54 protein-coding genes, 1 pseudogene and 1 riboswitch (1 of these 56 cut by a window edge) are annotated in these 56986 nt (G+C 73.4%); of the genes and pseudogenes, 7 read left to right on the forward strand and 48 right to left on the reverse strand.

The annotated features are described in order from the left end of the window. The 3 genes and pseudogenes from AB0H64_RS22510 to mraZ all read right to left on the reverse strand — a co-directional run. Nucleotides 1–559: pseudogene (locus AB0H64_RS22510) on the reverse strand (hypothetical protein); the annotation flags it as partial. After that, nucleotides 543–1487, reverse strand: a complete 945-nt coding sequence (gene rsmH, locus AB0H64_RS22515) for a 16S rRNA (cytosine(1402)-N(4))-methyltransferase RsmH (protein ID WP_357627543.1) — start codon at nt 1485–1487, stop codon at nt 543–545. The pseudogene AB0H64_RS22510 and the gene rsmH, both read right to left, overlap by 17 nt. Before the next feature lie 259 nt (nt 1488–1746). Continuing rightward, nucleotides 1747–2178 carry a division/cell wall cluster transcriptional repressor MraZ gene (gene mraZ / locus AB0H64_RS22520; RefSeq protein WP_253765269.1) on the reverse strand — a complete coding sequence of 144 codons (432 nt, stop codon included), beginning with the start codon at nt 2176–2178 and terminating at the stop codon, nt 1747–1749. Nucleotides 2179–2573: 395 nt separating this feature from the next. On the opposite strand from mraZ, the gene AB0H64_RS22525 reads away from it, so the two are divergent. Genes AB0H64_RS22525 through AB0H64_RS22535 form a run of 3 tightly spaced genes read left to right on the forward strand, consistent with a single transcriptional unit; the run spans nt 2574 to nt 7449 of the window. Then, nucleotides 2574–3632: a MoxR family ATPase gene (locus AB0H64_RS22525; RefSeq protein WP_357627545.1), complete on the forward strand. Its 1059-nt coding sequence runs from the start codon at nt 2574–2576 to the stop codon at nt 3630–3632. Continuing rightward, the gene (locus AB0H64_RS22530) at nt 3629–4891 is read left to right on the forward strand and encodes a DUF58 domain-containing protein (protein WP_357627548.1); all 1263 of its coding nucleotides are present in this window, start codon (nt 3629–3631) and stop codon (nt 4889–4891) included. The genes AB0H64_RS22525 and AB0H64_RS22530 overlap by 4 nt, the downstream gene beginning before the upstream one ends. Beyond that, nucleotides 4888–7449, forward strand: coding sequence for a DUF3488 and transglutaminase-like domain-containing protein (locus AB0H64_RS22535; RefSeq protein ID WP_357627551.1), 2562 nt, complete (start codon nt 4888–4890; stop codon nt 7447–7449). Before AB0H64_RS22530 ends, AB0H64_RS22535 begins: the two co-directional genes overlap by 4 nt. A 253-nt stretch (nt 7450–7702) precedes the next feature. On the opposite strand, the gene AB0H64_RS22540 is transcribed toward AB0H64_RS22535, so the two are convergent. The 11 genes from AB0H64_RS22540 to AB0H64_RS22590 all read right to left on the reverse strand — a co-directional run bounded on the left by AB0H64_RS22540 (nt 7703) and on the right by AB0H64_RS22590 (nt 17336). Then, entirely contained in the window at nt 7703–8098 is a 396-nt protein-coding gene (locus AB0H64_RS22540) for a DUF3040 domain-containing protein (protein ID WP_357627553.1), read from the reverse strand. A gap of 212 nt (nt 8099–8310) precedes the next feature. Continuing rightward, complete coding sequence (locus AB0H64_RS22545) at nt 8311–9552, reverse strand: DNA polymerase IV (protein ID WP_357627556.1); 1242 nt, start codon at nt 9550–9552, stop codon at nt 8311–8313. 43 nt (nt 9553–9595) lie between these two features. Continuing rightward, complete coding sequence (locus AB0H64_RS22550) at nt 9596–10348, reverse strand: methyltransferase domain-containing protein (RefSeq protein ID WP_357627558.1); 753 nt, start codon at nt 10346–10348, stop codon at nt 9596–9598. Between the two features lie 212 nt (nt 10349–10560). Next, a complete protein-coding gene (gene nusB / locus AB0H64_RS22555; RefSeq protein ID WP_357627561.1) occupies nt 10561–10971 on the reverse strand; it encodes a transcription antitermination factor NusB in 411 nt (136 codons plus the stop codon). Nucleotide 10972: 1 nt separating this feature from the next. Next, entirely contained in the window at nt 10973–11533 is a 561-nt protein-coding gene (gene efp, locus AB0H64_RS22560; protein WP_357627564.1) for an elongation factor P, read from the reverse strand. 25 nt (nt 11534–11558) lie between these two features. Beyond that, nucleotides 11559–12608 carry a Xaa-Pro peptidase family protein gene (locus AB0H64_RS22565; RefSeq protein WP_357627566.1) on the reverse strand — a complete coding sequence of 350 codons (1050 nt, stop codon included), beginning with the start codon at nt 12606–12608 and terminating at the stop codon, nt 11559–11561. A gap of 14 nt (nt 12609–12622) precedes the next feature. Then, nucleotides 12623–14119 (reverse strand): protein kinase, encoded by a 1497-nt coding sequence (locus AB0H64_RS22570; protein ID WP_357627568.1) that lies wholly within the window; start codon nt 14117–14119, stop codon nt 12623–12625. A gap of 120 nt (nt 14120–14239) precedes the next feature. Next, on the reverse strand, nt 14240–14554 hold the full coding sequence (locus AB0H64_RS22575; protein ID WP_357627571.1) for an antitoxin: 315 nt from the start codon (nt 14552–14554) through the stop codon (nt 14240–14242). Nucleotides 14555–14708: 154 nt separating this feature from the next. Continuing rightward, nucleotides 14709–16007 carry a dicarboxylate/amino acid:cation symporter gene (locus tag AB0H64_RS22580; protein ID WP_357627574.1) on the reverse strand — a complete coding sequence of 433 codons (1299 nt, stop codon included), beginning with the start codon at nt 16005–16007 and terminating at the stop codon, nt 14709–14711. Nucleotides 16008–16122: 115 nt separating this feature from the next. Beyond that, the gene (locus AB0H64_RS22585; RefSeq protein ID WP_357627576.1) at nt 16123–16245 is read right to left on the reverse strand and encodes a putative leader peptide; all 123 of its coding nucleotides are present in this window, start codon (nt 16243–16245) and stop codon (nt 16123–16125) included. A 50-nt stretch (nt 16246–16295) separates the two neighbouring features. Continuing rightward, nucleotides 16296–17336 carry an LLM class F420-dependent oxidoreductase gene (locus AB0H64_RS22590; RefSeq protein ID WP_357627579.1) on the reverse strand — a complete coding sequence of 347 codons (1041 nt, stop codon included), beginning with the start codon at nt 17334–17336 and terminating at the stop codon, nt 16296–16298. Nucleotides 17337–17444: 108 nt separating this feature from the next. On the opposite strand from AB0H64_RS22590, the gene AB0H64_RS22595 reads away from it, so the two are divergent. Next, nucleotides 17445–18344, forward strand: a complete 900-nt coding sequence (locus AB0H64_RS22595; RefSeq protein ID WP_357627582.1) for an endonuclease/exonuclease/phosphatase family protein — start codon at nt 17445–17447, stop codon at nt 18342–18344. 42 nt (nt 18345–18386) lie between these two features. Here the strand turns inward: AB0H64_RS22595 and AB0H64_RS22600 are convergent, their stop codons facing one another. From AB0H64_RS22600 to AB0H64_RS22650, 11 genes are all read right to left on the reverse strand, one after another. After that, a complete protein-coding gene (locus AB0H64_RS22600; protein ID WP_357627585.1) occupies nt 18387–18962 on the reverse strand; it encodes a nucleotidyltransferase family protein in 576 nt (191 codons plus the stop codon). Beyond that, nucleotides 18959–20050 (reverse strand): XdhC/CoxI family protein, encoded by a 1092-nt coding sequence (locus AB0H64_RS22605; RefSeq protein WP_357627588.1) that lies wholly within the window; start codon nt 20048–20050, stop codon nt 18959–18961. Before AB0H64_RS22605 ends, AB0H64_RS22600 begins: the two co-directional genes overlap by 4 nt. Further along, nucleotides 20043–21149, reverse strand: coding sequence for a VWA domain-containing protein (locus tag AB0H64_RS22610; protein WP_357627590.1), 1107 nt, complete (start codon nt 21147–21149; stop codon nt 20043–20045). Before AB0H64_RS22610 ends, AB0H64_RS22605 begins: the two co-directional genes overlap by 8 nt. After that, entirely contained in the window at nt 21142–22002 is an 861-nt protein-coding gene (locus AB0H64_RS22615) for a MoxR family ATPase (protein ID WP_357627935.1), read from the reverse strand. The genes AB0H64_RS22610 and AB0H64_RS22615 overlap by 8 nt, the downstream gene beginning before the upstream one ends. A gap of 107 nt (nt 22003–22109) precedes the next feature. Beyond that, nucleotides 22110–22562: a PH domain-containing protein gene (locus AB0H64_RS22620; RefSeq protein ID WP_357627593.1), complete on the reverse strand. Its 453-nt coding sequence runs from the start codon at nt 22560–22562 to the stop codon at nt 22110–22112. A 19-nt stretch (nt 22563–22581) separates the two neighbouring features. Beyond that, nucleotides 22582–23052, reverse strand: coding sequence for a 6,7-dimethyl-8-ribityllumazine synthase (gene ribH, locus AB0H64_RS22625; RefSeq protein WP_310714401.1), 471 nt, complete (start codon nt 23050–23052; stop codon nt 22582–22584). Then, nucleotides 23049–24266 carry a bifunctional 3,4-dihydroxy-2-butanone-4-phosphate synthase/GTP cyclohydrolase II gene (locus tag AB0H64_RS22630; RefSeq protein WP_357627596.1) on the reverse strand — a complete coding sequence of 406 codons (1218 nt, stop codon included), beginning with the start codon at nt 24264–24266 and terminating at the stop codon, nt 23049–23051. The genes ribH and AB0H64_RS22630 overlap by 4 nt, the downstream gene beginning before the upstream one ends. Further along, complete coding sequence (locus AB0H64_RS22635; protein WP_357627598.1) at nt 24263–24931, reverse strand: nicotinamide mononucleotide transporter family protein; 669 nt, start codon at nt 24929–24931, stop codon at nt 24263–24265. The genes AB0H64_RS22630 and AB0H64_RS22635 overlap by 4 nt, the downstream gene beginning before the upstream one ends. Then, nucleotides 24928–25518, reverse strand: coding sequence for a riboflavin synthase (locus AB0H64_RS22640; RefSeq protein WP_355447199.1), 591 nt, complete (start codon nt 25516–25518; stop codon nt 24928–24930). Before AB0H64_RS22640 ends, AB0H64_RS22635 begins: the two co-directional genes overlap by 4 nt. Further along, on the reverse strand, nt 25518–26705 hold the full coding sequence (gene ribD, locus AB0H64_RS22645; protein ID WP_357627601.1) for a bifunctional diaminohydroxyphosphoribosylaminopyrimidine deaminase/5-amino-6-(5-phosphoribosylamino)uracil reductase RibD: 1188 nt from the start codon (nt 26703–26705) through the stop codon (nt 25518–25520). Before ribD ends, AB0H64_RS22640 begins: the two co-directional genes overlap by 1 nt. Before the next feature lie 101 nt (nt 26706–26806). After that, nucleotides 26807–26937, reverse strand: a riboswitch (FMN riboswitch). A gap of 89 nt (nt 26938–27026) precedes the next feature. Then, nucleotides 27027–27836 (reverse strand): oxygenase MpaB family protein, encoded by an 810-nt coding sequence (locus AB0H64_RS22650; RefSeq protein ID WP_357627603.1) that lies wholly within the window; start codon nt 27834–27836, stop codon nt 27027–27029. 261 nt (nt 27837–28097) lie between these two features. On the opposite strand from AB0H64_RS22650, the gene AB0H64_RS22655 reads away from it, so the two are divergent. Continuing rightward, nucleotides 28098–28619 (forward strand): MauE/DoxX family redox-associated membrane protein, encoded by a 522-nt coding sequence (locus AB0H64_RS22655; protein ID WP_357627606.1) that lies wholly within the window; start codon nt 28098–28100, stop codon nt 28617–28619. A 58-nt stretch (nt 28620–28677) separates the two neighbouring features. Here the strand turns inward: AB0H64_RS22655 and rpe are convergent, their stop codons facing one another. The 9 genes from rpe to AB0H64_RS22700 form a co-directional block, all read right to left on the reverse strand. Beyond that, a complete protein-coding gene (rpe, locus tag AB0H64_RS22660; protein WP_357627609.1) occupies nt 28678–29340 on the reverse strand; it encodes a ribulose-phosphate 3-epimerase in 663 nt (220 codons plus the stop codon). A 60-nt stretch (nt 29341–29400) separates the two neighbouring features. Further along, nucleotides 29401–31113, reverse strand: a complete 1713-nt coding sequence (locus AB0H64_RS22665) for a transcription antitermination factor NusB (RefSeq protein ID WP_357627612.1) — start codon at nt 31111–31113, stop codon at nt 29401–29403. 238 nt (nt 31114–31351) lie between these two features. Next, a complete protein-coding gene (fmt, locus tag AB0H64_RS22670) occupies nt 31352–32281 on the reverse strand; it encodes a methionyl-tRNA formyltransferase (RefSeq protein ID WP_357627615.1) in 930 nt (309 codons plus the stop codon). 4 nt (nt 32282–32285) lie between these two features. Continuing rightward, complete coding sequence (def, locus tag AB0H64_RS22675; protein WP_357627618.1) at nt 32286–32834, reverse strand: peptide deformylase; 549 nt, start codon at nt 32832–32834, stop codon at nt 32286–32288. 4 nt (nt 32835–32838) lie between these two features. After that, the gene (locus AB0H64_RS22680; protein WP_357627620.1) at nt 32839–34197 is read right to left on the reverse strand and encodes a hypothetical protein; all 1359 of its coding nucleotides are present in this window, start codon (nt 34195–34197) and stop codon (nt 32839–32841) included. Between the two features lie 71 nt (nt 34198–34268). Then, entirely contained in the window at nt 34269–36110 is a 1842-nt protein-coding gene (locus tag AB0H64_RS22685; protein ID WP_357627622.1) for a hypothetical protein, read from the reverse strand. A 49-nt stretch (nt 36111–36159) separates the two neighbouring features. Continuing rightward, nucleotides 36160–38382 (reverse strand): primosomal protein N', encoded by a 2223-nt coding sequence (locus AB0H64_RS22690; RefSeq protein ID WP_357627625.1) that lies wholly within the window; start codon nt 38380–38382, stop codon nt 36160–36162. Between the two features lie 83 nt (nt 38383–38465). Then, nucleotides 38466–38765 (reverse strand): putative quinol monooxygenase, encoded by a 300-nt coding sequence (locus AB0H64_RS22695; protein ID WP_357627627.1) that lies wholly within the window; start codon nt 38763–38765, stop codon nt 38466–38468. A 19-nt stretch (nt 38766–38784) separates the two neighbouring features. Next, nucleotides 38785–39840, reverse strand: a complete 1056-nt coding sequence (locus tag AB0H64_RS22700) for an aldo/keto reductase (RefSeq protein WP_357627630.1) — start codon at nt 39838–39840, stop codon at nt 38785–38787. Nucleotides 39841–39988: 148 nt separating this feature from the next. On the opposite strand from AB0H64_RS22700, the gene AB0H64_RS22705 reads away from it, so the two are divergent. After that, nucleotides 39989–40849, forward strand: coding sequence for a helix-turn-helix transcriptional regulator (locus tag AB0H64_RS22705; protein WP_357627633.1), 861 nt, complete (start codon nt 39989–39991; stop codon nt 40847–40849). Between the two features lie 134 nt (nt 40850–40983). On the opposite strand, the gene metK is transcribed toward AB0H64_RS22705, so the two are convergent. The 14 genes from metK to pyrR form a co-directional block, all read right to left on the reverse strand. Continuing rightward, on the reverse strand, nt 40984–42171 hold the full coding sequence (gene metK, locus AB0H64_RS22710; protein ID WP_357627635.1) for a methionine adenosyltransferase: 1188 nt from the start codon (nt 42169–42171) through the stop codon (nt 40984–40986). A gap of 141 nt (nt 42172–42312) precedes the next feature. Next, the gene (locus AB0H64_RS22715; protein ID WP_310714365.1) at nt 42313–42642 is read right to left on the reverse strand and encodes a hypothetical protein; all 330 of its coding nucleotides are present in this window, start codon (nt 42640–42642) and stop codon (nt 42313–42315) included. Between the two features lie 135 nt (nt 42643–42777). After that, nucleotides 42778–44100, reverse strand: a complete 1323-nt coding sequence (gene coaBC / locus AB0H64_RS22720; RefSeq protein ID WP_357627638.1) for a bifunctional phosphopantothenoylcysteine decarboxylase/phosphopantothenate--cysteine ligase CoaBC — start codon at nt 44098–44100, stop codon at nt 42778–42780. A gap of 8 nt (nt 44101–44108) precedes the next feature. Next, complete coding sequence (rpoZ, locus tag AB0H64_RS22725; RefSeq protein ID WP_310714360.1) at nt 44109–44378, reverse strand: DNA-directed RNA polymerase subunit omega; 270 nt, start codon at nt 44376–44378, stop codon at nt 44109–44111. Between the two features lie 5 nt (nt 44379–44383). Continuing rightward, complete coding sequence (gmk, locus tag AB0H64_RS22730) at nt 44384–44956, reverse strand: guanylate kinase (RefSeq protein WP_357627937.1); 573 nt, start codon at nt 44954–44956, stop codon at nt 44384–44386. A gap of 137 nt (nt 44957–45093) precedes the next feature. Continuing rightward, nucleotides 45094–45417, reverse strand: a complete 324-nt coding sequence (mihF, locus tag AB0H64_RS22735; RefSeq protein ID WP_020541698.1) for an integration host factor, actinobacterial type — start codon at nt 45415–45417, stop codon at nt 45094–45096. 818 nt (nt 45418–46235) lie between these two features. Further along, nucleotides 46236–46934, reverse strand: a complete 699-nt coding sequence (pyrF, locus tag AB0H64_RS22740; RefSeq protein ID WP_357627641.1) for an orotidine-5'-phosphate decarboxylase — start codon at nt 46932–46934, stop codon at nt 46236–46238. Next, nucleotides 46931–47908 (reverse strand): dihydroorotate dehydrogenase, encoded by a 978-nt coding sequence (locus AB0H64_RS22745; protein ID WP_357627644.1) that lies wholly within the window; start codon nt 47906–47908, stop codon nt 46931–46933. The genes pyrF and AB0H64_RS22745 overlap by 4 nt, the downstream gene beginning before the upstream one ends. Nucleotides 47909–47942: 34 nt before the next feature. Beyond that, the gene (locus AB0H64_RS22750; RefSeq protein ID WP_357627647.1) at nt 47943–48794 is read right to left on the reverse strand and encodes a dihydroorotate dehydrogenase electron transfer subunit; all 852 of its coding nucleotides are present in this window, start codon (nt 48792–48794) and stop codon (nt 47943–47945) included. Between the two features lie 52 nt (nt 48795–48846). Beyond that, nucleotides 48847–52140, reverse strand: a complete 3294-nt coding sequence (carB, locus tag AB0H64_RS22755) for a carbamoyl-phosphate synthase large subunit (protein ID WP_357627650.1) — start codon at nt 52138–52140, stop codon at nt 48847–48849. Continuing rightward, nucleotides 52127–53233, reverse strand: a complete 1107-nt coding sequence (gene carA / locus AB0H64_RS22760) for a glutamine-hydrolyzing carbamoyl-phosphate synthase small subunit (protein WP_357627652.1) — start codon at nt 53231–53233, stop codon at nt 52127–52129. The genes carB and carA overlap by 14 nt, the downstream gene beginning before the upstream one ends. After that, a complete protein-coding gene (locus AB0H64_RS22765; RefSeq protein WP_357627654.1) occupies nt 53230–54525 on the reverse strand; it encodes a dihydroorotase in 1296 nt (431 codons plus the stop codon). Before AB0H64_RS22765 ends, carA begins: the two co-directional genes overlap by 4 nt. Beyond that, a complete protein-coding gene (locus tag AB0H64_RS22770) occupies nt 54522–55442 on the reverse strand; it encodes an aspartate carbamoyltransferase catalytic subunit (protein WP_310714342.1) in 921 nt (306 codons plus the stop codon). The genes AB0H64_RS22765 and AB0H64_RS22770 overlap by 4 nt, the downstream gene beginning before the upstream one ends. Further along, nucleotides 55439–55984, reverse strand: a complete 546-nt coding sequence (gene pyrR / locus AB0H64_RS22775; RefSeq protein WP_310714340.1) for a bifunctional pyr operon transcriptional regulator/uracil phosphoribosyltransferase PyrR — start codon at nt 55982–55984, stop codon at nt 55439–55441. Before pyrR ends, AB0H64_RS22770 begins: the two co-directional genes overlap by 4 nt. Before the next feature lie 136 nt (nt 55985–56120). Between pyrR and AB0H64_RS22780 the strand changes: the two genes are divergently transcribed. Further along, nucleotides 56121–56986, forward strand: partial view of an arginine deiminase gene (locus AB0H64_RS22780; RefSeq protein ID WP_357627659.1) — the 5' portion only. 379 nt of this gene lie beyond the right edge of the window; only the first 866 of its 1245 coding nucleotides appear in the window; its start codon is at nt 56121–56123; the stop codon falls past the right edge of the window.

Raw genomic sequence — 56986 nt, forward strand, 5'->3', positions numbered from 1 at the left:
CCGGGTTCTCCGAGAGGCTTTTGCTGCCCGCTCCTTCGCGCACCACTTCGTCATAGGCGCCAGCCCAGTCCCACATCTCGTACGGGGCGGGCCGGGTGGCCGGCTCGCCGGACGGCCGGGCGGGCGGCGCGGCCGGGGCCGTGCCGCCCGGCGCCATGCCTGCCTGGCCCGTGCCTCCCGAGCCGGTGAGCGTGCGGGAGCCGTTCTTCGGCGGCTGCGCAGGGGCGGCCCTGCGCCTGCCTGTGGCGCTCGCGGCGCCGCCCTTGACGCCCCCGCGCGTGGAGCCAGGCCGGGCCCCGCCCGGCCTGGACGTGCCGGGCTTGGGGTCGGGCGGCGTGAAGTCGGGCAGTGTGATCTCGGGCGTGGTGGTGCCCGAGGCGGCCTCACCGGAGGCGGCCGAGCCGGAAGCGGACGCCCCACGGCCGGACGGGCCGAGGTCGGACGCGGGCGCGCCGGGCACGGCGGTGCCGGCCGCGGCCGTCTCGGGCGCGCCGGGCTCGAGCACGGTGCCGCGGGCGGAGGCGCGCCGCCTGGTCTCCTGCTCAGTCGTGGTCGTCAACACGGATCCTCTCTGCCGCCCGAAGCCGGGCCGAGGCCGCCCGCGGGTTGCGGGCCAGCTCTTCTTCGCCGGGGAGCTCTGCCCCCCTCGTCACCAGGCGGAACCGCGGCTGGTGTGCCGGCAGCGGGACGGGGAGCCCGGGAGGGCTGGTGTCCCTGGTTCGCGCCGTGAGGACCTGCTTGGTGAGCCGGTCCTCCAGGGAGTGGTAGGAGAGCACGACGACTCGCCCACCGAGTGCCAGCGCGTCGAGGGCCGCGGGCAGTGCCGCCTCCAGGGCGGCGAGCTCCGCGTTGACCTCGATGCGCAGCGCTTGGAAAGTCCGCTTGGCGGGGTTGCCACCGGTGCGCCGGGTAGCGGCGGGAATCGCTTGACGAACGATCTCCGCAAGCCGCTTCGTCGACGTTATGGCCTCCTTGGCCCTTTCCTTGACAATTAGGCCAGCGACACGCGGTGCGAACCGTTCCTCGCCGTAATCGCGGAGGATGCGGGTTAGGTCCCCGGCTGAGTAGGTATTGACCACCTTCTCCGCCGTGAGCTCCTGCTCGGTGTCCATCCGCATGTCCAGCGGGGCGTCATAGGAGTACGCGAACCCGCGCTCGGCCTCGTCGAGCTGCGGTGAGGAGACCCCCAGGTCGAACAGCACACCGTCGACCGTCGCGCGGCCGAGGGCGGGGCCGGTGGCGGCGAGCACCTCGGCGAGCTGGTCGGAGGAGGCGTGGACCAGGGTGGTCCGTTCCACGTACGGGGCGAGCCTGCGCGTGGAGAACTCGATCGCGAAGGGGTCGCGGTCGATGCCGATCAGGTGAAGTGTGGGATACGCGGCGAGCAGGGCCTCCGAGTGGCCACCGAGGCCGAGGTTGGCGTCGACGACGACGGGCCGCTCACCGCCCAGCGCCGGAGCCAGCAGCTCCAGTACGCGGTCGAGCATGACCGGAACGTGACCGCCCGTACCTGTGGCGTCGTGCATCTCCAACCCCCCTCTCGCGTCCTTTGCTCGCGGATGACGCGGTCGGCGATCCTATCGGCCTTACCTGGGTCCCCACCCGGTGCCGCCCGGCCAGGTCCCCATCCGCACCCTCTTCGTGGAAGCCCGCCATCTGACACCGGGGAAGGTGCATCAGCTGGCCGGCAGTGGTTGCGGGTGGAGACCTCGCCGAACGACATCTCCGACGGATCAACCGTGACTTCTACAAGATCCCTGGCAGCACCTCCTCCGACAGATCGGCGAACGCCTGCTCTTGTGCGTTGAGGTAGGTGTCCCAGGCCTGCGCGTCCCAGATCTCCAACCGGGTGTTGGCCCCGATGACGACGCAGTCGCGTTGCAGGCCGGCGTACTGGCGCAGGCTCTGCGGGATGGTGATGCGGCCCTGCTTGTCGGGGGTCTCGTCGGACGCACTGGCGAAGAAGACGCGGCTGTAGTCACGCACCGCCTTGGCGGTGACCGGGGCGGTACTGAGAGCCTCGGTTATGCGCTGGAACTCCTCCACGGGAAAGACGTAGAGGCATCGCTCCTGGCCTTTGGTGATCACAAGACCCTCCGCCAGCTCCTCACGGTACTTAGCCGGCAGGAACAGCCGTCCCTTGTCGTCCAGACGCGGTTGATGGGTGCCGAGGAACATCGGCTCCACCTCCCGTGCCTAGTGAAGCGCTCGACGCTGGCGCACCGGCTCTCCACTGCGCACCACCATACTCCACTTCTCCCCACCGTCAACTGATTCAACCCCATGTCGCGGGCCGATCGGCCCGCGTTTTCGCAGGTCAGAGAGGTGGAGCGCAGTGGGGGGTGCGGAGGGCGCGCCGGCCGTGGCGGGCGTGTCGAGGGGGTGGGAATAGCCGCCGGAGAACGGAAGGAGCGCGCGCAGCCACACGCGTGGAGGAAAGTGGGGCGCGCATGGTAGCCCCGATGTCACCGGATTCGCACCGCTATGACATGAGAACAGGACACTGTCCAAGTTCTCTGGAAAATCGGCAAATGTCGCCCCAGAACCCGCAGCATCGTAGGGTCGTACACACAATGGAAAAGGAACGGCATGGCTCCCGCAATGGCTCCGCCGCCGGCCGGGACGACCGTCGCACTTCTTCTCATGGAGGCCTGGTGGCAGTTACCCATGACGTCCCGCACCAGCTCGAGGAGCTGGTCTCCACCGCGCACCGGATCCGCGAGGCCATCGAGTCGGTCGTCGAGGGCAAGAGCGACGCCGTCCGGCTGACCCTTACTGTGCTGCTCGCCGAGGGTCACCTGCTGATCGAGGACGTCCCCGGCGTCGGCAAGACCATGCTGGCCAAGGCGCTGGCGCGCTCCATCGACTGCCCGGTGCGCCGCGTGCAGTTCACCCCCGACCTGCTGCCCAGCGACATCACCGGCGTCAGCGCCTACAACCAGCAGACGCGCGAGTTCGAGTTCAAGCCCGGCCCCGTCTTCGCCAACATCGTGGTCGGGGACGAGATCAACCGGGCCTCGCCCAAGACGCAGTCGGCCCTCCTCGAATGCATGGAGGAGCACCAGGTCACGGTCGACGGCGTGACGTACCGGCTCGACAGCCCGTTCATGGTGATCGCCACGCAGAACCCCATCGAGATGGAGGGCACCTATCCCCTGCCCGAGGCGCAGCGCGACCGCTTCACCGCGCGCGTCGCGATGGGATACCCGGAGCCGCACGCCGAGCTGGAGATGCTCGACGTCCACGGCGGCGCCTCCCCGCTGGACAAGCTGGAGCCGGTCGCGACCACCGCCGAGGTGCGGGCGCTGATCGAGGCGGTGCGCGGTGTGTACGTGTCGCAGCCGGTCAAGAAGTACGCCATCGACCTGGTCGTCGCCACCCGCCACTCCCCCGACCTGCGACTCGGCGCCTCCCCCCGCTCGACGTTGCAGCTCGTCCGCGCCGCGAGGGCGCACGCTGCGCTCTCCGGCCGCGACTACGTCATCCCCGACGACCTGCAGGACCTGGCCGTGCCCGTGCTGGCGCACCGGCTGCTGCCGAGTGTCGAGGCCCAAGGCCAGCGCCGCCACCCGGAGCAGGTGGTGACCGACCTCGTCAGGCGCGTGCCCGTGCCGGAGACGCGCGCCTCATGAGAACCGGGCTGCGGGCGCTCACCGCGAGGGGCCGGTCGTTCCTCGCCTCCGGTGTCGCGGCGCTGGTGATGGCGGTCCTGCTGGGCGAGAACGACCTGTTCAGGATCGGGGTGCTGGTGGCGGCGCTGCCGCTGCTGGCCGCGATGGTGGTGGCGCGCACCCGGTACCGGCTGAGCTGCGCCAGACGGCTGGACCCCGCCAGGGCCGAGGTGGGCGGGGAGGCCACCGTGACCCTCCGCCTGGAGAACGTCACCCGCCTGCCCACCGGCCTGCTGCTCATCGAGGACACGGTGCCGTACGCGCTGGGCGTGCGGCCCCGGTTCGTCCTGGACAAGGTCGAGGCCCGCGGCATCCGCGAGATCGACTACCGGGTCCGCTCCGACCTGCGCGGCCGTTACACGATCGGGCCGCTGTCGGTGCGCATCGCCGACCCGTTCGGGCTGGTGGAGCTGTCGCGCGCGTTCACGATCGCCGACACGCTCGTGGTGACACCGCAGGTCGTGGCGCTGCCGCACGTACGGCTGTCCGGCGAGTGGACGGGCGGCGGCGACAGCCGCACGAGGAGCGTGGCCGCGGCCGGCGACGACGACGTGGCGCCGCGCGAGTACCGGCAGGGCGACGACCTGCGGCGGGTCCACTGGCGGTCCACGGCCCGGCGCGGCGAGCTGATGGTGCGGCGCGAGGAGCAGCAGTGGCAGAGCCGCGGCGCGCTCCTGCTGGACACCCGCCGCCACGCCCACCGCGGTGAGGGGCCGCGCTCGTCGTTCGAGGTGGCGGTCTCGGCCGCGGCCTCCATCGGCGTGCACCTCGCCCACGAGGGCCTCGGCCTGCGCCTGGTCACCGACCAGGGCGCCGAGCACCTGACGGACGCGGGCCTGAGCTGGTCGCTGCTGGACACGCTGGCCGTGGTACGGCAGAGCCCGGTCCGCTCCCTCGACATGGCGGTCTCGGCGCTGCGGCAGGGCGGCGGCGACGGGCTGGTCGTGGCCGTGCTCGGCTCCCTCGACCCGGAGGAGGCCAGGGAGCTGGGACGGGTGCGGCACAGCGGCATCACGGGGGTGGCGGTGCTGCTCGACGTGAACACCTGGGACGGGAGCGAGCCCGGCTCGGACGAGGACTACCACGCGGTGGAGACCGTGCTGACCGGCTACGGCTGGCGCATCGTGCGACTGCCCGCGGGCACCTCGATCGCCTCCGTCTGGCAGTCCGCCGCCAACCGCGACAGATACGCGTTCAGCCCGGCGGGAGGTGCGGCATGAGGTTGTCGGTCGCCGCCGCGGTGGCCACGTTCTGCTCGTCGATCCTGCTCTATCCGCTGTTCGAGGGTGGTTCGTGGTTCTGGGGGACGCTGGGCGCGGTGCTCGCGGTCCTGGCCGCGAGCCTGCTGAGCGGCCGGCTGTCGCTGCCCGTGTGGGCGGCGCCGCTGGTGAGCCTGCTCGCGCTGTGGATCTACCTGACCGCGTCGTTCGCCTCGGACAAGGCGTGGGCGCTGGTCGTGCCGACCAAGGCTTCCGTGGTGGAGCTGGGCAGGCTGCTCGCGGCCGGGTGGGACGACATCCAGCGCTTCGCCGCGCCGGTGCCCGCCAACACCGCAATCACGCTGCTGACCTGCGGCGGTGTGGGGCTGATCGCCGTCCTGGTGGACCTGCTGGCGGCGCGGACGCGGCGGGCGGCGCTGGCCGGGCTGCCGATGCTGGCGCTGGTCACGGTGCCCGCGACGATCCTGTCCGACCCGATCGCCTGGCCGGCGTTCGTGATCGCCGCGTCCGGGTTCCTGGGGCTGCTCATGGCCGACGGCCGGGAGCGGGTGGGCCACTGGGGGCGGGCGGTGCTGGTGCGCCGCACCACCCGCGCGGCCTCCCCCCGGGCCCAGGCCGCGGTCCGCGTGCGGGAGACCGCCGACACGCGGGGGCTGCGGCTGTCGGGCAAGCGGATCGGGTTCGCCGCGGTGGTGATCGCCGTCCTGGTTCCGGCCGCGCTGCCGGTGATGGAGCCGGTGTCGTTCTTCACGTTCGGCGTGGGCGGCAGGGGCCGGGGCGCGGGCAACTCGATCAGCATCGCGAACCCGATCGCGAGCCTGAGAGGCCAGCTGAACCTGCCCGAGCAGCGGGTCGTGCTGTCGTACACCAACAGCGACGACAAGCCTCGCTACCTGCGAATCTATGCGCTCGACACGTTCGACGGCGAGCAGTTCGGCATGACCGACCCGGAGGGCTCGCCGGACAACCGGACCGAGAACGGCCCGCTCCCGCCGCCGCCCGGCCTCGGACCGGGGGTGCCGATCGCCGACGTGGTGAGCGACATCCGGATCAGCGACGAGATCGCGAAGCTGTCGTTCCTGCCGCTGCCGTACCCGCCGAGACAGGTCCGCGTGGAGGGCGACTGGCGGGCCGACGTGGACACCCTCATGGTCTTCTCGACCAGGAAGGAGGCCGCCGCGGGCCTGGAGTACGAGGTGAGCACCAGCGAGCCCGTGCCGACCAGCGCCCTGCTCCGGTCACTGCCGCGGTCGACGGCCGGGGTCGACGCCCGCTACCTGCGGCTGCCGGACAACCTGCCACCCAAGATCCGGGAGCTGGCCCAGGAGATCACGAAGGGCGCCCGAACCCACTACGATGCGGCGGTCAAGCTGCAGGAGTTCTTCACCAAGACCGGGAACTTCACCTACAGCCTGCAGACCCAGGGGCACGGCAACTCGGCGCTGGAGGACTTCCTGCTGCACAGCCGGGCCGGGTACTGCGAGCAGTTCGCGATGTCGATGGCGGTGCTGGCCAGGCTGACGGGCATCCCGGCGCGGGTGGCGATCGGCTACACCGGCGGCACGAAGATCGGCGACCGCTGGACGGTCGGGACGAACGACTCCCACTCCTGGCCCGAGCTGTATTTCGAGGGCGCGGGCTGGCTGCCGTTCGAGCCGACGCCGGCCGGCTCGCTGGGTCAGGGCAGCGCCCGCGTCCCCGCGTACACGGTGCCGCCGCCGGACCCTGTGAGTGACAGCTCCACGCCGACACCGGGCGCGACGAGCAGCTCCGCCGACGAGCCGCTGTCGCCGCAGTCCCGGCAGAACCTGCGCGAGCTGGACCGCGAGGCCAGGCTGCTGCCGGGCGGGTCGCGGGCGGAGGAGGAGTCGACGCCGCTGATCGCCCAGGTGGGCATCGGCGTGCTCGTGCTCCTGCTCCTCCTGCTCGTGCCGGCCGCGCTGCGGCTGCTCACGCGCGGTCGGCGGCTGCGCCGCCTGGACGGCGGGAATCGGGCGTCGGACACGTCGTCCCGCGCGGACTCCGGTACGGGAGCCGGCGCCGGAACGGGTGCGGCCCCAGGGACCGGTGCGGCAGCAGGGACCGGTGCGGCAGCAGGGACCGATGCGGCAGCAGGGACGGGCATGGGCGTGGGCGCGAGGAGCGGGAGCGGGCGGCGGCCGTCCGTGGCGGCCGTCTGGGCCGAGCTCGACGACCTGCTGCTGGACTACGGGCTGGAGCGCGGCACCAGTGAGACGCCGCGGGCGCTGGCGCGCAGGCTGGCCGAGCGGTACGAGTTCGACGCCGACGCGGCGGCGGCCATCACGTCCATCGCGTCAGCGGTGGAGCGGTCGCTGTTCGCCCGCTCGCCCGGCGAGATCGGCCCGGTGCGGCAGGACCTGCGCACGGTGCGGAAGGCTCTGGCGGCTACGGTGTCGCGCGGCAGGCGGCTGCGGGCGCTGCTGCTGCCGCCCTCGACGCTGCGCAGGGTGCGGCTCATGGGCGAGCGGCTGCTGGACGGGTTCGACCGGCTGGAGAGCCTGCGGCTGCGGCGGACGGCGGCCGAGAAGGGTTCGTGACGGGATCGTGCGGTCGTTCCCTGGGGGACGGCCGCACGATCACGCGGAGGCGATTCGCCGGCGAGCGCTGCTGGGGTGAGCCTGCGGCGGACGCGCGTGAGGAGTGAGCGAGCGCGCTTGGGATGGAGGAGCCGTCGGCGGGCGCGCGTGGGGGCGTGGTGGCCCGGCGGTGCCGGGCCTGGCGGAACGGCCGGCGGCGCCGGGCCCGGCCGTGCGGCCCGGCGGGGATGCCGGGCCTGGCCGATGGGAGGGGTCAGCGCTCGTCGTGGCGGCGGCGCCAGCGCTCTTCCATACGCTCCATGAACGTGCCCCGGCCGCCTCGCCGCGCCGCCGGCTTACCCGGGGCGGGAGCGGAGCCGGTGGCGGTGTCCACGAACCCGTTCATGCGTTTCCAGCTGGACAGGCCCCACAGACACGCGGCGAGCATGACCACGAAACCGCCGACGCCGAGCGGAATCAGGTTGATCACCACACCCACCATGAGGAGCACGACACCGAGAGCAAAGCCGACGGAGGCCTTGATCAGGCGGCGCTTGTAATGGCTGCGGGGGTCACTGATCCTGACGGTGTTGGCCCACTTCGGATCCTCGGCGTAGAGTGCCTGCTCGATCTGGTCGAGCAAGCGCTGCTCGTGCTCAGAGAGCGGCACGGCGCCTCCCAAGGACGGCCCCAGTACGGGGAAGACGGCAACGGACGACACGGGGTGTCCGGACCTCGCGGTCGGTTATCCCCAGAATACGAGGCTGTAGACGTAGGCGAAAGCAAACGTCCAACGCAGACCAAACCGGAGGTGACGTCATAGCTCCATTGTGGGTCATCTAGGCACCACTCCCCACACTCCCCCCAGGTCCCGACATGGCGTCATGCTTCCATTTCATCAAGTCTTCCGCGCACAAGCGACGCCGGGAGTACCGCATCCGGCCCGAATCTGCGGATCGCCTTGTCCATCGCGCGTTCGGCCTCCCGCCATCCCGTCTCCCGCTCGCCGAGGCTGAGCTGCCGCGCCGCGGAGTCGGCCGGCCTGAGGTTCTCCATCCTGACACCGACGAGGCGAAGGCGCACCCGGTCCAGCCCGGCCGCCTCGAACAGCTCGCAGGCCGTGGCATAGATCTCCTGGGCCACGTCGGTCGGCTCCTTGAGGGTGCGCGAGCGGGTGATGGTGGTGAAGTCGGCCCGGCGCAGCTTCACGCTCACCGTCCGGCCCACGTGCCCGGCCGCCCGCATCCTGCCCGCCACGCGCTCCGACAGGCGCAGCAGCTCCCGCCTGATCGCCTCGGGGTCGTCCACGTCGGCGGCGAACGTCTCCTCGTTGCCGATGCTCTTGTCGGGCGCGTGGGCGGTGACGGACCGCTCGTCGCGGCCCCACGCCAGCTCGGCCAGGTGGCCGCCGGCGGCCTGCCCCAGCTCGCGCCGGAGGGTGGCGGGCGGCACCCGGGCCAGGTCGCCGACCGTGCGGATGCCCAGCCGTACGAGCGCCTGCTCCGTGCGCTCGCCGACACCCCACAGCGCCGAGACGGGCAGGGGATGCAGGAACGCCACCACCTCGGCCGCCGGCACCACGAGCAGACCGTCGGGCTTGCACTGCTTGGAGGCGAGCTTGGCGACGAACTTGCTGCTCGCCACCCCCACCGAGCACGTGATGCCGTAGCGGTCACGGACCTGCTCGCGGATCATCGCGGCGATCCGCGCGGGCGGCCCCAGCCGGCGCCGGGCGCCGCCGACGTCGAGGAACGCCTCGTCGGAGGCGATCGGCTCGACCAGCGGGGTGATCGCGTGGAAGATCTCCATGACGCCCCGGGACACCTCGGAGTACTTCCCGTGGCTCGGCGGGATGATCGTGGCCTGCGGGCACATCCGGCGGGCCCTGCTCATGGGCATCGCCGAGTGCACGCCGTAGGCCCTGGCCTCGTAGGTGGCGCTGAGCACCACGCCCCGGCCGGCGGGCGAGCCGACGATCACCGGGCGGCCGCGCAGCTCCGGCCGCTCCAGCAGCTCGACGCTCGCGAAGAACGCGTCCATGTCGACGTGCAGGATCGGGCAGCCGCTGTCATCGACCCCGGTCCGCGGAGCGGGGCCGATGCCGGTGATCTGCTTGCGGGACACGTCCTCGATTCTATCCGAACACGAGTGCGAACGCCCGGCGGGTTCAGCTCCGCCGGGCGAGAACGTGCAGTTGCGTGGCGATGTCGCGCAGGACGGGGTGGCCCGCGGCGGCCTGCTCCAGCGCCACCAGCGCCTCGGCCGCGCCGGGCTCGCCGTCGACCAGCCGGCTGGGCACCAGGTCGGCGAAGACCCGCACGCCGTGGACGGCCCCCACCGCGAAGCCGGTCGCCGCCAGCAGCTCGGACAGGGCCTCGGCGGTGTAGCGGCGCGGGGTGGGGTCGCGGTCGCCCCAGCGGCCCTCGGGGTCGGCGAGCGCCGTCCGGGCCTCGTCGAAGTGGCCGGCCAGCGCGCGGTGGAGGGCGGCCGCCACCGGGTTGGCCGTCAGCACGCTCACCGCGCCGCCCCGGCGCAGCAGGCCCGCGACGGCGGTCATCGCGCCGATCGGGTCGTCGACGTACTCCAACACGCTGTGGCACAGCACCAGGTCGGCGCCGTCGCGGTCGAGCAGGTCGGCCAGGTCGGCCGCGTCGCCCTGGAGCCCGCGCACGCCGACGCCCTTCTCCTTGGCCCGGCGCTCCAGCGCGGCCAGCGAGTCGGGGCTCGGGTCGACGACCGTGACGGTGTGCCCCAGCTCGGCCAGCGGCACGGCGAACCCTCCGGTGCCGCCGCCGGCGTCGACGATGTCCAGCCGGTCGCGCCCGGTGGCCTCTCCCAGCCGGGCCAGCTCGGCCAGCAACGCGTCCCAGACGACGGCGGTCCGCACCGCCGGGGGCCTCGTGACGCCTTCAGCACGCAACCTCGGCTCGCCTCCTTCTCGCTCCTCCGACCCGCCCCAGCCTACGCCGTCCCGGGCCTCCCACGTTCCCGCCACGTCCGCCCCGGTGCCGCCGCAGCTCCGGGAGCGGGGACGGTGTCAGGGCATGGGGGTCAGGGAGGCGGGGTCAGGGCACAGGGTGGGCCCGCGTCGGGGCGGCGCGCAGGGATACGGGGCTGTACGAGACTTACGGGTCAGAGGGTCAGGCTGGGCTTGAGCTGCTTGAAGCGGGCCAGCAGCCCGTTGACGAACGACGGCGACTCGTCCGTCGACAGCTCACCGGCCAGGTGGACCCACTCGCTGATGACCACGCCCTCGGGCACGTCGGGCATCCAGAGCAGCTCGTAGGTGCCGCCGCGCAGGAGGTTGCGGTCGACGGCGGGCATGCGCTCCAGCGTCCAGCCCTCGGCGTAGGTGGTGATCAGCTCGTCGATGCGGGCCCGGTGGCGGGCGACGCCCTCGACCAGGGCCGAGGTGTACTCGTTGACCGGCGGCTCCTGCCGCTCCACCCGCTCGGCGAGGATCTTGAGGGGATCCTCGCCGCGGATCTCGGACTCGAAGAGGATGTCCAGCGCGCGCCTGCGTGCCTTGCCTCGTGCCGACACCTCAGGCCCGGCCGAGGTATTCGCCGCTGCGGGTGTCGACCTTGACCTTCTCGCCGGTCGTGATGAACAGCGGCACCTTGATCTCGGCGCCGGTCTCCAGCGTGGCGGGCTTGGTGCCGCCGGTGGAGCGGTCGCCCTGCAGGCCGGGCTCGGTGCTGGCGATGGTCAGCTCCGCCGCGGCGGGCAGGTCGACGTAGAGGGCGGCGCCCTCGTTGAAGGCGACCGTGGCCAGCGTGTTCTCCAGCATGTAGTTGGCCGCGTCGCCGACCGTGGTGGCGGACACGTTGACCATGTCGTAGGTCTCGGTGTCCATGAAGACGAAGTCGTCGCCGTCCCGGTAGGAGTACTGCATCTCGCGCTTGTCGACGTTGGCCACGTCGACCTTCACGCCGGCGTTGAAGGTCTTGTCGACGACCTTGCCGGACAGCACGTTCTTGAGCTTGGTGCGCACGAACGCACCGCCCTTGCCCGGCTTGACATGCTGGAACTCCACGACGGCCCACAGGTCCCCGCCGTCGAGCTTCAGCACCATGCCGTTCTTGAGGTCGTTGGTCGTCGCCACTCGTTTTCTCCCGCGTGCGGCCGCTCTAAAGGACGAGCAGCTCCTTGGTCGTCTTCGTGAGGAGTTCCGGCTCGCCCTCACGTGTCACGAGGGTGTCCTCGATGCGAACGCCGCCCTGACCGGGGAGGTAGACCCCCGGCTCGACGGTGATCGGAACTCGATCCTCTAGTCTACCGGTCCGCGAAGGGCCCAGGAACGGCTCCTCGTGGATCTCCAGGCCGACGCCGTGGCCCAGGCCGTGCCGGAAGTGGCCGCCGTGGCCGGCCGCCTCGATGACGGAGCGGGCCGCCGCGTCCACCTGCCGGACGTCGGCGCCGGGCTCGAGCGCCTCCCGGCCGGCGCGCTGGGCGTCGGCGACGAGGTCGTACAGCTCCCGCTGCCACGCGGCGGGCTCGCCGAGACTGACGGTACGGGTCATGTCGGCGTGGTAGCCCTCGTACTGGGCGCCGAAGTCGAGGGTGACGAGGTCGCCGGCCCGCAGCGGCCTGGTGGTGGGGATGTGGTGGGGCACGGAGCCGTTCTCGCCGGCCGCGACGATCGAGTCGAAGGCGGGCCGGGCTGCGCCGAGCTCGGCCATGCGGGCCTCCAGGAGGTGGGCGACCTCCCGCTCGGTCAGGCCGGGCGCGATGGCGCGGCAGACGTCGGCGAAGGCCTGGTCGGTGATGGCGCAGGCCGTACGGAGGAGCTCCAGCTCGTCCTCGTCCTTGACCGCGCGCAGTCCCTCGACGACGTGCTCCAGCGGGACGAGGGCGTCGCCGCCCAGGCGGTCGAGCAGCCGCCGGTACGTGGCGACGCTCATGCTCGCGGCCTCGATGCCCGTCCCCGGCACGGCCAGCGCCCCGGCCGTGTCGACGGCCTCGACGACCGGCACGTCCAGGGCCTGCGCCCGCTCCACGTACCGGTTGTCGGTGGCCAGCCTCGCCGAGCCGTCGGCCCCGACGAGCACGGCGGCGTTGGAGCTGTCGAGGCCGGTGAGGTAGCGCACGTTGACGCGGGAGGTGACGAGGAGGGTCTCGACGCCGTGGGCGGGCAGGGCCGCAGCCAGCCTGGCCCGCCGCTCGGAGAGGATCGTCATGGCGTCAATGTACGTCAGAGCCGCCAGTCCCCCAGGAAGTCGGGCAGCGGGCCGGAGGACGGCACCTCGCCCCGGGCCTGGGCCTGCCTGAGCTCGGCCATGATCTCCTTGATCTGGTCGCGGCCCTTGGAGTCGCGGCCCCGCTCGAAGCTCTTGGCCGCTTTCCTGATCTCCTTGACGGCCTTGTCGGCGACCCGCGGGTTCATGTCGCCGACGGCCCGCTGGGCCGTCACGGCGTTGTCGAAGGCCCACAGCCACGCCGACCACCCGCCCGGCGGGACGACGCCGGTGGTCAGCGTGGCCTTGGGCTGTCCGGTCTCCTGGAGGGAGGTGGGCTCCTCCGACGGGGTCACGACGAGGGGCGTGGACCGGGTGGGAGCGGGGGCCGGGGTCGTGGGCTCGACGGTCTCGACGCCGGCGGAGGGGGTGGGGGCGGCGGCGCGCTCCTCCTTGGCGCCGCCCCACACGACGAACGCCACGGTGACGGCCGCGATCACGGCCACGGCGGCGCCGAGCTGCAGGAACAGCCGCCGGTTGGAGCCGGTGTCACGCCCGTCGCCCGGCACCGCGTCGTAGACGGCGGTGTCGCCGCCACGCGGCGGCGGCTGCTGGAACGCGCCCGGGGCCGTGGCGCCCGGGACCGCGCCGGGAACCGCTGGTCGCGGGCCGTGCGGGGACGCGCCCGTGGCCCGCGGCGGGGCCGTGGGAGGGGCCATGGCGCCCGTCACGGGGGGTGGGGCGGTCTGGGGACGGGGGCGGGCGATGGCGGCCAGCGCCCGCCGTACCGACTCGCCGCCGGAGGGGCGCGAGGCGGGGTCCGCGGCCAGGAGCGAGAGCACCAGCCGGTCCAGCTCGGCGGGCACCTCGGGGCGGTGGCGGCTCGGCGGCGCGGGCTCGGCCCGCCCCTCCTCAGCGGCGCCCCCGGGGCCCGGGGCGTCCTCGAACGCCGGGCGGCCGGACAGCAGCTCGTAGCAGACGCACCCCAGGGCGTACAGGTCCGAGGCGGGCTCGGCCGGGCGGCCGGCGGCCTGCTCGGGGGCGGTGTACCGGGTGCCCGGCGCGGCGAGCCCCGCCAGGCCGAACCCGACGACCTTGAGCACCCCGCTGCCGGCCCGCCGGAAGGCGTCCGGGTCCACCTGCCCGTGCACGACCCCGGCACGGTGGGCGGCGTCCAGCCCGGCGGCGGCCTGGCCCACCAGGTCGCACGCCTCGGCGATCGGCAGCGGCCCGCGCGAGCCCAGCTCCTCCCGCAGGCTCTCGCCGCCGAGGTACTCCATCACCAGGTACGGCGTGCCGTCCTCGTCGCCCACGTCGAGCACCATGGCGACGTTCGGGTGGATGACCCGGGCCACCGCCTCGGCATGCCGCTGGAGCACCTCCCGCGTGGCGGCGCCCGGCCGGAGCAGCTGCACGGCCACGGTCCAGTCGGCACGCGTGTCGTACCCCCGCCACACCTCTCCCATCGGCCCGTTGCCGATGCGCTCGTCGAGCCGGTAACGGCCAGCGACCATGGACGGCGCTTCCTCCGACATATCCCCGCCAATAACTCCAGAAACGGCATTTTCGACCCACCATAGGGCCCCAGCCGTCCTCCGAAGCGCGGATTCAGGAGCGCACCGCCGCCGGCCTGCTCAGGGACGCGGGGGCCGCGGCGGCCCGCCGCCCTCCTCCGGTCCCTCCGGCCGTTCCGCGGACTGCCCCCCGACCTGCCCCTCGGCCCGTCCCTCGGCCCGTCCCGCGTCGGCCGGCGCCTCGCCGGTCCGGCCCTCGCCGCCGTCCTGGTAGGTGCGCTCGACCGCGTCGAAGCCCTGCCCGATCTGCTCGTCGTACTTGTGGCCGGTTCGTTCCTGGACGAACTGCTCGGCCTTGCGGAGCGCCTCGTCGGTCTGCGTGGAGTGCTCCTTCGCCACGTCCTTGGCCTTCTTCAGCCATTCGCCGATACCCATGGCCTGACCTCCTCCACTGCCTCGGTGACTGGCGTACCCGGCAAACGGAGCGATCCTCGTCGGACAGGTAGATATCCCGCCCAGGGGCCGGAGATCATCAGACAGCGCGAAGGGCGGGAAGCCAGTGGCTTCCCGCCCTCACACGGACTCCGGGTCAGGCCGTGGCCGGCTGCGGGGCGCGGGCCGGGCGCTCGGGCTGGAGCGGGGCGTCCAGCTCCTGCGGCGGCGCGTTGAAGACGGCCTCGTCCAGGCGGCCCTCCGAGCGGGCCACCAGCACCGGCACCACCATCTGGCCCGTCACGTTGGTCGCGGTGCGGATCATGTCCAGGATGGGGTCGATCGCCAGCAGCAGGCCGACGCCCTCCAGCGGCAGGCCCAGCGTGCTCAGCGTCAGCGTGAGCATCACCGTCGCCCCCGTGAGGCCGGCCGTGGCGGCCGAGCCGACGACCGAGACGAACGCGATCAGCAGGTACTCCCCCACCCCCAGCGGCACGTTGAAGACCTGGGCCACGAAGATGGCGGCCAGGGCCGGGTAGACCGAGGCGCAGCCGTCCATCTTGGTGGTGGCGCCGAACGGCACCGCGAAGGAGGCGTAGTCGGCGTCCACGCCGTTGCGCTCGATGGTGACGCGCTGGGTCAGGGGCAGGGTGCCGACCGAGGAGCGGGAGGCGAAGGCCAGCTCGATGGCGGGCCAGGCGTTGCGGTAGAAGGTCAGCGGGTTGACCTTGCCCCAGACGGACAGCAGCACCGGGTAGACGGCCAGCAGCACGATGAAGCAGCCCACGTACACGGCGACGCTGAACTTGGCGAGCGGCGCGAGCAGCTCCCAGCCGTACGTGGACACGGCCTTGCCGATGAGGCCGGCGGTGCCGATGGGGGCCAGGCGGATCACCCACCACAGCGCCTTCTGCACCAGCTCCAGCACGGAACGGCTGAGGGCGAGGAACGGCTCGGCCTTGTCGCCGACCGCGAGGGCGGCGGCCCCGAGGACGGCTCCCAGGAAGACGATCTGGAGGACGTTCATCTCGGTGAAGGCGGTGAAGACGTTGGTGGGCAGGATGCCGGTGACGAAGTCGAGCCAGGTGCCGGCGCCCTCCAGATCGGGGGCCTTGGCGGCGCCGGTGTCGAGGGTGACGCCCTGGCCGGGGTTGATCACCAGGCCGAGCGCGATGGCGAAGGCGACGGCCACGGCCGCGGTGACGAGGAACCACAGCAGCGTCTTGGTGGCCAGCCGCGCGGCGCCGTTGACGTTGCGCAGGTTGGCGACGCTGACCAGCACGGCGGTGAACACCAGCGGCGGCACGGCCACCTTGAGGAGCTGGACGAAGATCTGGCCGACCTTGGTCAGGGTCTCGGCGAGCCAGGCCACGTCCCAGATCTTGGCGACGAAACCGAGGGCGACGCCGAGGGCGAGGCCCAGCAGCAGTTGCAGGGAGAAGCTGAATCTCTTCACGGAAGGAGGACTCCGGAGGTGCGGACGGCACGGCGGTGCGCACGTCATGCGGGCAGGGAGGTGGCGCCTGGGGTGGCGTTGAAGGGGATCGGCGATCTAGCGCGTCAGAGCGCGATCAGCGACAGATGGCCCCGAGCACCCGGCACAGGTCGATGTGCAGGCGCTCTACCAGCCACACGATGACCACGGAAAACCTCACGAGTCTGTCCAACACACCGCGACTCCGGCCGTATTCCACGATCCGGAGTGATCGGCGTCACAGTCGTGTCACAGGCGAAGGCGGCCCCGTCAGCCGGCGATGTCCTTGATCTGCTCGATGAGCCGCATCCGCTCCTCGTGCGTGCGGCCGAGCGGCGCGACGTTCAGCGTCGTCACGCCCGACTCCTTCATCGCCTGCACGCGGTCGCGCACGAAGCCCTCGCTGCCGATCAGGGAGATGCTCTCCAGCAGCTCGTGGGGCACGAGCGCCGCGGCCTCGTCCTTCTTGCCGTCGAGGTACAGCTCCTGGATCCGCTCGGCCTCCTTCTCGTAGCCGTAGCGGCGGGCCAGGTCGTTGTAGAAGTTGCGGCCCTTGGCGCCCATGCCGCCGATGTAGAGGGCCGCCATCGGCCGCCCGAACTCCAGCAGCCCGGACACGTCGTCGCCGACGGCCAGCGACGCCTGGGCGATCACGTCCAGTTCGCCCAGCTCGGGGTCGCGCCTGGCCTTGCCGGCGGCCAGGGAGTCGCCCCACACCGCCCCTGCCTTCTCCGGCATGTAGAAGATCGGCTCCCAGCCCTCGGCCAGCTCGGCGGCCAGCTCGACGTTCTTCGGGCCGATGGCGGCCACGACGATGGGGATGCGCGGGCGCACCGGGTGGTTGATGAGCTTGAGCGGCTTGCCGAGGCCGGTGCCCTGGCCGGCCGGGAGCGGCAGCGTGTAGTGCCGGCCCTCGTACTGGACGCGCTCGCGCCGCCACACCTGGCGGCAGATCTCGATGACCTCCCGGGTACGGCCGAGCGGCGCGGTGTACGGCACTCCGTGGAAGCCCTCGATGACCTGCGGCCCGGAGGCGCCGAGACCGAGCGTGAACCGCCCGTTGGACACGAAGTCCATGCCGACGGCGGTCATGGCGAGCAGGCTGGGCGTGCGCGAGTAGATCGGCAGGATGCCGGAGGCGATCTCCAGCCGCTCGGTCCTGGCCGCGATGTAGCCCATCTGGCTGACCGCGTCGAAGCTGTAGGCCTCGGCCACGAAGACGATGTCGAGCCCGGCCTTCTCGTAGTCGGCGAGCTCGGCGACCGTCTCCTTGAAGCCGCCCGAGTAGTTGAGTGCCATGCCGATGCGCATACCGGGCTCCCGAGACCGAATGATATTCCGTTGCGAGGGCAACAGATTAGCGCGTCGGCGCGCGGTGCGGCGACCGGCTAGCCTGGTGCCGATCTCGGAGAGGGGCCGATGCTGAAGAGGGTCGTCGGGCGGATCGTGGTGGCGGCGGCGGTCGTGGTGGCCGTGGTGCTGGCGGGGCATCGGCTGATCCCCGCGATGGGCGGCTTCACACCCGTGGTGGAGAGCGTGCTCCCCTGGCTCGGCCTCGCCGTGCCCGTACTGCTCGGCCTCGCGGCCCTGGCCCGGTCGCGGGCGGCCCTCGTGGCGGCGCTGGTGCCGGGGCTGGTGTGGGCGGCGATGTTCGGGCCCGCGCTGTTACGCACCCCGCCCGGCGGGCACGCCGACCTGTCGGTCGGCACCGTCAACGTCGGCGTGACCAACAGCTCCTCCGGCACCGCCGTACGGACCATCGCCGACGGCCTCGACCTGCTGGCCGCGCAGGAGCTGACTCCCGGCGGCCCCGCCGCCAAGCGGCTGAACACCCTGTTCCCCCATCGCTACACGGTCAGCACGGTCGGGCTGTGGAGCCGCTACCCGATCCGCCAGTCCAAGCCGCTCGACGTCGGCATGGGCTGGGTGCGGGCGCTGCGGGCGGTGGTCGGCACGCCCGAGGGCGACGTCACCGTGTACGTCATGCACCTGGCCTCGGCCCGGCCCGGCCGGACCGCCTCGCGCGACGAGTCGCTGGCCGCCGCGCGCCGGCTGGTGGACGCCGATTCCAGCAAGCGGATCCTGCTGCTCGGCGACCTCAACACCGCCACCACCGACCGGGGCATGCGCGGGCTGACGCCGCCGCTGTCCGACGCGCAGCAGGAGGCGGGCCGCGGCTTCGGGTTCACCTGGCCGTCGTCGTTCCCCATCACCCGGCCCGACCACATCCTGTACAAGGGGATGACGGCGACCGAGGCCGGCGTGGCCCCGGCGACGGGCAGCGATCACCGCGCGGCCACCGCCTCCTTCCGCCTCTGACCACCCCTGGACAGCGCCTCCAACCACCCCTGGACAGCGCCTCTAACCGTCCCTGGACAGGCGCTCCAGGTCGGCCGGGGTGTCGATGTCGGCCGGATCGCCCAGGCCGTCGCACGGCACCCCGGTCACCAGCTCCGGGTGGGCCGTCAGGAACGGCCGGGCGCCGGCGTCCCCCACCGCCAGCCGGGCCACCTCGGCGAAGTCGCGCCGCGACAGCAGCACCGGGTTGCGCCGCCGCCCGCCGTACGTGGCGACGGCCAGCCGCGCGCCGCTGGCGACCAGCGCGCGGACCGCCTCCGGCCGGATGAACGGCTGGTCCACCAGGGCCACCACGACCGCCCCGGCCTCCTCGGGCAGGGCCGCCAGGCCGACCCGCAGCGACGAGCCCATGCCGGACCTCCAGCCGGGGTTGCGCACCACCACCGCGCCCCGCACCTGAACGGTCGCCGCGCCCAGCACCACCACGACCGGGTGGCAGCCGCCCTCCTCCAGCAGCCGCACGCCCCGGTCGACGAGCCGCTCCCCCTCGTGCTCCACGAGCGCCTTCGGGGTGCCGAGCCGCGAGCCCTCGCCGGCCGCGAGCAGCAGCCCCGCCACGCGGGGTGTCCCGGCGCTCACGGGCCCTCGTGGTGGATGCGGCCGGCGGTGTCGCTGAGGGGCCGGCCGGAGCCGCCCCACCTGAGCTGGATCAGCTCGGCCGCGATCGACACGGCCGTCTCCTCCGGGGTGCGGGCGCCCAGGTCGAGGCCGATGGGCGAGCGGAGCCGGGCCAGCTCCTCCTCCCGCAGGCCGGCCTCGCGCAGCCGGACCAGCCGGTCCTCGTGGGTGCGGCGCGAGCCCATCGCCCCGACGTACCCGGCCGGGGTGCGCAGCGCCACCTCCAGCAGCGGCACGTCGAACTTCGGGTCGTGCGTGAGCACGCAGATGACCGTGCGCTCGTCCACGCCGACCGAGGCGAGGTAGTCGTGCGGCCACTTGACCACGACCTCGTCGGCCTCCGGGAAGCGCTTGGGCGTGGCGAAGACCGGCCGGGCGTCGCAGACCGTCACGTGGTAGCCGAGGAACTTGCCGAGCCGGGCCACCGCGGCGGCGAAGTCGATCGCGCCGAACACCAGCATGCGGGGCGGCGGCGCGAACGAGTGGACGAACACGGCCAGGTCGTCCAGCCGCCGCTCCCCCTGCGGGCCGTACCGCCTGATCCCGGTGACGCCCTGGGCCAGCATGCCGCGGGCGTCGTCGTCCACGGCCTCGTCGAGCCGGTCGAGGCCGAGCGTGCCGGACGAGCGGCCGGGCCAGACGACGCGGCGGGCGCCGACCCGGCCGGGCCCGGACACGACGGTGGCCACGGCGACCGGCTCGTGCTCCTCGACCGAGCGGGCGATGTCGCCGAGCTCCGGGAACGTCTCGGCGGACACCGGCTCGACCAGGATGTCGATGATGCCGCCGCAGGTCAGGCCCACGGCGAACGCGTCGTCGTCCGTCACGCCGTACCTCTGCAGGACGGGCTCGTCGATCTCGGCGGCCAGCTCGAAGACCGCGCCCTCGACGCACCCGCCCGACACGCTGCCGACCACCTCGTCGCCGCGCACCGCCATGGCCGCCCCCGGCGGCCTCGGCGCGCTGCTGAACGTACTGACCACGGTCGCCAGCCCGAACCTGAGCCCCGACCGCCACCACCGCATGATCTCCGGCAGCACGTCACGCATGGGCGAGCCTTTCGCTGAGTGCCTCGTAGGCGGCCAGGCTGTGCCCGGCCACCAGGTCGTCCAGGTACGGCAGCACGGCCCGCATGCCCCCGGTCAGCGGCTCGTAGTCCTCGTACCCCTTGTGTGGGTTGACCCAGATGACCCGGTACGCCTGCCGGGCGAGGCGGGCCACCTGCGCGCCCAGCAGGCTCGGGTCGCCGCGCTCCCAGCCATCCGAGGCGATCACCACGATCTGGCCGCGGGCGTGGTGGCGGACGAGGTACTCCCGCAGTTCCTCGCCCAGCCGGGTGCCGCCGCTCCAGTCGGGGATGGCCCGGGACGCCTCGGCCAGCGCCGTGCCGGGGTCGCGGTGGCGCAGCTCGGCCGTCACGGGGGTGAGGCGGGTGCCGACCGAGTAGACGCGGGTGGCCCGCGGCTCGCCGCGGACCAGGGCGTGCGCGAAGCGCAGCAGCGTCTCGGCGTACGGGGCCATCGACCCGCTGACGTCGACGAACAGGACGACGGGGCGCGGCCGGACGGTGTGCGTCCTGTGCAGCAGGCGGGCCACGTCGCCCTTGCGCAGCGTCTCGCGGAGGGTGCGACGCTGGTCGAGCCGGCCCCTGGAGGAGGGCTCGAACCGCCGGGAGCGCCGCGGCGCGCGTCCGGCGCGCAGCATCGACAGCAGCCGGTGCACCTCGGCCCGCTCGGCCTCGGTGAGGGCGGCCACGTCGCGGTGGCGCAGCAGCTCGGTACGGCTGGCGCTGCCGGGCGCGCTCTCGCCGCCGTCCTCCTCCCCGTTGTCGTCGCCCGTGTCGTCGCCCGGGTCGTCGTTCAGGGCGAGGGTGTGCCGGGTCACGGTCACCGGGGCGGCGCGGCGGTCGGCGGTGTGACCGCCGAAGTACGCCTGGAAGCAGCGGTCGTAGCGCGGCAGGTCGTCGGGGCCGGCGCAGAGGGTGAAGCGGCCGGCCCAGTAGACGTCCCGGGGCCGGGCCACGTCGAGGTGGTCGAGGGCGCGCAGCAGGGTCCGGGTCCGCTCGTGGTCGGCGCCCACGCCGGCGGCCCGCAGCGTCCGCGCGAACCCGGTCACGGTGGCGGCCAGCCCGTCGAGCGCCTCACCCATGTCGCAGCAGCCCACCGGACAGGACGCTCTCCACGTCCTCGCGGTACTTGAGCGCGGCCCCCAGCGTGGCGGCGGCCCTGGCCGGGTCCAGCTCCCTGGCGCCGAGCGTGAGCAGCGCCTCCGTCCAGTCGAGCGTCTCGGCGACTCCCGGTGGCTTGACCAGCCCCGCGCCCCGCAGCCGGGCGGCGGCCCGCGCGACCTGCCCCGCCAGCGTCTCGGTGCACTGCGGCAGCCGGCGCAGCAGGATCGCCACCTCCCGCTCGAAGCTCGGGTGCTCCAGCCAGTGGTAGAGGCAGCGGCGCTTGAGCGCGTCGTGGACCTCGCGGGTGCGGTTGGAGGTGACCACGACGACCGGCGGCGTCTCGGCCCGCACGGTGCCGAGCTCGGGGATGGAGATCGTGAAGTCCGACAGCACCTCCAGCAGGAACGCCTCGAACTCGTCGTCGGCCCGGTCGATCTCGTCGACCAGCAGCACGCTCGGGCTCGTCTCCAGGGCCTTCAGCAGTGGCCGGGCGAGGAGGAAGCGCCGGTCGTAGATCTCGCCCTCCAGCCGGCCCACGTCGGTGACGCCCGCGGCCTCGGCCGCCTTGAGGTGGAGCAGTTGCCGGGCGAAGTCCCAGTCGTACAGGGCCTGGGCGGCGTCGAGGCCCTCGTAGCACTGCAGCCGGATCAGCGGCGCCTCCAGCAGCGCGGCGAGCGCCTTGGCCAGCTCGGTCTTGCCGACGCCGGCCTCCCCTTCGAGGAACAGCGGCCGGCCCATCCGCAGCGCCAGGAAGGCGGCCGTGGCCAGCCCCTCGTCGGCGAGGTACGCCTGCCGGTCGAGCAGCTCGGCGAGCGTGTCCGGCGACTCGATGCCCGCCCTCGCGCCCGCGCTGATGCCCGTTCTGCTGCCGACCGCGCTCTTCGCCTCACCCGTCCGCCCCAGCACGCTTTCAGGCTACGCGCCGGGCCCGTCCGGCGTCAGTCTTCGCGGGCCTCGCCACGCTCGCGGATGAGGGCGGACAGCTCGGCCGTGGCGCGGCGGGCGCGGGCCTTCTCCGAGCCCTGGATGCCCATCGCGCCGATCGTACGGCCGTCCGAGAAGTCGATCCGGGGCCACGGGTCGCCCACGAGGAGCGTGATGTCGATGACCTCGGGCCAGCTGTAGCGGTGGGTGCGGAGGGCGTTGACGATGGTCAGGCCCTCCTCGTCCGCCTCGACGCGCACCCGGCCGAGCAGGTGCAGCACCCATGCCACCGCCAGCCCGAACGCCACGAACGCGATCCGGTCGGCGAGCTGGAACGGCTCCGCGATGAGCAGCGCCATCAGCGCGGCCCCCGCGACGACGATCACAGCGAAGGTGTACGGGACGATCCTTCCCCGGCGCGGGCGCCAGGTGGCGGGCAGGGCCGGGACGGGCACAGGCTCGGGCACGCGTCGAACCTACCGCAGCTCAGGCGAGGTCCCGCAGGAGGAGTGCCGTCTCCATCGCCGCGACCGCCGACTCGTACCCCTTGTCCTCCTTGCTGCCGGGCAGCCCGACCCGGTCGAGGGCCTGGTCGAGCGTCTCGCAGGTGAGCACGCCGTTGCCGACGGGGGTGCTCTCGTCGAGCGAGACGCGGGTCAGCCCGGACGTCACCGAGTCGCAGACGTAGTCGAAGTGGGCGGTCTCGCCGCGGATGACCGCGCCGAGCGCCACGACGGCGTCGCAGCGGCGGGCCAGCGCCTGCGCCACGACGGGGATCTCCAGCGACCCGGCCACCCGGACGACGGTGGCGCTCGCGCCGCTGTCGTCGCACGCCCGCACGGCCCGCGCCACGAGCTGATCGGTGATCTTGGCGTGCCAGCTCGCGGCCACCACGCCGACCGTCAGCCCCGAGGCGTCCGGCGCCGCCGGGCTCGCGGGACGTCCCTCTCCGCTCATGACGCCTCCGAGATGTCGTGGCCGAGGCGCTCGCGCTTGGCCGTGAGGTACCGCTCGTTGTAGGGGTTCATCGCCACCGGCATGGGCTCGCGCCCGAGCACCTCGATGCCGTAGCCGTCCATGCCCCGGAGCTTGGCCGGGTTGTTGGTGAGCAGGCGGACCGACTTGACGCCGAGGTCGGCCAGGATCTGCCCGGCGTTGGAGAACTCGCGGGCGTCCACCGGCAGCCCCAGCTCCAGGTTGGCGTCGACGGTGTCGCTGCCGTTGTCCTGGAGGCTGTACGCCTTGAGCTTGGCGAGCAGGCCGATGCCGCGGCCCTCGTGGCCGCGCAGGTAGACGACCACGCCGCGGCCCTCCTCGGCGATCGCCGCCATCGCGTGGTCGAGCTGCGGGCCGCAGTCGCAGCGCAGCGAGCCGAACACGTCGCCGGTCAGGCATTCGGAGTGGGCGCGGACCAGGACGTCGTCGCCGCCGTCGAGGTCGCCGTAGACGAGGGCAACGTGCTCGCCGCCGTCGAGGGCGCTGGCGTAGCCGTAGGCCCGCCACATCCCGTACGCGGTGGGCACGTTGGTCTCGGCGACCCGGGTGACCATGCTCTCGACGCGGCGCCGGTGGTCGGCGAGCTGCTCGATGGAGATGAGGGCCAGTCCGTGCTCGTCGGCGAAGGCGCGCAGCCGCGGGAGCCTGGCCATGGTGCCGTCGTCGTTGACGATCTCGGCCAGCGCCCCGGCCGGTGACAGCCCGGCGAGCCGGGCCAGGTCCACGGCCGCCTCGGTGTGGCCGCGCCGGGCCAGCACGCCGCCGTCCTTGTAGCGCAGCGGGAAGATGTGGCCGGGCCGGACCAGCTCGTTCGGCTCGGTCGCGGAGTCGGCCAGCGTGCGGATGGTCCTGGCGCGGTCGGCGGCGGAGATGCCGGTGGTGACGCCGTCGCGGGCGTCCACGGTGATCGTGTACGCGGTGCGCATGCGCTCCTTGTTCTGCGACACCATGAGGGGCAGGCCCAGCCGGTCGAGGTCGCGGCCTTCCATGGCCACGCAGATCATGCCGCTGGTGTGGCGGATCATGAATGTGCACAGCTCGGGCGTGGCCCGGCCGGCGGCGAAGATCAGGTCGCCCTCGTTCTCGCGGTTCTCGTCGTCCACGACCACGACCGGCCGGCCGTCGCGGATGTCGGCGACGGCCCGCTCGACCGGGTCGAACCGGATGTCGCTCACGACGCCACCGCCACGGCGTCATCGGCGGCAACTCGCGCCCGGTACTCCCTGAGCCACTTCATGAACCCCCACAGGACGAGCACGAAGAACACCCCGTACACCGCGCCGGACACCACGAGCCCCGAGCTGAACGCCAGCGGGACGCCCACCAGGTCGACGGCCACCCACACGATCCAGAAGTCGACCAGGGCCCTGCCCTGCGCCCACGTGGCGACGGCGCTGCCGACGAAGATGTAGGCGTCGGCAGCCACCAGGAACGCGCCCTTGGGCAGTGGCACGGCCGCGCCCCACGACAGCTTGAACACGTAGAACAGGGCGCCGACGGCGACGGTGCCGGCCAGCATGATCACGACCATGGCGACGCGCTCCCAGGCCGTCGCGGGCCGCACCGACAGGCCGGAACCGCTCTGGGTGCCGCGCCGCCACGCCCACCAGCCGTAGATCGCCAGGACGCCGAACAGCGCCTGCTTGAGCGCGTTGCCGGTGATGTGGGCGTTGATCGAGGCGATGAACAGCAGCACCGCGCCGGTGAGCTGCACCGGCCACGTCCACAGGGACTTGCGCACCGCCAGCAGGACCGTGGCCAGGGCGGCGATGTTGCCGACCAGGTCCGTCCAGAGCACATGGGTGCCGAACACGGTGAATCCGGCCTCTGCCCAGTTCACTGCTTGCCCACCAGCCTTTCGACATACTTCGCGATCACGTCGACCTCGATGTTGACCAGGTCGCCGACCCGGCGCTCGCCCATCGTGGTCAGCTTCAGCGTGGTGGGGATGAGACTCACGCCGAAGTCTTCGTCGTCAACCGTGGTGACGGTCAGGCTGATTCCGTCGATGGCGACGGAGCCCTTCTCGGCGACGTACCGGGCGAGCGGTCCGGGCAGGGAGAAGCGCAGGTCGTCCCAGCGCTCGCCGGGCTCGCGCGACAGCAGCACGGCGGTGCCGTCGACGTGGCCCTGCACGATGTGGCCGCCGAGGCGCTGGTCGGCGCGCACGGCCCGCTCCAGGTTGACGGCGGCGCCCTCCCGCAGCCGGCCGAGGGAGGTGCGGTCGAGCGACTCCCGCATCACGTCCACGGTGAACACGTCGCCGTCGACCTCCACCACCGTGAGGCAGACGCCGTTGACGGCGATGGAGTCGCCGTGGGAGGCGTCGGAGGTGACCAGCGGGCCGCGCACGGACAGCCGGGCCGAGCCGCCGTCCTGGACGAGGGCGGCCACCTCACCCTTCTCTTCGATGATTCCGGTGAACATCACTGCTCCTTGCGGGGGAGGGTGCGGGGAAGGGAGGGCCCGGTGCGGGCCGTCAGGCGGAGGTCCGGGCCGACGCGGGTGACGTCGTCGAGGACGAGGCGGTGGATGCCGGCGATGCCGGTGACTCCCGCGTCGCCCAGGGCGGCGGCGCCGGAGCCGAGGAGGGCGGGCGCGACGTAGGCCACGACCCGGTCGACCAGGCCGTGCCGCAGGAAGGAGCCCGCCAGGGTGGGGCCGCCTTCCAGGAACACGCTGACGACGTCGCGCCGGGCCAGCTCCCGCAGCAGCGGTACGAGGTCGAGGCCGCCGTCGGGGTCGCGGGGGACGCGGAGGACCTCGGCGGCCGGGGACTCGAAGGGGGTGGGGGCGCCGGGGGCCACGGCGACCAGCGTGGGCGCGTCGCCGTCCAGGACGCGGGCGCGCGGCGGGGTGCGTCCCTCGGAGTCGACCACCACCCGCAACGGCCTGCCCTCGGCAGGGCTCCCGGCGGGACCCTCGGGGGCGGGGCGGGCGGTGAGGCGGGGGTCGTCGGCCAGGACGGTGCCGATGCCCGCCACGATCGCGTCGGCGCGCGCCCGCAGCCGGTGGACGTCGGCGCGGGCCTCGGGCGAGGTGATCCACCGGCTGGTGCCGTCGGCGGCGGCCGAGCGCCCGTCGAGGGTCGCGGCGAACTTCCACGTCACGTGCGGCCTGCCCAGGCGCGCGAACGTCAGCCATTCGGCGTTGACCCGCTCCGCCTCCTCGGCGAGGGTCCCGGTCTCGACGGCGACGCCGTTCGCCCGCAGCCGGGCGGCTCCGCCGGCCGCCCGGGGCGTGGGGTCGGGCACGGCGACCACGACGCGGGCGACGCCGGCGTCGAGCAGCGCCCGGCTGCACGGGCCGGTGCGGCCGGTGTGGTCGCACGGCTCCAGCGTCACGTACGCGGTGCCGCCGCGCGCCCGCTCGCCGGCCTGCCGCAGCGCGACGACCTCGGCGTGCGGCCCGCCGGCGTGGGCGTGGAAGCCCTCCCCCGCGATCCGCCCGGCGGCGTCGACGACGACGCAGCCCACGACGGGGTTGGGGCTGGTGGTGCCGTGCCCGCGCGTGGCCAGCTCGACCGCGCGCGCCATGAATGCGGTCTCACGGGTCAGGGGATCGGCGTCATGCGCCGCGGGATCTGTGGCGTGCGCCACGGCCCTGGTCTCCACCCCGGGTCTCCTCCTCGCCATCGGCTCTCGGCCATGGCGGGCCCCGGGGGATCGGGCGATGCGCGTACGCATCACAGAGGCGCCCGGCGATCGCCGGACACCCGCGCGCTTCCTCCCATCCGGACTTTGACCGTCGGTCCCGGAATTTCACCGGGTCAACCGGCCGATGGCATCGGCCGGGTCGCGGACTGTAACCGCCGGTTCGGAGTTTCACCGACCCCGGAGCACGCTAGCTCTGTTCTTGTACCAGTTTGCCATGCCACCGCAAGTGGCAGGCGCCCACCCCCCACTATGGCAACCAAGCGGTCGCTTGGTCAAATGTCAGGCCGCCATGATGCGACGGGCCTCGCGGGCCGCCGGGGAGTAGCGGACCTGGGCGGGGACGAGTCCGAGGCCGGTGTGCAGGGCGCGCAGCGTGGCCGTCGCCCACAGGTCGCCGACCGGGGTGGCGGGCAGGCCGTACAGTCTGCGGGCCCAGCGCGGCATCGTCGCGAGCGCGAGCAGCGTCAGTCCGGGCACGGCCGGGCGCAGGGGCGTGAGGACGAACGGGAGCGGGGCGTTCAGCGACAGGCGCAGCGGGTGCGCCGCCTCGGGCACGAACCGCAGGCCGGGACGCTGCGTCTCGATGTAGTCACGTAGCTCGCCGACCGTACCGGGGACGGTGTCCGGCGCGAGGCCGACCACCTCGGCCGCCCGCCGCCACTCGGCCACGAACCCGTCGGCCTCCTCGTCGCTGAGCTTGACCCCGCCGCGCCGCGCCACCGTCAGGTAGGAGTCGACCTCGCCGACGTGCACCCACCGCAGCGCCTCGGGCTCGTCGAGCCGGTACTCCTCGCCGGTGTCGGGGTCGTGCGCGGTCAGGCTGGCGTGGATCTTGCGGACGCGCCGGCCGGCCCGCTCCACCTCGGCCGTCGTCCCGTACGTACGGACGCGGACGAACTCCGTGGTGCGCACGAACCGGGACCACGCCTCGGCCGGGTCCATGAGGGCGGAGTGCTGGAGGACGCCGCGCATGGCGCGCGGGTGCAGCCCCTGCATGAGCAGCGCGCGCAGCCCGCCGACGAGGAGGATCGGCTCCCCCATCACGCGCCAGGTCACCGACCGGGGGCCGAACAGGCCGTGATCCGTCATAAGTGAGCAATTACCCAGGCGTGGGTGGGTTCATGTCACTTCGCCGGTGTCGCGGCTGGGCTCGATTCGCGTTTCGGCAGGCCGTCGGTCCGGGTGGGATGCTCTTCCGGATGGCCGCGGCGGCGTATCCGGAAATTTCGTGACCACCAATGTGATGTACGCCATTGCGCCGGGACCCCGGACCGCCGGATCATCATGATCGCCGTGTGCTGCCCGGCCGGTGGCCATGACGGACGTACGACGGACGGTGGAGGTTCGCGAGTGGAGTACGTGCGGGTCGGATGCGCCTGGCTGATCGCCGTCGTCTTCGCCGTCACGGCCGTGTCCAAGGCGCGCGACCTGGCCGGGTTCGCCCGCTCACTGCCCGACCTCGTCCCCGTGCCCCGCCGCCTGACCCGTCCGCTGGCGGTCGTGGTGGCCGGGCTGGAGGGGCTGACAGCGCTGGTGGTGGCCGTACCGCTGGTCGCGGGGGTGTCCGGCGCCGTGGCGTACGGCCTGGCGCTCGCCCTGCTGCTGCTGGCGGCGTTCACCGTGGCGATCGCCGCCGCGCTGCGGCGCGGACGGCGCGCTCCCTGCCGGTGCTTCGGCGCGTCCGCGGCCCCGCTCGGAGTCCGTCACCTCGTCCGCAACGGCCTGCTGATCACCGCCGCCGCCCTCGGCCTCCTGCTGCCCGCCGGGTCGCCCGCGCTCGCCGGGGCGGTCGTGGCGGGCGTCGCCGGACTGGTCGGCGCCATCCTCGTGGCCGCCTTCGACGACCTCGTGGACCTCTTCGCGAGCATCTGACCCGCACTCGGGGCCGGCTTCGCCGGCGCCGGAGCAGCCCGGAGAGGGAGGGAGTGCGTCAGAGGGCCACGGCGGCGGCCTGGACGCGGAGGGCCTCCACGGCGGCCGAGGGGTCGCTGGCCCCGTAGACGGCGCTGCCCGCGACGAACACGTCCGCCCCCGCCTCGGCGACCCGCTCGATGGTCTCGCTCGTGACCCCGCCGTCCACCTGGATCCAGATCTGGCCGCCGTGCCGCTCGATCAGCGCGCGGGCGGTGCGGATCTTCGGCAGCACCATGTCGAGGAACTGCTGCCCGCCGAATCCCGGCTCGACCGTCATCAGCAGCAGCATGTCGATCTCGCCCAGCAGCCCCTCGTACGGCTCGACGGCGGTGCCCGGGTTGAGGGCGAGCGCCGCCCGCGCGCCGAGCGAGCGGATCTGGCGCAGCGTGCGCACCGGCGCCCGCGCGGCCTCGGCGTGGATGGTGACGCTCCCGGCGCCGGCCTCGGCGTAGGCGGGCGCCCACCGGTCGGGGTCCTCGATCATGAGGTGGCAGTCGAGCGGCAGGGATGTGGCCTTGCGCAGCGACTCGACGACGGGCAGCCCGAGCGTGAGGTTGGGCACGAAGTGGTTGTCCATCACGTCGACGTGCAACCAGTCGGCGTTGGACACCGCCGCGGCCTCGTCGGCGAGCCGCGCGAAGTCGGCGGACAGGATGCTGGGCGAGATCTGTACGGCCATGATGCGCCGAGTCTATTGAACCCGGCCCCGGCGCGCGCCCGCCGGGTAGGCCGCCCCCCGCTACGCGCGCTTGCGGAGGAGGGCGAGGAACATCGCGTCGGTGCCGTGGCGGTGCGGCCAGAACTGGGCGTACGGCCCGTCCCCCAGGCCCTCGACCTCGGGCAGGTACGCGCGGGCGTCGAGCTGCTCCGCGTCGTCGCGGCGCGCGAGCACGTCGCCGACCACGACACGGGTCTCCGCCAGATGCGGGGAGCAGGTGACGTACGCGACGACCCCGCCCGGACGGGTCGCGTCGAGGGCGGTGCTCAACAGGGCGCGCTGGAGCCGCCCCAGCTCGGCCACGCTCGCGGGGTCGCGCCGCCACCGCGCCTCGGGTCTGCGCCGCAGCGCGCCCAGCCCCGTGCAGGGGGCGTCGAGCATGACGCGGTCGAACGTCCCGGGCCGCCAGGCCGGCTGCGTGCCGTCGGCGGTGATCACGCCCGCGTCCCGGGTGGTCTGCCACACGAGCCGCGCCCGGTGCGGCTGCACGTCGGCCGCCACCAGCCGCGCCCCACCCCGGAACGCCACCGGCCCCTGCCGCTCGTGATCCGCGTCGTCCTGGACGTCGCCGTCCGGAGCGTCACCGTCCCGGACATCGTCGTCCGGGGCACCTGCGGGCGTACCGGCACCAGACGGACCCGCGGCGCCCGAGAGCACGCCCGTCAGATCCCCGTACGTGGCGACGGCGTCCAGGAGGCCCGCCTTGCCGCCCGGGCCGGCGCACATGTCCAGCCACAGCTCCTCACGCCCCTCACCGGCCGCACTCCCCAGACCGGCCCGGCCGAGGGGCACGCGGGTCAGGGCGAGGGCGACGAGCTGGCTGGCCTCGTCCTGCACGGCCGCGCGGGTCTCGGCGACCGCCGCGATCTGGCCCGGGTCGCCCTCCGTCAGATACGCCCCGTACGGGGAGTAGCGGGTGGGCTCGGCGCCCGCGTCGAGCAGCTCCCGCCGGGACGAGCGCCCCGGCCGGGCCACCAGCGTGACGAGCGGCCGGGCGTTGTCGGCGGCGAGCAGCTCGGCCGTCTCCTCGATCTCGCCCCCGAGCGCGTCGCGGAACGCGCTGACCACCCAGCGCGGGTGGCTGTGGACGACCGCGAGATGACCCGACGGATCGTCGGCGAGGTCCGGCGCCACGATCGGCAGCCATTCTTCGAGCGTGCGTGAGGCGATCTTGCGCAGCACCGCGTTGACGAACTTGGCCGCTCCCGGGCCGATGCGCTGCCGTACCAGGTCGACCGTGGTGCCCACGGCCGCGTGCGGCGGGACGCGCATCCGGAGGAGCTGATGGGCGCCCAGCCGCAGGGCGTCGCGCACGCCGGGGTCGGGCGCGCGGTCACTGCAGATCGCGATGATCGCGTCGTACGTGCCGAGGCCGCGCAGGGTGCCGTAGGCCAGCTCGGTGGCGAGGGCCGCGTCGCGCCCCTTCAGCCCGCGTTCGCGCAGGAGGCGCGGGGTGAGCAGGTTGGCGTACGCGTCGCGCTCATCGACGGCGCGTATGACGTCGAACGCGGCGTTACGCGCGGGGTCACGCGGTGCCCTGCCGGCTCCGCCACGCCCGCGTCCGCTGTCGCGCTCAGGGCCGCCCCTGCGGCGGCCGGCAGCACGCCCTCCGCCCGCGGAGCGCCTCTCACCACCGGGGCCCCGGCTCGTGGGACCGTCCTCACGGCCCGCGCCGCGACCGCCTTCGCGGCCCGTGCCACGGTCCTCGGGCCCACGGCCCCCGCTGCTGCTCATCCCCGGCTTTCCCTCATGTCTGCGATCCATCCCGCCGCACGATTCACGCGACTGTCATGCCTCACGATCCCGCCGCCCGGACAACACCGCCCGGACGACACCGCCCGGACGACACCGCCCGGTCAGGCAGCGCCGGGTTCCGGCCCACCGGACTCACGGCCCGGCTCAGGCCTATCGGGCCGACCGGCCGGTCACGGCGCCCGGTGGCGAGCGCGTCGGCCGGCACCGTGCGTCCCGGTCACTCGAACCGGTCGCCGTTCTCGACGCGTGCCCCCCGCGCCCACTCCCCCGCGCTCATCACCCGCTTGCCCTGCGGCTGCACCGCGTCCAGCTGGACCGGGTGGGTGGCGGTGCCGACGAGGACGGAGTTCTTGCCCGCGGCGACGGCGCCCGGGGGGAGGGCGTCGGCGGACGGCGCGAGGGCGACCGGGCCGAGCTTGAGCCGCTGGCCGCGGAACGTCGTCCAGGCGCCGGGGTTGGGGGTGCAGGCCCGGACGAGCCGGTCGATCCGCATGGCGGGCGCCGACCAGTCGACCTCCGCGTCCACGACGTTGATCTTGGGGGCGACGCTCACCCCGTCGGACGGCTGCGGACGGGCCTCCAGCGTGCCGTCCTCGACACCGTCGAGCGTGGCCGCGAGCAGCCCGGCCCCGGACAGGGCGAGCCGGTCGAGGAGCGTGCCGCTGGTGTCGTCCGGCCGCACCTCCTCGGTGAGCACGCCGTAGACGGGCCCGGCGTCCAGCTCCTTGACGATCTGGAAGGTCGAGGCGCCGGTGATCTCGTCGCCGTGCAGGATCGCGTGCTGCACCGGGGCGGCGCCGCGCCAGGCGGGCAGGATCGAGAAGTGCAGGTTGATCCAGCCGTGGCGCGGCACGTCGAGCGCGGACTGCGGCAGCAGCGCGCCGTAGGCCACCACGGGGCAGCAGTCGGGCTCCAGCTCGGCCAGCTGCTTGAGGAACTCGGGGTCGCCGGCCTTGGCGGGACGGAGCACCGGGATGCCCGCCTCCTCGGCCAGCTCGGCGACCGGCGAGGGGTGGACCTTGCGGCCCCGGCCCGACTGGGCGTCGGGGCGGGTGACGACCGCCACCACGTCGTGCCGCGGCGAGTCGATCAGCGCGCGGAGCGACGGCAGCGCCGTCTCGGGCGTGCCCGCGAAGACCAGGCGCATCGGCTCAGAGCGCCTTTCCGCCGGTGGCGTGCGGGGAGAACTTGACCGTCGGCGCGGACAGCCCGCTCCACTCCGCCTCGCGGATCGCCTTCATGGCGAGCTTGCGCTGCTTGGGGTCCATCCGGTCGATGAACAGGATGCCGTCGAGGTGGTCGGTCTCGTGCTGGAAGCAGCGGGCCATCAGGTCGGTGCCCTCGAGCACGATCGGCTCGCCGTGCATGTCGAAGCCCTTGGCGACGGCGCGGACGGCGCGCGGCGTCGGGTAGGACAGCCCCGGGAAGGACAGGCAGCCCTCCTCGCCCTCCTCGTCGAGCTCGGAGGACAGGTCGAGGTCGGGGTTGATCAGGTGGCCGAGCTGGTCGTCCACGTAGTAGGTGAACACGCGCAGCCCGACGCCGATCTGCGGGGCGGCCAGGCCGGCGCCCGGCGCGTCCATCATCGTGTCGGTCAGGTCCTTGACCAGCTTGCGGAGCTCCTTGTCGAAGTCGACGACAGGGGCCGCCGGGGTGCGCAGCACCGGGTCTCCGAACAGCCGGATCGACTGGATCGCCAAGGGGTCACTCCGTTTCGCTTCGGTGGGGTGAGCCCAGTTTAGTGTGCTCCAGGGATCGCGCCTTCATCGCCGCTTTGCGGGCCGCCTTGACGACGGCGGGGTCGTCGTGGGCGGAGGCGAGCATGTCGAGGACGGCGATCGTGTCGGGATGGTCGACGGCGGGCATCTCGCCGACGAGCCGGATCAGGTCCTCGCCGGGCTCGGGCGGGTCGAGCCGCCCGGCGGCGTGGCCGGACAGGTGCATGAGCGCCGCCAGCGAGTCGACCGCGATCCAGGTATGGTCGTCGGCGCTCAACGCGGGGGCTTCGAGGTCGCGGATGTGCAGCCAGGACGCGGCGTAGCGGCGCATCAGCGGCAGCTCCAGCGCCCGGCGCACCGGCGCCTCGGCCTCGGGGCCGAGCTCCTCCAGGATGGCTCCGACGGCGCCGCGCTGCCCGGCCGTGCCCTCCGCCGCGATCTCGACGAGCTCGCGGGCGGCCTCCTCGGGCGGGCGGCGTTCGAGCCAGCCCGCCACCGCGCTCTGCGTCGCGGCGCCCTTCACCAGCGCCTCGACCAGCTCGGCCGCCGACAGGTCGGCGAACACCTCCACCTCGGCGGCGGTCGGCGCGTCGTGGCCCTCGCGCAGCAGGTCGCGGCGGATCGCCCACACCCCGAGGGGCGTGAGCGCCGTGCGGCCCGCGTCGGTCTGCTCGACCAGGCCGCAGTACGCGAGCAGGGACAGCGCCTCCAGCAGCTCGGCGGGCAGCGAGGCGGCCAGGCGGCGCAGCTGCACCGTGCCCGGCTCGCAGGCGACCTCGTGGGACTGGAGGATGCCCCGCGCGAGGTTGGCGACGGCGACGCCGGAGCGCACGGAGTAGACGGTGGCCAGCATCTCGGCGAGGTGCTCGTCGACCACGGCGGAGCCGGTCAGCCCCTCGTCGGCGCGGTCGAGGACGTCCATCACCACGCCGTCCCAGAACTCCAGCGTCGCCTCGACCGTGAGCAGCTCCGGCAGCGGGCCGCGCAGCGCCTGGCCGCGGAGGATCTGCAGCAGGCCGGTGTTGACGGCGACGATCCAGATGAGGCGCAGCCGCGCCGGTTCGACGCCGAGGTTCTCGGCCGCGGCGGCGGCGTCCGTCTCGGGAAGCAGCCCCTCGGGGGTGACGGGGCGGGTGCCGGTCCACGCGGCGAGGCGGATGGCGTCGGCCACGAGCGGCACGGCGGGCACCAGCCGGGCCAGCTCCGCGTCGGGCAGGAGGGTCACGGGCGGGAACGTCAGGGCCTCGTGCTCCTCAGCCGTCTCCTGCGGCGAGCGCGGCGGCACGGCGGGCTGCTCATCGATCAGCTTGCGCAGCTCGGCGAGGTCGAAGACATTGTTGGCCACCCACGAAACTTACTGCACACAAGTCACAGGGACGTACTCATCGCGGATCCCGGTCGGGGCCGCCGGGAGTCTTACCTGATCGCCCGGGAGCGCGCCTTGAACGCGGCCTTGCGCGCCGCCTTGGCGACCGTGCCGTCGGGGATGGAACGGCCGAGCAGCTCCAGCACGTCCACCACGTCGGGGTGGTCCACGCGCCACATCTCCTCGATGAGGTGGGCGGGCGGGCCGGAGGCGGCCATGTTCTCGGCGAAGATGTCGGGGTCCTCCTCGGCCGCGGGCATCGCCAGCGCCAGCATGTCGACGCTGACCCAGAGCAGCTCGTCCTGGGTGAGCGAGGGGGCCGGCAGGCCGCGGGAGGCGAGCCAGTGGATGGCGTGGGGGCGCAGCTCGGTGTCGTCGAGGACGGCGCGCACCTCGGGCTCGGCCTCGGCGCCCAGGTGGTCCACGATGGTGACGGCGATGCCGCGGGCCACGGCCGGCGCGCCGGACGCGGCGGCCAGCAGCTGGGCGGCGGCCTCGCCGGGGGTGCGGCGGCTGAGCCAGCGGGCGATGTCGTCCTCGGCCACCTCGGTGGGCAGGCCGTCGAGCAGGCCCTCGACCAGCCCGGTGGCGTCGGTCTCGGCCAGGTCGGGCGCCTCTGGGGCGTCGACGCCGAGCGCCAGGTAGTGCTCACGCAGCGCCCACACGGCCAGCGGCGTCAGCCCCGCCGTGCCGCCATGGCCGGCCGTACCGCCCGCCGGGCCGCCCGCCGTACCGCCCGCTGTGCCGCCCGCTGTGCCGCCGTGGCGCGCCGAAGGTGCGCCGGAGCCGCGCCGGCCCGCGAAGCCGCGCAGGGGGCCCGGGCCGGTGTGCGGGGCGGCGCCGATGCGGCCCGCGACCGGGGCGAGCACGCGGCCCCCCGGTCCTGCTCCGCCGTCGCCCGGCCGCGTCCCGTCCGCTCCCGGCCCGCGAGGCGGCAGGAATCCCGGCGGGTCGGGCGCCCTCTCGATCAGCCCGCACCAGGCCAGCCGCTCCAGCGTCGCCGGAACGTCCACGTCGCCGTCGTCCACGACCTCCTGGAGGTAGTCGCCGATGACGGAGACCGCCACCCCGGTCCGCAGCCGGTACAGCATGTCGAACAGGTCGTACAGCTCCTCGTCCAGCTCGGCGCTCCCGGTGACGGCGCCGCGGGTGTCGTGGTCGACGAGGTACGCCACCACGCGCGCCCACCGCCCCAGCGCCACCTCCCCCGCGTCGTCAGCGGAGCCGCCGTCAGCGGAGTCACCGTCAGCGGAGTCGCCGTCGTCGAGGTGCCGCCGCAACTCGCCGACCAGTTCCTCGTACGACTGCTCCCGCGCTCCCCCGCCCCCCTGGACGGCCGTCCAGAGCGGCACGCGCTCCAGCGCCTCCAGCAGGTCCTCCGGCGGGACGAGCCGCACGCCGGGCAGCGGCGAGCACCCCGGACAGTCGCAGGGCGCCTCACCCAGGTCGGGCAGCTCGCCGGACGGGATCGCGATGGACTGCTCCAGGGACTCGGGCCCGATGGAGCTGAACAGGCTCTTGGCCATGCCGAAGTTGGACTCGTCGGCGAGCGCGTCGGACATCCTGGGCTCGATGTCGTCGATCCGGGCGCGCATCTCGCCGGCGACGGCGGCGCTCGCCTCACCCGTGTCCTGGAGGTAGTCGACCAGGGTGCGGGCGGCGGCCACGGTCTGGGGGGCGCTCTCGGGCGGGGTGATGACCTTGCGCGGGTAGATGGACAGCAGCAGCTCGTCGAACGCGGCGGGGGTGAAGTCGCCCGGCGCGTTGACGTCGAGGTAGTCGCTGGCGTAGTCGCAGAGCAGGCGGACCTCGTCCGCGTCCACCTCGACTCCCCGCGCCCGTCCCCAAGCACGCAGGTCGTCGATGGCCTGGTTCACCCATTCGATCGACACAAAGGCACGCTAACGGCTGACTTACAGATGAGCGAATCGGGGAAACGGCCTAAATCAGGTCGAGCGGGTCGACACTCACCCTCACGACATCCGGCGCCTTACGCGCCGCGCGCACTCCGCTGGCCCCTTTGAGCGCCGCGGCCAGCACCGCTCCTCTCGGGCGTGGCACGCGAATCATGGCGCGCTCCTGCCCGGCCTCGTCGATCGGCACCGGGCCGAGCACCTGGGCCTCGGCGGGCAGTCGTACCTCGTCGAGCATCTGCCGCACCGCGGAGGAGACGCCCGTGAGCGTCGCCATGCGGACCGCGGGCGGGAACCCCAGCTCGGCCCGGTCGGCCAGCTCGCGCTCGGCGTGCGTGATCGGATCCCACCGCAGCAGCGCCTGTACGGCCGGCAGCCCGGCGTCGGCCAGCACCACCAGCTCGGCGGCGGGGCGGAGCAGGGCGGCGGCGTTCATCCAGCGGCGCAGCGCCTCCTCGGAGGCCCGCAGGTCGGCCCGGCCGAGCAGCGACCACGCGTCGAGCAGCACGGCGGCGGCGTACCCGCCCTCGGCGACCGGCTCCGCGCCGGGCGTGGCGACGACCAGGGCCCGCGCCGCGGGCACGGTGGCCAGCACGCCGTCACGGCCGGAGGTGCGCACGGGCGTGGAGGGGAAGGCGCGGCCCAGCTCCTCGGCGGTACGCCGGGCCCCGACGATCACGGCCCGCAGCCGCGCCCCGCCGCAGTGGGGACACCGCCAGCCGGGATCGACGCGCCCGCACCAGCGGCAGTAGGGGGCGGCGTGCCCGGCGCGCAGGGCGAGGGGGCCGTGGCAGAGCGGCTCCTCCCCCGCCACGGCGAGCATCCCGGCCTCCGGCTGGTCCCCGGCGGGTCCGGCCGGCCCGGTGGGCGAGGGGGCGAGACGGGTGGGGGGCAGGGCGCAGCGGGCGGGGACGCGGCAGCGCTGGCACGCCACGGCCGGCAGGTAGCCGCGCCGGGGCACCTGCACCAGCACCGGCCCCTCCTCCAGGCCCTGGCGCAGCGCCCGCCAGGCCAGGCTGGGCAGCCGCGCCGCGCGAGCCGCCTGGTCCTTGGCCAGCTCGGCGTCCTCGCCGGCCGGCCGTACGCGGGGCGCGAGGCTCCGCACGGTCTGGCGGGACGCCACGATCGGCCGGGCCCAGCGGGTGGCGACGAGCTGGGTGGCCTCGGCGGTGCGGGTGTAGCCGCCGACGAGCATGGCCGCGCCGGAGCGGTACGCCCGCAGCGCCAGCACCTCGCGGGCGTGCGGGTAGGGGGCGAGCCGTTCGGCGTGCAGGTCGTCGCCGTCGTCCCAGATGACCGCCAGGCCCAGATCGGCCACCGGCGCGAACATCGCCGCCCGCGTGCCCACCACCGCCCGCGCCTGGCCTCTGAGCAGGCGCAGCCAGCGGCGGTAGCGCTCGGCCGGGCCGAGGTCGGCCGTGAGCGCCACGTGCGCCCCGGGCTCCAGCGCGCGGGCCAGCGCGGCGTCGGCCAGGGCCACGTCGCGCCCGTCGGGCACGACGACGACGGCCCCCCGGCCGCCGTCCAGCGTGGCCCGTACGGCCGCCGCCACCTCGGGGGCCCACCCGCGGGCGCCGGGCAGCGCCTGCCAGACGGCGCGCGGCGCACGGCCCTCCGTGAGCGCCTTCAGGAACGAGGCACCGGCCGGGTACGAGTCCCAGGGTCCGGCGCCCGGCGCGGCCGTGGAGGACTCGACCGCAGCGGACTCGACCGCAGCGGGCTCGGCCGTCGAGGGCTCGGCCGTCGAGGGCTCGGCCGTCGGGGGCTCGGCCGTCGGGGGCTCGGCCGCGCTTTCCGCCCGCTCCGGCGGCACGGCCGGGACCTCCGCCTCGGCCTTGGCGTGGCGGGGCGGGACGGCCAGGCGGAGGACGTCGGCGAACGTGCCCGCGTACCGGTCGGCGACCGCCCGGGCCAGGCCCGCGATCTCCGGCGTCAGCACCCGTTCGGGCGAGACCACCCGTTCCAGCGCGGTCAGCGGCCCGGCGTGCTCGCTGCGCTCGGCCCGTTCGAGCACGAACCCGTCGACCAGCTTGCCGGCGAACCGCACCCGCACCCGCACCCCCGGCTGCGCGCTCTCGTGCATCGTGGCGGGCACCAGGTAGTCGAACGGCCGGTCGAGGTGGGGCAGCGGGTTGTCCACCGCCACCCTGGCCACCGGCTCGGAGGGCGCGGGAACCGGGGCCCCCTTGGACGGCACCACCGCGGGCCGCACGGCGTCGAGCGGCAGCAGGGCGTCGTCGGAGTCTGTCACGGACTACGTCTACCAGAACCCCGCGACCTGCAGGACCACGCCGGCGCCTCGCCCGGCGCCCCCGCCCATGGTGTGAGGCCGCCTCAGGACCCGCTTCGGGCGGGCACGAGCCTGCGCGCCGTGACCGGGCGGGCGAGGACGAGGTCCAGCACGTCGCACGCGTGCCGGTACGGGGCGCCGTCCCGGTGCCGGGCGAGCGCCCCCTCGTCCTCCCACTCCTCCACGACGACCATCCGGGCGGGCCGGTTCGGGTCCGCGTACGGCTGGTAGGCCAGGCAGCCCGGCGCTTCCAGGGACGGCTCGATCAGCGCCTCCAGGGCGGTGCGGAGCCGGTCCTCCCACCCGGGGGCGGCCAGGCACTCGGTGACGAGGACGAACCCCATGCCGCCCGCCCGTGGACCGTCACGGGCGGGCCGGGCCGGAGCCCGCGCCCGTGGCCGTGATCGCGGCGGCGATCTCGTCGAGGTCCGCCGGGGTGAGCGTCACGGAGGCGGCGCCCACCCAGCCGTCCACCTGGTCCGCCCGGCGGGCGCCCACGATGGCCCCGGTGATGCCGGGCCACGCCAGCGTCCAGGCGATCGCGACCTCGGCCACGGTCGCGGAGTGCCGCTCGGCGACGGGCCGCAGCGCGGCGGCCAGGCGCAGGTTGGCCTCCAGGCCGGTGGTGAAGTCGTGGTGGGCCGAGCGCCAGTCGTCGGCGGGCAGCGCGGCGGCCCGCTCGGCGGTGAAGGCGCCGGTCAGCAGCCCCGACTGGAGCGGCGAGTAGACGATCACGCCGGTGCCGTGGGCGTGCGCCCAGGCGATCTCGGCCGCCGCCGAGCGGTTGATCGCCGAGAACGGCGGCTGGATCACGTCGACGTGGGCGATCCGCTCGGCCGCCTCCAACTGCTCCGGCGAGTGGTTGGACAGACCGATGGCCCGCACCTTGCCCTCGGCCTTCAGGTCGGCCATGACCTGCCAGTACTCCTCCAGCGGAGTGGCGTTGGGCGACACGGCGCCGTTGCCGTCACCGGCGTACTCCAGGGACTCGCCGGTGTCCGGCCAGTGCACCTGGTACAGGTCGATGCGCTCGACGCCGAGGCGCCGCAGCGAGTCCTCGACCTCGCGCCGCACGCTGTCGGGGCGCATGATCCGCCGCGGCGCGGCCTGCGGCTCGTCCGGGTCCCAGACGAGCCCGGCCTTGGTGAAGAGGTACGGCCGCTCCGACTCGGGCAGGTCCGCGACGGCCTTGCCGACGAGCTCCTCGGAGTGGCCGAGGCCGTACACGGCGGCGGTGTCGATCCAGTTGACGCCGGAGGAGAGGGCGTGGCGGATCGCGGCGACGGACTGGGCGTCGTCGGTGGCGCCCCAGCCGAAGCGCCAGCCGGAGCCGGCGACGGCCCAGGAGCCGAAGCCGACCCGGCTGATGTCCATGCCGGTGCGGCCGAGCGGGCTGGCAGGCAGGTGGGTGGTGGTCATCAGAGTGCTCTCCCGTGTGGTGAGGTCGCCGGGTGTCTCCCGGCGGTCATCACTCTGGCCGCCCGCCGCGGCCGTACCCAGTGCCGTCGCGTGCCTGGGCACGGCGTGACCAGGCAACGGGGTCGGGCGGTCCGGGATACTGATACGCATGGCACTGGACAGACGCGCCGAGCTGGGCGAGTTCCTCCGGTCCCGGCGGGCCCGGCTGCGGCCCGAGGAGCTGGGGCTGCCCGACTACGGGGGCCGGCGACGGGTCCCCGGGCTGCGCAGGGAGGAGCTGGCCCTGCTGGCCGGGGTGAGCGTGGACCACTACGTGCGCCTGGAGCAGGGCCGCACCCTGCACTTCTCCGAGGAGGTGCTCGACGCGGTCGCCCGCGCCCTGCGGCTGGACGACGTGGAGCGCGAGCACCTCCACCGGCTGGCGCGGCCCTGGTCCGGGAGCGAGCGCGGGGAGCCGGCGCAGCCGCAGCGGGTCCGGCCGGGCCTGCGCCGCCTGCTGGACCTGGCCGACGGCGTGCCCGCGTACATCGTGGGCCGCGACACGAACGTCCTGGCCTGGAACCGGCTCGCCGCGGCGCTGATCACCGACTTCGGCGCGCTGCCGCCGGAGCAGCGCAACCTGGCGCGGCTGGTGTTCCTCGACGAGGGGATGCGCGGCCTGTACGAGGACTGGCCGGGCAAGGCCGGTGACGTGGTCGCCTACCTGCGTCTCGACGCGGCCCGTCACCCGGACGACCCGCGGACCGCGGCGCTGCTGGACGAGCTGGCGGCGGCCAGCCCGGAGTTCCGGCGGGCGTGGGAGGAGCACCGGGTGAAGGACAAGACCCACGGGCGGTACGTCTACCTGCATCCCGTGGTGGGCCGGCTGGACCTCGGGTTCGAGACCATGCGGTTCCCGGACGACCCGGACCAGGCGCTGATCGCGCACACCGTGGAGGAGGGGTCGCCGTCGGAGACCGCCCTCCGGCTGCTGGCGGCCTGGGCCCAGAAGACCGTCCCCACCCGCTGACGCGCGGACCCCGCCTCACATCCGGCCGCCCGCGGACCCGCCTCACGTCATGCCGTCCCCGGACGCGCGGATGCCGCGTCTCGCCGGAGCGGGACGCGGCATCGGAGGCCCAGGGCCGGTGACTTCCCGAAAGGTCAGAGACCCGCGGCGGTGCGCAGGCTCTCGGCGCGGTCGGTGGACTCCCAGGAGAAGCCCTCTCGGCCGAAGTGGCCGTAGGCGGCCGTCTCGGAGTAGATCGGGCGCAGCAGGTCGAGGTCACGGATGATCGCGGCCGGGCGCAGGTCGAACACCTGGAGGACGGCCTCCTGGATCTTCTCCACCGGCACCTTCTCGGTGCCGAAGCACTCGACGAACAGGCCGACCGGCTGGGCCTTGCCGATGGCGTAGGCGACCTGGACCTCGCAGCGGTCGGCCAGGCCGGCGGCCACGACGTTCTTGGCGACCCAGCGCATCGCGTAGGCGGCGGAGCGGTCGACCTTGGACGGGTCCTTGCCGGAGAAGGCGCCGCCACCGTGGCGGGCCATGCCGCCGTAGGTGTCGATGATGATCTTGCGGCCGGTGAGGCCGGCGTCACCCATCGGGCCGCCGATCTCGAAGCGGCCGGTCGGGTTGACGAGCAGGCGGTAGCCCTCGATGTCGATGTCGAGGCCCTCGAGCACGGGGTCGACCACGTGCTCCTTGATGTCGGGCGTCAGCATTTCCTTGAGGTCGATCTCGGCCGCGTGCTGCGTGGAGACCACGACGGTGTCGAGACGGACCGGCCGGTCGCCGTCGTACTCGATCGTGACCTGGGTCTTGCCGTCGGGACGCAGGTAGGGCACGGTGCCGGACTTGCGCACGTCGGCCAGGCGCTTGGCGAGCCGGTGGGCCAGCGTGATCGGCAGCGGCATCAGCTCGGGGGTCTCGCGGCAGGCGTAGCCGAACATGAGGCCCTGGTCGCCGGCGCCCTGGCGGTCGAGCTCGTCGGCGTCGCCGCTGACGCGGTGCTCGTAGGCGTCGTCGACGCCCTGGGCGATGTCGGGCGACTGCGCGCCGATGGACACCGAGACGCCGCACGAGGCGCCGTCGAAGCCCTTGTGAGAGGCGTCGTAGCCGATCTCCAGGATCTTCTCCCGGATGACGCCGGGGATGTCGACGTAGGTCTCGGTCGTCACCTCGCCCGCGACGTGGACCTGGCCGGTGGTGATCAACGTCTCGACGGCGACCCGGCTCTTGGGGTCGTCCTTGAGCATGGTGTCGAGAATCGCGTCACTGATCTGGTCAGCGATCTTGTCCGGGTGGCCCTCGGTGACCGACTCCGAGGTGAACAGGCGGCGTGACAACTCAGTGGCTCCTCATGCAGCGGCTGCTGACGGATGTGCGGCTCCGGCTGCTGAACGGGCCAGGGCCTCGCCGAAGTCTAGCCCTACCGGCCGTCCGGTCGCGAAACCGCCACGCGAACAGGGACTTCACAAAAAGGGACTTTACAGATCGGGCAAGGGGTCAGGGGGCAACGTCTCGGGCGCGAACACCTCGGCGTCGGCCGCGGCGACGACGGCCGCGTACTCCTCGTCGAACTCGAAGGCCATGGATCCGAGCTCGATCACCGGCCCGGGAGCCTGCATGATCGGCCCGAGCCGGGTGTGACGGGGGAAGGCGGCGTAGACGGACACGGGCCGGTCGGTCCTGAGCATGCGGGTGGCCAGGACCGAGATGGCCCTGTCGGTGACGACGATCAGGAAGTTGGCGGCTCCGGGCGGGCCGATGGACAGCGCGGGGAAGACGTAGAGGATCTGCTCCTGGTCTCCCAGCAACGTCCTGCAACGATCTCTGACAGCGGAGCTCACCGGCATCGAGTCCCCCTTCGTGCCAAGTATCCGCAGCACCGGGGGGTGTAGCAACAGCCGATCCGGTAATCCGCCGGTCCGGAAGAGGGCGCCCGGACGGGGTCAGGCGAGGCGGGCGGCGACCAGGTCCCAGACGGCGTCGGCGACGTCCTCCTTGGGTCCGCGCGGCACCTCGACCGGGTCACCCCCGGCGACCAGGACCACGGCCGCGTTGTCGGGGGTGCCGAAGGCGAGGCCCGGGCCGACCTGGTTGACCACGAGCAGGTCGCAGCCCTTGCGGGCGAGCTTGGCCTGGCCGTTGGCGAGCACGTCGTGGGTCTCGGCGGCGAACCCGACGATCACCTCCGGATACGGCCGGCGCTCCCCCGGCCCGGCCCCGGCGGTGGCCCCCGTGACGGACCCGGTCGTGGCGTCGCCGACGGACCCGGTCACGGTGCCGGTGACAGCCCCCGTGACGGCGCCGACGGTGGGCCGGGTGGACCCGGTGGCCGAGCGGCGCAGCTCGCCCAGCTCGGCCAGGATGTCGGGGTTCTTGACCAGCGCGATCGGCTCCGGCTCCCCGTCCGTTTTCTTGATCTTGGAGTCGTGGGGGGCGGCGGGCCGGAAGTCGGCGACGGCCGCCGCCATGACGACCACGTCGGCGGCGGAGGCGGCGTCGAGCACGGCGTCGCGCAGCTCGGCCGTGGACTCCACCCGCACCACCGTGGCGCCCGCGGGGTCGGGCAGGGAGACGTTGGCGGCGACCACGGTGACCTCGGCGCCCCGGGCGGCGGCCGTGCGGGCGAGGGCGTAGCCCTGGAGGCCGGAGGAGCGGTTGCCGATGTAGCGGACCGGGTCGATGGCCTCGCGGGTGCCGCCGGCGGAGATCACCACCTTGCGCCCCGCCAGGTCGCGGGGGCGGCCGCGCAGCACGCGCAGGCACATCCGGAAGATCTCGGCCGGGTCGGGCAGGCGGCCGGGGCCGGTGTCGGCGCCGGTGAGCCGGCCCACGGCCGGGTCGATCACGATGGAGCCCCGCTCGCGCAGTGTCGCGACGTTGGCGCGGGTGGCGGGGTGCTGCCACATCTCGGTGTGCATCGCGGGGGCGAACACCACGGGGCACCGGGCGGTCAGCAGGGTGTTGGTGAGCAGGTCGCCGGCCAGCCCGTGGGCGGCCCTGGCGAGCACGTCGGCGGTCGCGGGCGCGACGACGACGAGATCGGCGCCCTTTCCGATGCGGACGTGGGGCACCTCGTGGACGTCGTCCCACACCTCGGCCGAGACCGGGTGGCCGGACAGGGCGGCCCAGGTGGGCTCGCCCACGAACCGCAGCGCCTCGCGGGTCGGCACGACCCGCACCTCATGCCCGGACTCGGTGAAGAGCCTGAGGAGCTCGCACGCCTTGTAGGCCGCGATGCCGCCGCTGACGCCGAGGACGACCTTCATCGAAGGGGTCAGACCGCGCCTTCGATGGGCTCGGCGTTGAGCAGGCCCTCGGAGACCTCGCGCAGCGCGATGGACAGGGGCTTCTCCTGGGCGTGCGTCTCGACCAGCGGGCCGACGTACTCGAGCAGGCCCTCGCCGAGCTGCGAGTAGTAGGCGTTGATCTGGCGGGCGCGCTTGGCACCCATGATCACCAGGGAGTACTTGCTGTCGACGATGTCGAGCAGCGCGTCGATCGGCGGGTTGGTGATGCCCTCGGCGACCGGAGCCGTGCCTGCCACGATTGTCAGACCTCTCGGTTGGTGGTTGTCGTGACCCCCAGAGGGTCGGTCATCAAATCTATCAGCCGATGGCACACGTCTTGGACATCCGTGTTCACCAGGGTGAGGTCGAACTCCTTCTCGGCCGCCATCTCGACCCGGCCGGCCTCCAGGCGGCGGGCGATGACGTCCTCGGGCTCGGTGCCGCGGCCGCGCAGCCGCTTCTCGAGCTCCTCCCAGCTGGGCGGGGCGAGGAACACCAGCAGCGCGTCCGGCATGCTCCGCCGTACCTGCCTGGCGCCCTCCAGGTCGATCTCCAGCAGCGTGGGGACGCCCGCGGCGAGCCTCTCCAGCACGGCCGCGCGCGGCGTGCCGTAGCGGTTGCCCGCGAACTCCGCCCACTCCAGCAGCTCGCCGGTCTCGACGAGCCGGTCGAACTCGGGACCGTCGACGAAGAAGTAGTGGACCCCGTGCACCTCGCCGGGCCGGGGCCTGCGGGTGGTCACCGAGACCGACAGCCACACCTCGGGGTGTGCCCGCCGGATCTCGGCGACGACCGTGGACTTGCCGACGCCCGACGGCCCTGACAGGACCGTCAGACGTCTGTCACCGGAGGGGAGGAAGTCGACCTTCGTCCCGGCGCGGACCGCCTCGTGGGCCCTTGCATCGCCGGACCAGGACCTCTCGGTCACCTTCCTACCCCCCGTCGAACCTGCGCTTTCGTGTGGAACAGAGACTAGCTCTCGTTGCCACCGAACTCGCGCTCGAGGGAAGCCCTCTGGTTCGCGCCGAGACCCCGCACGCGGCGGGACTCGGCGATGGCGAGCCGCTCCATGAGCTGCTTGGCGCGGACCTTGCCCACGCCGGGGAGCGATTCCAACAGAGCCGAGACCTTCATCTTGCCGATGACGTCGTCGGTCTGCCCATCCTTGAGCACCTCAGCCAGAGAAACCGCGCCGTGCTTGAGCCGGTTCTTGACCTCGGCACGCTCTTTACGGGCCTTGGCAGCCTTCTCCAGGGCTGCGGCGCGCTGCTCAGGGGTCAGGGGAGGAAGAGCCACGCCGGGTCACCTCGAATTTCTTGTCGACGTACTCGGACGGCAAGGGAAACTAGCTGGTCATCAGCCCCTTAGCAACGCCAAGGCCAGTTTCTCCCCCGACAAAGTCAACTTCGTCACTTTGCGTGCCTGTGGCACTACGGTGCGCTGACGAAATCGTCTTCACTTCCCGCTTCTTCCGACGCTTGGGAGGTCTGGCACCAAAGGGGACGATGATCACATTCTTGGCGATCCCGGTGTCCGAAACCCCACGTCGAACGGCGTCCCAAACCTGTCGGAGTCGCGATGCCGTGAGGCTTGTGCCATGATTTGATCTTGTTCGTGGGGACGCTCCCCGGCCCAGGGGACGACGGCTCCGCGCGGCCCTGTCACGCCTCCGTGCGTGACCCGGGTCCACGCGGGTGCGCGACGTCCGGCAGGCCGCATCTCGCGGCGCGGCCTGCCGCCGGCGGGGCGGCGACCGTCGGGGCTCGCGGTCGGCGCCGCGAACGCTTCCGGGGGACGCACTCGGTACGACTCCCGGCGCCCTCGGGGACGGCACGCGGGGCTCGTGCGGCGAGGCCCTGCCCTGGCGCGGCGTACGCCCTGGTACGGCTCCGATGCCCTCGGGCGCGGGGCACGGGACACCCGCGGCTTGCGCGGCGTACGGCCTGGCGGGCTCGTGGCCGGGGCCGCAGTGACCCAGGCGGGCTGCGGGGACATTGATCCCCAGCACGCCACAGACGGCCCTGGAGGGCCCGCCGGGCGACGCGGAGACCACGCAGGCCCAGCAAGGGTCGCCGGCGGTACGGACCGCCCTCCGGGGGCGCGGGGGCGTGCGGTCAGGAGGGGGTGGTGCGGCGGAGGGCGGCGGCGATGGAGGCGGCGGCGGCGCCCGGGTCCGGGGCGGCCGTGATGGGGCGGCCGATCACCAGCAGGTCCGCGCCGTCCGCCAGCGCCTGCTCCGGCGTGGCGACCCGGGCCTGGTCCTGGACGTCGGCCCCCGCGGGCCGCACCCCCGGCGTGATGAGGGTGATGCCCGGCCCCACCTCCGCCCGGACGGCGGCGACCTCGTTGGGGCTGCACACGAGGGCCGTGGCGCCCGCCTCGACCGACATGGCCGCGAGGCGGCGCACCGCGTCGTCCGCCGGGCCCTCCAGGCCGATGCGGGCCAGGTCGGCCTCGCTGAGCGAGGTGAGAACGGTCACGGAGGCGATCTGCGTGTGCGGGGCGGCCTCCACGGCCGCCTGGATCATCCTGGGGCCGCCCGTGGCGTGGACGGTCAGGATGGCCGGGCGCAGGCGGGAGACGGCCTTGGCGGCCCCGGCGACCGTGTTGGGGATGTCGTGCAGCTTCAGGTCGAGGAAGACGCGGACGCCGCTCGCTCCGCGCACGGAGGCGATGACGTCCGGCCCGTAGCGCAGGTACAGCTCCAGGCCCACCTTGACGGTGCTGACGTGCGGGGTCACCAGCCCGGCCCAGCGGGCGGCGGTCTCCAGGTCAGGGGCGTCGAGGGCGACGGCGATGGGTGCGGGCGTCACGGGGAGCTCTCCTCAGAGTCGACGAGCAGGTGCCGGGGGGCGCTCCCCGGCGGGCGGTGGGCCAGGCCGACGGCGTCGGCCAGCCGCTGGAAGCCGCGCGCCTGGAGCAGGTCCTCCAGCTCGCGCTCGATGCGCAGGCACGCGTACGGGTCGTGGAACAGCGCCGTGCCCACGCCGACGGCGCACGCGCCCGCCAGGATGAGCTGGAAGGCGTCGTCGCCGCTCATGACGCCGCCGACGCCGATCAGCGGCACCCCGGGCAGCGCGGCGTGGACCTGCCACACGCACCGTACGGCCAGCGGCAGGATGGCGGGGCCCGACAGCCCTCCGGTCACGGCGGCCAGCGACGGCCGCAGCGCCATGGTGTCGATGGCCATGCCGAGCGGATTGTTGATCATGGACAGCGCGTCGGCCCCGGCGTCCACGCAGGCGCGGGCGACGGCCACGATGTCGGCCACGTCCGGGGCCAGCTTGGCCACCACCGGGACGTCGTAGCGCATGATGGAGCGCACCGAGGCGATCACCTCGGCCGCGGCGCCCCCCTCGCGGGCGAAGACCCGGCCGCGGTCCTCGATGTTGGGGCACGACAGGTTGACCTCGAGCGCGGTGACGCCGGGCGCGTCGGCGAGCCTGCGGGCCAGCTCGGAGTACTCGGCGACGGTGCCGCCGCCGATGGACACGATGGTCCTGATGCCGCGCTGGGCGAGCCAGGGCAGCTCGCGTTCGAGGAAGGCGTCGATGCCGGGTCCCTGGAGGCCGACGGCGTTGAGCATGCCGGAGGCGGTCTCGGCCATGCGCGGCGTGGGGCGGCCGGCGCGCGGCGCCATGGTGATGGAGCGGGTGGTCAGGGCGCCCAGCCGGTGCAGGTCGAAGAACTGGGCCAGCTCGCGGCCGGAGGCGGCGCAGCCGGCGGCCGTGGTGACGGGGTTGGCGAGCTCCACGTGCGCGAGGAACGTGCGCATGTCGACGGGCATGTCAGCTCACCCCGGCCCGCGGGTGCACGAGGCGTCAGACGGCATGGCGCGTACCGCCTCCGGGCGCGCCCAGGGCGTCGAACGGGATCGTTCCGACGTCCTCGAACCGCACCCGCTCCCCACGGAACACCGGTCCCTCGGCGCAGGCGCGGACCATGCGGGTCACCCCGTCGTCCCCGATGACCGGCAGCACGCACGTCATGCAGACCCCGATCCCGCAGGCCATCGACTCCTCCACCGCCACCTGCACCGGGATGTCGAACTCCATCGCCACCGCCGTGACCGACCGCAGCGTGTCCATGGGGCCGCAGGCGTAGACGGCGTCGGCCCGGGTGTCGGCGATCACCGACGGCAGCGCGTCGGTGACCCTGCCGCGCAGCCCGAGCGAGCCGTCCTCGGTCGTGAGCGTGGTGGTGGCGGCCATGCGCCGGGCGCGCATGGCGCCGAACACGCGGTCGGCGCTCGCCCCGCCGAGCAGGAAGTCGACCCGGCAGCCGCGCTCCATGAGGGCGTCGGCCACCGGGAACAGCACCGCCGCGCCGTACTCGTCGCCGACGAGCACGCAGTGGACCGGGTCGCGCGGCAGCGGGAACGGCCGGCCGAGCGGCCCGACGAGGTCGAGCGTGTCGCGGGCGCGCCGCTCGGCCAGCCAGGCCGTACCCGGGCCGCGCACGGTGAAGACGAGCTCCACCGTGCCGCCGTAGTCGGGCTTGACGTCGTGGACGGTGAAGGCGCGCCGGGTGATCATGGACGTGCGGAGCCCGCCCACGGCGACGGACACGAAGTGGCCGGGCCGGTGACGCTCGGCGATGCCGGGCGCCACCACCGTCAGCGCATGGTAGGCGTCGACCCGGCGCGTCGTCAGCACCGTGCCCGTCACCTGCACCGGAGTGCCGGCCAGTCTCCTTCACCTCCCGTGGGGGCGCCCCGGGGCCGTGCTAGCCCCGCAGCGCCTGCGCGTGCTCCTGGAGGGACCGTACGCCCACATCGCCCCGCACGATGGCCTGGATGCCCGCGGCGGCCGCCGCGAGTCCCGAGACCGTGGTGATGCACGGGACGCCGCGCAGCACCGCGGCGGTGCGGATGTCGTAGCCGTCGAGGCGCGGGCCGGACTGTCCCGGGCTGCCGAACGGCGTGTTGACGATCAGGTCGACCTCGCCGTCGAGGATGCACTGCACGATCGTCGGCTCACCTCCGGGCCCGGGCCCCTCGCTGTGCTTGCGCACGATCTTGGCATGGACGCCGTTGCGGCGCAGCACCTCGGCCGTGCCCTCGGTGGCGAGGATCTCGAAGCCGAGGTCGGCCAGCGCCCGCACCGGGAAGATCATCGCACGCTTGTCGCGGTTGGCCACGGACACGAACGCGCGTCCCTTGGTGGGCAGCTCGCCGTAGGCGCCGGCCTGGGACTTGGCGTAGGCGACGCCGAAGAACTCGTCGATGCCCATGACCTCGCCGGTGGAGCGCATCTCCGGCCCGAGCACGATGTCGACGCCACGGAAGCGGTTGAAGGGCAGCACCGCCTCCTTGACCGCGATGGACGCCTCCATCGGCAGCGTGCCGCCGTCGCCGGTGGCGGGCAGCATGCCCTCCGCGCGCAGCTCGGCGATCGGGGTGCCGAGCATCACCCGGGCCGCCGCCTTGGCCAGCGGCACCGCGGTCGCCTTGGACACGAACGGCACCGTGCGGCTGGCGCGCGGGTTGGCCTCCAGGACGTACAGGACGCCGGCCGACATCGCGTACTGGACGTTGAGCAGGCCGCGCACGCCGACGCCGCGGGCGATGTCCTCGGTGGCGGAGCGGATGCGCTTGATGTCGTGGCTGCCGAGCGTGATGGGCGGCAGGGCGCACGCCGAGTCGCCGGAGTGGATGCCGGCCTCCTCGATGTGCTCCATGACGCCGCCGAGGTAGAGCTCCTCGCCGTCGTACAGCGCGTCCACGTCGATCTCGATGGCCTCGTCGAGGAACTTGTCGACCAGCACCGGGTGGCCGCCCTCCTGGGCCGCCATGTATCCGCTCAGCGTCTCGTCGTCGTAGACGATGGCCATGCCGGCGCCGCCCAGCACGTACGAGGGCCGCACGAGCACGGGGTAGCCGATCTCGGCGGCCACGGCCAGCGCCCCGGCGACGGTGGTGGCGGTGCCGTGCTTGGGCGCGGGCAGCCCGGCCTCGGCCAGCACGCGGCCGAACGCGCCCCGCTCCTCGGCCAGGTGGATCGACTCGGGCGTGGTGCCGACGACGGGCACGCCCGCGTCCTTGAGCGCCTGGGCCAGGCCGAGCGGCGTCTGCCCGCCGAGCTGCACGATGACGCCCACGACGGGGCCGGTCTGCTGCTCGGCGTGGACGACCTCCAGGACGTCCTCCAGGGTGAGCGGCTCGAAGTAGAGCCGGTCGGAGGTGTCGTAGTCGGTCGAGACGGTCTCGGGGTTGCAGTTGACCATGACGGTCTCGAACCCGGCCCGCGACAGCTCGAACGAGGCGTGCACGCACGCGTAGTCGAACTCGATGCCCTGCCCGATGCGGTTGGGGCCTGAGCCGAGGATGATGACCTTCTCCCGCTCGCCGGTCGGGACCTCGCTCTCCTCGTCGTAGGTCGAGTAGAGGTACGGGGTCTTGGCGGCGAACTCGGCGGCGCACGTGTCGACCGTGTTGTAGACCGGGCGGACGCCGAGGGCGTGGCGCAGGTCGCGCACGCGGGCCTCGCCGACGCCGCGGATCTCGCCGATCTGCGCGTCGCTGAAACCGTGGCGCTTGGCCCGCTCCAGCACGCCGGGGGTCAGCTCGGGAGCCTCGCCGAGCGCGGCGGCCTCCTCGTGCAGCAGGAAGAGCTGGTCGATGAACCACGGGTCGACGTTGGTCGCCGTGTAGAGCTCCTCGGCGGTGGCGCCGGCCCGGATGGCCTGCTGCATGGTGCGCAGCCGGCCGTCGTGCGGGACGCGGCACTCGGCCAGCAGCTCCTCCTTGGGCGCCACCTCGTCGCCGGGCGCCCAGGAGAACGACGAGTGGGACTTCTCCAGCGACCGCAGCGCCTTCTGCAGCGCCTCGGGGAAGGAGCGGCCGATGGCCATGGCCTCGCCCACCGACTTCATGTGGGTGGTCAGGGTCCGGTCGGCGCCGCGGAACTTCTCGAAGGCGAAGCGCGGCACCTTGACCACGATGTAGTCGAGCGTCGGCTCGAAGGACGCCGGGGTCTCGCGGGTGATGTCGTTGGGGATCTCGTCGAGCGTGTAGCCGATGGCCAGCTTGGCGGCGATCTTCGCGATGGGGAAGCCGGTCGCCTTGGAGGCCAGCGCGGACGAGCGCGACACGCGCGGGTTCATCTCGATGACGATCATGCGGCCGGTGCGCGGGTCCACCGCGAACTGGATGTTGCAGCCGCCGGTGTCGACGCCGACCTCGCGGATGACCGCGATGGCCACGTCGCGCATGTTCTGGTACTCGCGGTCGGTCAGGGTCAGCGCGGGCGCGACGGTGACGCTGTCGCCGGTGTGGACGCCCATCGGGTCGATGTTCTCGATGGAGCACACGATGACGACGTTGTCGGCCTTGTCGCGCATGACCTCCAGCTCGTACTCCTTCCAGCCGAGGATCGACTCCTCCAGGAGCACCTCGGTGGTCGGGGACGCGTCGAGGCCCGCGCCGGCGATGCGCCGCAGGTCGCTCTCGTCGTAGGCGAAGCCGGAGCCCACGCCGCCCATGGTGAACGACGGCCGCACCACCAGCGGGTAGCCCAGCTCGCCCACGGCGGCCAGGCACTCGTCCATGGTGTGGCAGATGACCGAGCGGGCCGACTCGGCGTTGAGGCCGTGCTCGCGGGCGACCTTGGCGACGATCTCCTTGAACCGCTCGCGGTTCTCGCCGGCCTGGATGGCGTCGAAGTCGGCGCCGATCAGCTCGACCTCGTAGCGCTCCAGCACGCCCGACTCGTGCAGCGCGACCGCGGTGTTGAGCGCGGTCTGGCCGCCCAGCGTCGGCAGCAGCGCGTCCGGCCGCTCCTTGGCGATGATCTTCTCGACGTACTCGGGGGTGATCGGCTCGACGTACGTGGCGTCGGCGAACTCCGGGTCCGTCATGATCGTCGCCGGGTTGCTGTTGACCAGGATCACCCGGAACCCCTCGGCCCGCAGCACGCGGCAGGCCTGGGTGCCGGAATAGTCGAACTCGCACGCCTGCCCGATGACGATCGGCCCGGAGCCGATCACCAGGACCGACCTGATGTCCTCACGCTTGGGCACGGTTCATGACCTCGCAGAACTCGTCGAAGAGATAGGCGGCGTCGTGGGGGCCGGCCGCGGCCTCCGGGTGGTACTGGACGCTGAAGGCGCGGCCGTCGAGCAGCCGCAGGCCCTCCACGCAGCGGTCGTTGAGATTGACGTGGCTGACCTCGGCCCGGCCGAACAGCGTGTCGAAGGGCCCGTCGAGCGGCGCGTCCACGGCGAACCCGTGGTTGTGCGCGGAGATCTCCACCTTGCCCGTGCGCACGTCCTGGACGGGCTGGTTGACCCCGCGGTGGCCGTAGCGCAGCTTGTACGTGGACAGGCCCAGGGCCCGGCCGAACAGCTGGTTTCCGAAGCAGATGCCGAAGAACGGGGTGCCGCTCGACAGGACCTCGCGCAGCGGCTCGACGTCGGCCGTGGCCGGGTCGCCGGGGCCGTTGGAGAAGAACACGCCGTCAGGATTCAGACCGAGGATCTGCTCGGCCGTGGCGGTGGCGGGCAGCACGTGCACCTCGCAGCCGCGCTCGGCCATGCGGTGCGGGGTCATGCCCTTGATGCCGAGGTCGACGGCAGCGACCGTGTACCGCTTGGCGCCGATGGCCGGAACGACGTACGGCTCGGCGGTGGCCACCTCGGCGGCCAGGTCGGCGCCCTCCATGGCGGGCGCCTGGCGCACGCGCTCGACCAGGGCCTCCACCGGCTCGGCCGGCGCGGTGAAGATGCCGGCGCGCATGGCGCCGCGCTCGCGCAGGTGGCGGGTCAGGGCGCGGGTGCCGGGGATGGCGATGCCGACGACGCCCTGCTCCTTGAGGTAGTCGTCGAGCGAGCGGTTGGCCCGCCAGTTGGAGACGACGCGGGACGGCTCGCGCACGACGTAGCCGGCCACCCAGACGCGGCCCGACTCCGGGTCCTCGTCGTTGACGCCGGTGTTGCCGATGTGCGGGGCCGTCATGGCGACGATCTGCCGATGGTAGGACGGGTCGGTCAGGGTCTCCTGGTAGCCGGTCATGCCGGTGTTGAAGACCATCTCGCCGAACGTCTCGCCCTCGGCGCCGTAGGGGGTCCCGTGGAAGACACGGCCGTCTTCCAGTACGAGCACCGCTTGTGTCACGTCAACTTCCCTTCGAGGACGGTGGGCGTGCCGCGCAGGAACGTCGCCACCACCCGGCCGGGCAGCGTCATGCCCTCGTACGGCGTGTTCCTGCTCTTGGAGGCGTAGGCCGCCGGGTCGACCGGGGTGCGGGCGGACGGGTCGTAGAGGGTGATGTTGGCCGGGGCGCCCGCCTCCAGGGGACAGCCGTGGCCGGGCAGGCGGCCGATCCGCGCCGGGGCGGCCGACATGCGCTCGGCGACGCCGGCCCAGTCGAGCAGCCCGGTGTCGACCATGGCCTCCTGGACCACGCTGAGCACCGTCTCCAGGCCGATCATGCCCATGGCCGCGGCCGACCACTCGGTCTCCTTGTCCTCGACCGGGTGGGGGGCGTGGTCGGTGGCGACGACGTCGATCGTGCCGTCGGCCAGCGCGGCCCGCAGCGCCTCCACGTCGGCGCGGGTGCGCAGCGGCGGGTTGACCTTGTAGATGGGGTTGTAGGCGCCCACCGGGGAGTCCTCGACGAGGTCGTCGGTGAGGAGCAGGTGGTGCGGGGTCACCTCGGCCGTGACGTTCCAGCCCTTGGACTTGGCCCAGCGGATGATCTCCACCGAGCCGGCGGTGGAGACGTGGCACACGTGCAGGCGGGAGCCGACGTGCGCGGCCAGCAGGCAGTCGCGGGCGATGATCGCCTCCTCCGCGACCGCGGGCCAGCCGGTCAGGCCGAGCCGGCCGGAGACGACGCCCTCGTTCATCTGGGCGCCCTCGGTCAGCCGCGGCTCCTGGGCGTGCTGGGCGACGACGCCGTCGAACGCCTTGACGTACTCCAGGGCGCGCCGCATGAGCACGGCGTCGCTGACGCACTTGCCGTCGTCGGAGAAGACCCGGACCTGGGCCGCGGAGTCGGCCATCGCGCCGAGCTCGGCGAGCTGACGGCCCTCCAGGCCCACGGTGACGGCGCCGACCGGCTGCACGTCGCAGCGGCCGTGCTCGCGGCCGAGCCGCCACACCTGCTCGACCACGCCGGCGGTGTCGGCGACGGGCGAGGTGTTGGCCATGGCGTGGACGGCGGTGTAGCCGCCGCGGGCGGCGGCCTGGGTGCCGGTCAGCACCGTCTCGGCGTCCTCCCGGCCGGGCTCGCGCAGGTGGGTGTGCAGGTCGACGAGGCCGGGCAGGGCGATCGCGCCGCCGCCGTCGACGACCTCGTCACCGGCGCCGCCGGTCAGGCCCGGGCCGATCTCGGCGATGAGGCCGTCCTCGACGCGGATGTCCACGGGCTCTCCGCCGAGAACCCGCACATTTCGGATGATCATGCTACGGTCTCTCCCCCGAGCAGCAGGTACAGGACGGCCATGCGGATGGTCACACCGTTGGCGACCTGCTCGACGATGGTCGAGCGCGGGGAGTCGGCCACCTCGGCGGCGATCTCCATGCCCCGGTTCATCGGGCCGGGGTGCATCACGATGGCGTCGTCGGGCATCTTGGCGAACCGGTCGCGGTCGAGGCCGTAGCGGCGGGAGTACTCGCGCTCGCTCGGGAAGTAGGCGGCGTTCATCCGCTCCTTCTGCACGCGCAGCATCATCACCGCGTCGGACTTCGGCAGCACCGCGTCGAGGTCGTACGAGACCTCGCACGGCCAGGTGCCGACCGAGACCGGCAGCAGCGTGGGCGGCGCGACCAGCGTGACGTCGGCGCCGAGCGTGGCCAGCAGCAGCACGTTGGAGCGGGCGACCCGGCTGTGCAGGACGTCGCCGACGATCGTGATGCGGCGCCCGTCGAGGCCGCCCAGGCGGCGGCGCATCGAGAACGCGTCGAGCAGCGCCTGCGTGGGGTGCTCGTGGGTGCCGTCGCCGGCGTTGACGACACTGCCGCGCACCCAGGTGGCCAGGCGGTGCGGCGCGCCCGAGGAGCCGTGCCGGATGACGACCGCGTCGGCGCCCATGGCCTCCAGGGTGAGCGCGGTGTCCTTGAGCGACTCGCCCTTGGAGACGCTGGACCCCTTGGCCGAGAAGTTGATCACGTCGGCCGACAGGCGCTTGGCCGCGGCCTCGAACGAGATGCGCGTACGGGTGGAGTCCTCGAAGAACAGGTTGACCACCGTGCGCCCGCGCAGCGTGGGCAGCTTCTTGATGGAACGTTCCGAGACCCTCGCCAGCTCCTCGGCGGTGTCGAGGATGAGCAGCGCGTCGTCCTTGGTGAGGTCGCCGGCGGAGATGAGGTGGCGGTTCACTTGGCGTCCTCCTTGATGAGCAGCACGGCCTCGCGCCCGTCGATCTCCTCCAGGTAGACCTTGACCTTCTCGCTCTTCGCGGTCGGCAGGTTCTTGCCGACGTAGTCGGCGCGGATCGGCAGCTCCCGGTGTCCCCGGTCGACCAGCGTGGCGAGCTGCACCGAGGTCGGCCGGCCGAGGTCGTTGAGCGCGTCGAGGGCGGCGCGCACGGTGCGGCCGGAGTAGAGGACGTCGTCGACCAGCACGACGGTCTTGCCGTCGACGCCGTCAGGGGGCAGCTCGGTGTGGCCGAGCGGGCGGGCGGGCTTGAGCCGCAGGTCGTCGCGGTACATCGTGATGTCGATCGAGCCGACGGGGATCTTGACCCCTTCGAACTGCTCGATGCGGTCGCCGAGCCGGCGGGCCAGGGTGGCGCCGCGGGTCGGGATGCCGAGGAGGACGACCTCGCCGGCGCCCTTGGTGCGCTCGAGGATCTCGTGCGCGATGCGGGTCAGCGCCCGATGGATGTCCGGGCCCTCGAGGACGGCCCTGGATTCGGACATGGGAGATTCACCACCTTTCCCGCCTCACGGGACGGGTCTTAAAGGGTGTTGGTCGCACACACAGTACCAGGGGCTACCAGCCACAACGGGGGGACCCCGCCCGCGTGACACGCGCTCCTCGGGGGATAGACAGACAATGACGTTCCATGTCGATTCCGAGGTGGGCAGGCTCCGCCAGGTGCTGCTGCACAAGCCAGACCTGGCCCTCAAGCGGCTCACGCCCACCAACAAGGACGATTTCCTGTTCGACGACGTCCTGTGGGTGCAGCGGGCGATGGAGGAGCACGAGGAGTTCCAGCAGGCGCTGCGCCGCCGAGGCGTCGAGGTGCACATCCTGGCCGACCTGTTGCGGGAGACCGTCGAGATCCCCGAGGCCCGCAAGCACATCCTCGACGCGATCGTGGACGAGCGGTTCATGGGCCCGCTGGCGGTGGACGACGTGCGCAACACGCTCGACGCGATGGACTCCGAGATCCTGCAGACGTACCTGACGGGCGGCATCACCAAGCGGGAGCTGGCGGAGCTGGGCTGCGACCCCAAGTCGGTGGCCTACCACGCGCTGCCCGACGACGGCTTCGTCCTGCCCCCGCTGCCCAACCACCTGTTCACCCGCGACACCTCCTGCTGGGTGTACGACGGCGTCTCCATCAACGCGATGCGCAAGAAGGCCCGCATGCGCGAGACCGTGAACATGGAGGCCGTCTACCAGTTCCATCCCACGTTCGCCGACGGTTTCGGCAAGCCGCAGAAGGGCGGCTTCCACGTCTGGCTGCCCGGCCACGCGATCGCGCCGGCCACGCTGGAGGGCGGGGACGTGCTCGTCATCGGCCGCGGCGCCGTGCTCGTCGGGATGAGCGAGCGCACCCGGCCGCAGGCCGTCGAGATGTTCGCGCAGCGGCTGTTCCAGGCCGGGTCGGTGCACACGATCGTGGCGCTCGACATGCCGAAGGCGCGCGCCTTCATGCACCTCGACACCGTCATGACCATGGTGGACGTGGGCGT

Source organism: Nonomuraea sp. NPDC050733, from assembly GCF_040654215.1.
Classification (GTDB): Bacteria; Actinomycetota; Actinomycetes; order Streptosporangiales; family Streptosporangiaceae; genus Nonomuraea.

Excerpts from the sequence above, each read along its gene's own strand:
- AB0H64_RS22535 (WP_357627551.1), top strand. The coding sequence starts at position 4,888 with ATGAGGTTGTCGGTCGCCGCCGCGGTGGCCACGTTCTGCTCGTCGATC.
- AB0H64_RS22525 (WP_357627545.1), top strand. The coding sequence starts at position 2,574 with ATGGAAAAGGAACGGCATGGCTCCCGCAATGGCTCCGCCGCCGGCCGG.
- fmt (WP_357627615.1), bottom strand. The coding sequence starts at position 32,281 with ATGCGCCTGGTCTTCGCGGGCACGCCCGAGACGGCGCTGCCGTCGCTC.
- AB0H64_RS22595 (WP_357627582.1), top strand. The coding sequence starts at position 17,445 with ATGCTGAAGAGGGTCGTCGGGCGGATCGTGGTGGCGGCGGCGGTCGTG.
- AB0H64_RS22590 (WP_357627579.1), bottom strand. The coding sequence starts at position 17,336 with ATGCGCATCGGCATGGCACTCAACTACTCGGGCGGCTTCAAGGAGACG.
- AB0H64_RS22665 (WP_357627612.1), bottom strand. The coding sequence starts at position 31,113 with ATGAGCAGCAGCGGGGGCCGTGGGCCCGAGGACCGTGGCACGGGCCGC.
- AB0H64_RS22765 (WP_357627654.1), bottom strand. The coding sequence starts at position 54,525 with ATGATCATCCGAAATGTGCGGGTTCTCGGCGGAGAGCCCGTGGACATC.
- AB0H64_RS22640 (WP_355447199.1), bottom strand. The coding sequence starts at position 25,518 with ATGTTCACCGGAATCATCGAAGAGAAGGGTGAGGTGGCCGCCCTCGTC.
- AB0H64_RS22575 (WP_357627571.1), bottom strand. The coding sequence starts at position 14,554 with ATGGGTATCGGCGAATGGCTGAAGAAGGCCAAGGACGTGGCGAAGGAG.
- AB0H64_RS22745 (WP_357627644.1), bottom strand. The coding sequence starts at position 47,908 with ATGCCCGTCGACATGCGCACGTTCCTCGCGCACGTGGAGCTCGCCAAC.
- rsmH (WP_357627543.1), bottom strand. The coding sequence starts at position 1,487 with ATGCTCGACCGCGTACTGGAGCTGCTGGCTCCGGCGCTGGGCGGTGAG.
- mraZ (WP_253765269.1), bottom strand. The coding sequence starts at position 2,178 with ATGTTCCTCGGCACCCATCAACCGCGTCTGGACGACAAGGGACGGCTG.
- AB0H64_RS22570 (WP_357627568.1), bottom strand. The coding sequence starts at position 14,119 with ATGGTCGCTGGCCGTTACCGGCTCGACGAGCGCATCGGCAACGGGCCG.
- AB0H64_RS22610 (WP_357627590.1), bottom strand. The coding sequence starts at position 21,149 with ATGGGTGAGGCGCTCGACGGGCTGGCCGCCACCGTGACCGGGTTCGCG.
- rpe (WP_357627609.1), bottom strand. The coding sequence starts at position 29,340 with ATGGCCGTACAGATCTCGCCCAGCATCCTGTCCGCCGACTTCGCGCGG.
- ribH (WP_310714401.1), bottom strand. The coding sequence starts at position 23,052 with ATGAGCGGAGAGGGACGTCCCGCGAGCCCGGCGGCGCCGGACGCCTCG.
- AB0H64_RS22565 (WP_357627566.1), bottom strand. The coding sequence starts at position 12,608 with ATGACGATCCTCTCCGAGCGGCGGGCCAGGCTGGCTGCGGCCCTGCCC.
- AB0H64_RS22530 (WP_357627548.1), top strand. The coding sequence starts at position 3,629 with ATGAGAACCGGGCTGCGGGCGCTCACCGCGAGGGGCCGGTCGTTCCTC.
- AB0H64_RS22605 (WP_357627588.1), bottom strand. The coding sequence starts at position 20,050 with ATGCGTGACGTGCTGCCGGAGATCATGCGGTGGTGGCGGTCGGGGCTC.
- AB0H64_RS22700 (WP_357627630.1), bottom strand. The coding sequence starts at position 39,840 with ATGACCACCACCCACCTGCCTGCCAGCCCGCTCGGCCGCACCGGCATG.
- AB0H64_RS22705 (WP_357627633.1), top strand. The coding sequence starts at position 39,989 with ATGGCACTGGACAGACGCGCCGAGCTGGGCGAGTTCCTCCGGTCCCGG.
- AB0H64_RS22695 (WP_357627627.1), bottom strand. The coding sequence starts at position 38,765 with ATGGGGTTCGTCCTCGTCACCGAGTGCCTGGCCGCCCCCGGGTGGGAG.
- AB0H64_RS22650 (WP_357627603.1), bottom strand. The coding sequence starts at position 27,836 with ATGACGGATCACGGCCTGTTCGGCCCCCGGTCGGTGACCTGGCGCGTG.
- coaBC (WP_357627638.1), bottom strand. The coding sequence starts at position 44,100 with ATGAAGGTCGTCCTCGGCGTCAGCGGCGGCATCGCGGCCTACAAGGCG.
- pyrR (WP_310714340.1), bottom strand. The coding sequence starts at position 55,984 with ATGTCCGAATCCAGGGCCGTCCTCGAGGGCCCGGACATCCATCGGGCG.